Origin of the sequence: Synechococcus sp. CC9902 (assembly GCF_000012505.1) — a bacterium.
Taxonomy (GTDB): domain Bacteria; phylum Cyanobacteriota; class Cyanobacteriia; order PCC-6307; family Cyanobiaceae; genus Parasynechococcus.
The window spans coordinates 1,438,738-1,494,161 of the sequence record NC_007513.1; the positions used below are offsets into that span (position 1 = coordinate 1,438,738).

The 55,424-nt window shown below is 56.6% G+C and carries 60 protein-coding genes and 3 tRNA genes (2 of these 63 only partly in view); 28 read left to right on the forward strand and 35 right to left on the reverse strand.

From position 1 onward, the window contains the following. Positions 1–394 carry the beginning of a bifunctional diaminohydroxyphosphoribosylaminopyrimidine deaminase/5-amino-6-(5-phosphoribosylamino)uracil reductase RibD gene (gene ribD, locus SYNCC9902_RS07480; RefSeq protein WP_041425104.1) on the reverse strand. Its footprint begins 671 nt before the window's first position, so 394 of the gene's 1,065 nt are visible here — the first part of the coding sequence; the start codon lies at positions 392–394; the stop codon falls past the left edge of the window. Next, the gene (locus SYNCC9902_RS07485) at positions 394–882 is read right to left on the reverse strand and encodes a DUF3122 domain-containing protein (protein ID WP_011360265.1); all 489 of its coding nucleotides are present in this window, start codon (positions 880–882) and stop codon (positions 394–396) included. Before SYNCC9902_RS07485 ends, ribD begins: the two co-directional genes overlap by 1 nt. A 132-nt stretch (positions 883–1,014) precedes the next feature. On the opposite strand from SYNCC9902_RS07485, the gene SYNCC9902_RS07490 reads away from it, so the two are divergent. Then, positions 1,015–2,067, forward strand: coding sequence for a helix-turn-helix transcriptional regulator (locus tag SYNCC9902_RS07490; RefSeq protein ID WP_011360266.1), 1,053 nt, complete (start codon positions 1,015–1,017; stop codon positions 2,065–2,067). On the opposite strand, the gene SYNCC9902_RS07495 is transcribed toward SYNCC9902_RS07490, so the two are convergent. From SYNCC9902_RS07495 to SYNCC9902_RS07505, 3 genes are read right to left on the reverse strand one after another with little or no spacing between them, the layout of a single operon-like run. Further along, the gene (locus SYNCC9902_RS07495) at positions 1,986–4,481 is read right to left on the reverse strand and encodes a GH116 family glycosyl hydrolase (RefSeq protein ID WP_041425106.1); all 2,496 of its coding nucleotides are present in this window, start codon (positions 4,479–4,481) and stop codon (positions 1,986–1,988) included. The two genes, SYNCC9902_RS07490 and SYNCC9902_RS07495, sit on opposite strands and share 82 nt — an antisense overlap. Before the next feature lie 42 nt (positions 4,482–4,523). Beyond that, on the reverse strand, positions 4,524–4,781 hold the full coding sequence (locus SYNCC9902_RS07500) for a hypothetical protein (protein ID WP_011360268.1): 258 nt from the start codon (positions 4,779–4,781) through the stop codon (positions 4,524–4,526). Further along, positions 4,781–5,863: a sulfotransferase family protein gene (locus SYNCC9902_RS07505; RefSeq protein ID WP_011360269.1), complete on the reverse strand. Its 1,083-nt coding sequence runs from the start codon at positions 5,861–5,863 to the stop codon at positions 4,781–4,783. The genes SYNCC9902_RS07500 and SYNCC9902_RS07505 overlap by 1 nt, the downstream gene beginning before the upstream one ends. A 21-nt stretch (positions 5,864–5,884) precedes the next feature. Here SYNCC9902_RS07505 and SYNCC9902_RS07510 point away from each other — a divergent pair, with 21 nt between their 5' ends. Continuing rightward, positions 5,885–7,150, forward strand: coding sequence for a bifunctional cobalt-precorrin-7 (C(5))-methyltransferase/cobalt-precorrin-6B (C(15))-methyltransferase (locus SYNCC9902_RS07510; RefSeq protein WP_011360270.1), 1,266 nt, complete (start codon positions 5,885–5,887; stop codon positions 7,148–7,150). A 19-nt stretch (positions 7,151–7,169) separates the two neighbouring features. Here SYNCC9902_RS07510 and SYNCC9902_RS07515 read toward each other — a convergent pair whose 3' ends face one another. From SYNCC9902_RS07515 to SYNCC9902_RS07525, 3 genes are read right to left on the reverse strand one after another with little or no spacing between them, the layout of a single operon-like run. Further along, positions 7,170–7,583 (reverse strand): DUF192 domain-containing protein, encoded by a 414-nt coding sequence (locus tag SYNCC9902_RS07515; RefSeq protein ID WP_011360271.1) that lies wholly within the window; start codon positions 7,581–7,583, stop codon positions 7,170–7,172. 6 nt (positions 7,584–7,589) lie between these two features. Beyond that, entirely contained in the window at positions 7,590–8,273 is a 684-nt protein-coding gene (locus SYNCC9902_RS07520; protein WP_011360272.1) for a winged helix-turn-helix domain-containing protein, read from the reverse strand. Further along, positions 8,270–9,178, reverse strand: coding sequence for an NAD(+) kinase (locus SYNCC9902_RS07525; RefSeq protein WP_011360273.1), 909 nt, complete (start codon positions 9,176–9,178; stop codon positions 8,270–8,272). Before SYNCC9902_RS07525 ends, SYNCC9902_RS07520 begins: the two co-directional genes overlap by 4 nt. Before the next feature lie 131 nt (positions 9,179–9,309). Between SYNCC9902_RS07525 and SYNCC9902_RS07530 the strand changes: the two genes are divergently transcribed. Both SYNCC9902_RS07530 and SYNCC9902_RS07535 read left to right on the forward strand, forming a co-directional pair. After that, positions 9,310–11,331: a hypothetical protein gene (locus SYNCC9902_RS07530; protein WP_011360274.1), complete on the forward strand. Its 2,022-nt coding sequence runs from the start codon at positions 9,310–9,312 to the stop codon at positions 11,329–11,331. A gap of 98 nt (positions 11,332–11,429) precedes the next feature. Continuing rightward, positions 11,430–12,302 carry a hypothetical protein gene (locus tag SYNCC9902_RS07535; protein ID WP_232179197.1) on the forward strand — a complete coding sequence of 291 codons (873 nt, stop codon included), beginning with the start codon at positions 11,430–11,432 and terminating at the stop codon, positions 12,300–12,302. A 28-nt stretch (positions 12,303–12,330) separates the two neighbouring features. Here SYNCC9902_RS07535 and pheS read toward each other — a convergent pair whose 3' ends face one another. After that, positions 12,331–13,338 (reverse strand): phenylalanine--tRNA ligase subunit alpha, encoded by a 1,008-nt coding sequence (gene pheS, locus SYNCC9902_RS07540; protein WP_011360276.1) that lies wholly within the window; start codon positions 13,336–13,338, stop codon positions 12,331–12,333. Between the two features lie 72 nt (positions 13,339–13,410). Between pheS and surE the strand changes: the two genes are divergently transcribed. Beyond that, a complete protein-coding gene (gene surE / locus SYNCC9902_RS07545) occupies positions 13,411–14,220 on the forward strand; it encodes a 5'/3'-nucleotidase SurE (RefSeq protein ID WP_011360277.1) in 810 nt (269 codons plus the stop codon). Positions 14,221–14,287: 67 nt separating this feature from the next. On the opposite strand, the gene SYNCC9902_RS07550 is transcribed toward surE, so the two are convergent. Further along, complete coding sequence (locus SYNCC9902_RS07550) at positions 14,288–14,848, reverse strand: DUF3611 family protein (RefSeq protein ID WP_011360278.1); 561 nt, start codon at positions 14,846–14,848, stop codon at positions 14,288–14,290. A gap of 54 nt (positions 14,849–14,902) precedes the next feature. Between SYNCC9902_RS07550 and SYNCC9902_RS07555 the strand changes: the two genes are divergently transcribed. From SYNCC9902_RS07555 to SYNCC9902_RS12955, 5 genes are all read left to right on the forward strand, one after another. Further along, entirely contained in the window at positions 14,903–15,835 is a 933-nt protein-coding gene (locus SYNCC9902_RS07555; RefSeq protein WP_041425463.1) for a bifunctional riboflavin kinase/FAD synthetase, read from the forward strand. A 148-nt stretch (positions 15,836–15,983) separates the two neighbouring features. Beyond that, positions 15,984–17,048, forward strand: coding sequence for a thiamine phosphate synthase (locus SYNCC9902_RS07565; RefSeq protein WP_041425110.1), 1,065 nt, complete (start codon positions 15,984–15,986; stop codon positions 17,046–17,048). A 5-nt stretch (positions 17,049–17,053) separates the two neighbouring features. Further along, positions 17,054–17,272 carry a sulfur carrier protein ThiS gene (gene thiS, locus SYNCC9902_RS07570; protein WP_011360281.1) on the forward strand — a complete coding sequence of 73 codons (219 nt, stop codon included), beginning with the start codon at positions 17,054–17,056 and terminating at the stop codon, positions 17,270–17,272. 83 nt (positions 17,273–17,355) lie between these two features. Next, entirely contained in the window at positions 17,356–18,267 is a 912-nt protein-coding gene (locus SYNCC9902_RS07575; RefSeq protein ID WP_232179295.1) for a DUF1517 domain-containing protein, read from the forward strand. A gap of 117 nt (positions 18,268–18,384) precedes the next feature. Continuing rightward, the gene (locus SYNCC9902_RS12955) at positions 18,385–18,513 is read left to right on the forward strand and encodes a hypothetical protein (RefSeq protein WP_009789428.1); all 129 of its coding nucleotides are present in this window, start codon (positions 18,385–18,387) and stop codon (positions 18,511–18,513) included. A gap of 10 nt (positions 18,514–18,523) precedes the next feature. On the opposite strand, the gene larB is transcribed toward SYNCC9902_RS12955, so the two are convergent. The 7 genes from larB to budA are packed head-to-tail and all read right to left on the reverse strand — an operon-like array spanning position 18,524 to position 24,030. After that, the gene (gene larB / locus SYNCC9902_RS07580; protein ID WP_011360283.1) at positions 18,524–19,192 is read right to left on the reverse strand and encodes a nickel pincer cofactor biosynthesis protein LarB; all 669 of its coding nucleotides are present in this window, start codon (positions 19,190–19,192) and stop codon (positions 18,524–18,526) included. Then, positions 19,192–19,593, reverse strand: a complete 402-nt coding sequence (locus tag SYNCC9902_RS07585) for a TIGR03792 family protein (protein ID WP_011360284.1) — start codon at positions 19,591–19,593, stop codon at positions 19,192–19,194. Before SYNCC9902_RS07585 ends, larB begins: the two co-directional genes overlap by 1 nt. Then, on the reverse strand, positions 19,590–20,795 hold the full coding sequence (gene trmD / locus SYNCC9902_RS12275; protein WP_011360285.1) for a tRNA (guanosine(37)-N1)-methyltransferase TrmD: 1,206 nt from the start codon (positions 20,793–20,795) through the stop codon (positions 19,590–19,592). Before trmD ends, SYNCC9902_RS07585 begins: the two co-directional genes overlap by 4 nt. A 6-nt stretch (positions 20,796–20,801) precedes the next feature. Beyond that, positions 20,802–21,266 carry a phycobiliprotein lyase gene (locus tag SYNCC9902_RS07595; RefSeq protein ID WP_011360286.1) on the reverse strand — a complete coding sequence of 155 codons (465 nt, stop codon included), beginning with the start codon at positions 21,264–21,266 and terminating at the stop codon, positions 20,802–20,804. 22 nt (positions 21,267–21,288) lie between these two features. Then, the gene (locus SYNCC9902_RS07600; protein ID WP_232179198.1) at positions 21,289–22,191 is read right to left on the reverse strand and encodes a phytanoyl-CoA dioxygenase family protein; all 903 of its coding nucleotides are present in this window, start codon (positions 22,189–22,191) and stop codon (positions 21,289–21,291) included. Positions 22,192–22,222: 31 nt separating this feature from the next. Further along, complete coding sequence (era, locus tag SYNCC9902_RS07605) at positions 22,223–23,182, reverse strand: GTPase Era (protein WP_011360288.1); 960 nt, start codon at positions 23,180–23,182, stop codon at positions 22,223–22,225. After that, complete coding sequence (gene budA / locus SYNCC9902_RS07610; RefSeq protein WP_041425112.1) at positions 23,182–24,030, reverse strand: acetolactate decarboxylase; 849 nt, start codon at positions 24,028–24,030, stop codon at positions 23,182–23,184. Before budA ends, era begins: the two co-directional genes overlap by 1 nt. A 50-nt stretch (positions 24,031–24,080) precedes the next feature. Here budA and SYNCC9902_RS07615 point away from each other — a divergent pair, with 50 nt between their 5' ends. Continuing rightward, entirely contained in the window at positions 24,081–24,602 is a 522-nt protein-coding gene (locus SYNCC9902_RS07615) for a hypothetical protein (RefSeq protein WP_011360290.1), read from the forward strand. Between the two features lie 145 nt (positions 24,603–24,747). Here the strand turns inward: SYNCC9902_RS07615 and SYNCC9902_RS07620 are convergent, their stop codons facing one another. The 5 genes from SYNCC9902_RS07620 to SYNCC9902_RS07640 all read right to left on the reverse strand — a co-directional run bounded on the left by SYNCC9902_RS07620 (position 24,748) and on the right by SYNCC9902_RS07640 (position 30,624). After that, positions 24,748–25,479: a Bax inhibitor-1/YccA family protein gene (locus SYNCC9902_RS07620; RefSeq protein WP_011360291.1), complete on the reverse strand. Its 732-nt coding sequence runs from the start codon at positions 25,477–25,479 to the stop codon at positions 24,748–24,750. Between the two features lie 66 nt (positions 25,480–25,545). Beyond that, complete coding sequence (locus tag SYNCC9902_RS07625) at positions 25,546–26,574, reverse strand: PhoH family protein (protein ID WP_041425114.1); 1,029 nt, start codon at positions 26,572–26,574, stop codon at positions 25,546–25,548. Next, positions 26,574–26,966, reverse strand: coding sequence for a 30S ribosomal protein S16 (gene rpsP, locus SYNCC9902_RS07630; protein ID WP_011360293.1), 393 nt, complete (start codon positions 26,964–26,966; stop codon positions 26,574–26,576). Before rpsP ends, SYNCC9902_RS07625 begins: the two co-directional genes overlap by 1 nt. Positions 26,967–27,045: 79 nt before the next feature. Next, positions 27,046–28,524 (reverse strand): signal recognition particle protein, encoded by a 1,479-nt coding sequence (gene ffh / locus SYNCC9902_RS07635; RefSeq protein WP_011360294.1) that lies wholly within the window; start codon positions 28,522–28,524, stop codon positions 27,046–27,048. Positions 28,525–28,578: 54 nt separating this feature from the next. Then, the gene (locus tag SYNCC9902_RS07640; protein WP_011360295.1) at positions 28,579–30,624 is read right to left on the reverse strand and encodes an ARC6/PARC6 family protein; all 2,046 of its coding nucleotides are present in this window, start codon (positions 30,622–30,624) and stop codon (positions 28,579–28,581) included. A 92-nt stretch (positions 30,625–30,716) separates the two neighbouring features. Between SYNCC9902_RS07640 and pdhA the strand changes: the two genes are divergently transcribed. Further along, entirely contained in the window at positions 30,717–31,802 is a 1,086-nt protein-coding gene (gene pdhA / locus SYNCC9902_RS07645; RefSeq protein ID WP_041425471.1) for a pyruvate dehydrogenase (acetyl-transferring) E1 component subunit alpha, read from the forward strand. A gap of 32 nt (positions 31,803–31,834) precedes the next feature. On the opposite strand, the gene SYNCC9902_RS07650 is transcribed toward pdhA, so the two are convergent. After that, a complete protein-coding gene (locus SYNCC9902_RS07650) occupies positions 31,835–32,776 on the reverse strand; it encodes an RpoD/SigA family RNA polymerase sigma factor (protein WP_009789412.1) in 942 nt (313 codons plus the stop codon). 356 nt (positions 32,777–33,132) lie between these two features. Further along, entirely contained in the window at positions 33,133–33,342 is a 210-nt protein-coding gene (locus SYNCC9902_RS12560) for a hypothetical protein (protein ID WP_156771106.1), read from the reverse strand. Between SYNCC9902_RS12560 and mnmA the strand changes: the two genes are divergently transcribed. Further along, complete coding sequence (gene mnmA, locus SYNCC9902_RS07665) at positions 33,323–34,492, forward strand: tRNA 2-thiouridine(34) synthase MnmA (RefSeq protein ID WP_011360297.1); 1,170 nt, start codon at positions 33,323–33,325, stop codon at positions 34,490–34,492. The genes SYNCC9902_RS12560 and mnmA overlap by 20 nt on opposite strands. On the opposite strand, the gene SYNCC9902_RS07670 is transcribed toward mnmA, so the two are convergent. Further along, positions 34,462–35,883 (reverse strand): nitrilase-related carbon-nitrogen hydrolase, encoded by a 1,422-nt coding sequence (locus SYNCC9902_RS07670; RefSeq protein ID WP_011360298.1) that lies wholly within the window; start codon positions 35,881–35,883, stop codon positions 34,462–34,464. The two genes, mnmA and SYNCC9902_RS07670, sit on opposite strands and share 31 nt — an antisense overlap. A gap of 53 nt (positions 35,884–35,936) precedes the next feature. On the opposite strand from SYNCC9902_RS07670, the gene SYNCC9902_RS07675 reads away from it, so the two are divergent. The 4 genes from SYNCC9902_RS07675 (at position 35,937) to sodX (ending at position 37,861) form a co-directional block, all read left to right on the forward strand. Further along, positions 35,937–36,263 (forward strand): phasin family protein, encoded by a 327-nt coding sequence (locus SYNCC9902_RS07675; protein ID WP_011360299.1) that lies wholly within the window; start codon positions 35,937–35,939, stop codon positions 36,261–36,263. Between the two features lie 50 nt (positions 36,264–36,313). After that, positions 36,314–36,907 (forward strand): FKBP-type peptidyl-prolyl cis-trans isomerase, encoded by a 594-nt coding sequence (locus SYNCC9902_RS07680; RefSeq protein WP_011360300.1) that lies wholly within the window; start codon positions 36,314–36,316, stop codon positions 36,905–36,907. A gap of 43 nt (positions 36,908–36,950) precedes the next feature. Further along, on the forward strand, positions 36,951–37,424 hold the full coding sequence (sodN, locus tag SYNCC9902_RS07685; protein ID WP_011360301.1) for a superoxide dismutase, Ni: 474 nt from the start codon (positions 36,951–36,953) through the stop codon (positions 37,422–37,424). Positions 37,425–37,528: 104 nt separating this feature from the next. Next, the gene (gene sodX, locus SYNCC9902_RS07690; RefSeq protein WP_232179199.1) at positions 37,529–37,861 is read left to right on the forward strand and encodes a nickel-type superoxide dismutase maturation protease; all 333 of its coding nucleotides are present in this window, start codon (positions 37,529–37,531) and stop codon (positions 37,859–37,861) included. A 35-nt stretch (positions 37,862–37,896) separates the two neighbouring features. Here sodX and cax read toward each other — a convergent pair whose 3' ends face one another. The 7 genes from cax to SYNCC9902_RS07725 all read right to left on the reverse strand — a co-directional run bounded on the left by cax (position 37,897) and on the right by SYNCC9902_RS07725 (position 43,466). Then, positions 37,897–39,009, reverse strand: a complete 1,113-nt coding sequence (cax, locus tag SYNCC9902_RS07695) for a calcium/proton exchanger (RefSeq protein WP_011360303.1) — start codon at positions 39,007–39,009, stop codon at positions 37,897–37,899. A gap of 130 nt (positions 39,010–39,139) precedes the next feature. After that, positions 39,140–39,808 (reverse strand): hypothetical protein, encoded by a 669-nt coding sequence (locus tag SYNCC9902_RS07700; RefSeq protein WP_011360304.1) that lies wholly within the window; start codon positions 39,806–39,808, stop codon positions 39,140–39,142. A 43-nt stretch (positions 39,809–39,851) separates the two neighbouring features. Further along, positions 39,852–40,736 (reverse strand): indole-3-glycerol phosphate synthase TrpC, encoded by an 885-nt coding sequence (gene trpC / locus SYNCC9902_RS07705; RefSeq protein WP_011360305.1) that lies wholly within the window; start codon positions 40,734–40,736, stop codon positions 39,852–39,854. A 66-nt stretch (positions 40,737–40,802) separates the two neighbouring features. Then, the gene (gene lpdA / locus SYNCC9902_RS07710) at positions 40,803–42,245 is read right to left on the reverse strand and encodes a dihydrolipoyl dehydrogenase (RefSeq protein ID WP_011360306.1); all 1,443 of its coding nucleotides are present in this window, start codon (positions 42,243–42,245) and stop codon (positions 40,803–40,805) included. A 5-nt stretch (positions 42,246–42,250) separates the two neighbouring features. Continuing rightward, positions 42,251–43,090 carry a TrmH family RNA methyltransferase gene (locus SYNCC9902_RS07715; RefSeq protein ID WP_011360307.1) on the reverse strand — a complete coding sequence of 280 codons (840 nt, stop codon included), beginning with the start codon at positions 43,088–43,090 and terminating at the stop codon, positions 42,251–42,253. A gap of 9 nt (positions 43,091–43,099) precedes the next feature. Next, positions 43,100–43,348, reverse strand: a complete 249-nt coding sequence (locus tag SYNCC9902_RS07720; protein WP_011360308.1) for a hypothetical protein — start codon at positions 43,346–43,348, stop codon at positions 43,100–43,102. A gap of 34 nt (positions 43,349–43,382) precedes the next feature. Beyond that, positions 43,383–43,466, reverse strand: a tRNA-Leu gene (locus tag SYNCC9902_RS07725). Between the two features lie 156 nt (positions 43,467–43,622). Between SYNCC9902_RS07725 and murA the strand changes: the two genes are divergently transcribed. From murA to SYNCC9902_RS07750, 5 genes are all read left to right on the forward strand, one after another. Beyond that, the gene (gene murA, locus SYNCC9902_RS07730) at positions 43,623–44,924 is read left to right on the forward strand and encodes a UDP-N-acetylglucosamine 1-carboxyvinyltransferase (protein ID WP_041425474.1); all 1,302 of its coding nucleotides are present in this window, start codon (positions 43,623–43,625) and stop codon (positions 44,922–44,924) included. A 53-nt stretch (positions 44,925–44,977) separates the two neighbouring features. Next, positions 44,978–45,059, forward strand: a tRNA-Leu gene (locus SYNCC9902_RS07735). An 8-nt stretch (positions 45,060–45,067) separates the two neighbouring features. Beyond that, positions 45,068–46,252: an aspartate aminotransferase family protein gene (locus SYNCC9902_RS07740; protein WP_011360310.1), complete on the forward strand. Its 1,185-nt coding sequence runs from the start codon at positions 45,068–45,070 to the stop codon at positions 46,250–46,252. Beyond that, the gene (locus SYNCC9902_RS07745; RefSeq protein ID WP_011360311.1) at positions 46,249–47,496 is read left to right on the forward strand and encodes a bifunctional folylpolyglutamate synthase/dihydrofolate synthase; all 1,248 of its coding nucleotides are present in this window, start codon (positions 46,249–46,251) and stop codon (positions 47,494–47,496) included. The genes SYNCC9902_RS07740 and SYNCC9902_RS07745 overlap by 4 nt, the downstream gene beginning before the upstream one ends. Before the next feature lie 23 nt (positions 47,497–47,519). Beyond that, positions 47,520–48,053, forward strand: a complete 534-nt coding sequence (locus SYNCC9902_RS07750) for a pentapeptide repeat-containing protein (protein ID WP_049749489.1) — start codon at positions 47,520–47,522, stop codon at positions 48,051–48,053. Positions 48,054–48,060: 7 nt separating this feature from the next. Here the strand turns inward: SYNCC9902_RS07750 and SYNCC9902_RS07755 are convergent, their stop codons facing one another. Genes SYNCC9902_RS07755 through SYNCC9902_RS07765 form a run of 3 tightly spaced genes read right to left on the reverse strand, consistent with a single transcriptional unit; the run spans position 48,061 to position 51,147 of the window. Next, positions 48,061–49,419, reverse strand: coding sequence for an FAD-binding oxidoreductase (locus SYNCC9902_RS07755; RefSeq protein WP_011360313.1), 1,359 nt, complete (start codon positions 49,417–49,419; stop codon positions 48,061–48,063). 34 nt (positions 49,420–49,453) lie between these two features. Then, on the reverse strand, positions 49,454–50,719 hold the full coding sequence (locus SYNCC9902_RS07760; protein ID WP_011360314.1) for an amidohydrolase family protein: 1,266 nt from the start codon (positions 50,717–50,719) through the stop codon (positions 49,454–49,456). Next, the gene (locus SYNCC9902_RS07765) at positions 50,716–51,147 is read right to left on the reverse strand and encodes a DUF4359 domain-containing protein (protein WP_011360315.1); all 432 of its coding nucleotides are present in this window, start codon (positions 51,145–51,147) and stop codon (positions 50,716–50,718) included. The genes SYNCC9902_RS07760 and SYNCC9902_RS07765 overlap by 4 nt, the downstream gene beginning before the upstream one ends. 42 nt (positions 51,148–51,189) lie before the next feature. Here SYNCC9902_RS07765 and SYNCC9902_RS07770 point away from each other — a divergent pair. From SYNCC9902_RS07770 to ftsZ, 6 genes are all read left to right on the forward strand, one after another. Beyond that, positions 51,190–51,262 (forward strand) — tRNA-His (locus SYNCC9902_RS07770). A 102-nt stretch (positions 51,263–51,364) separates the two neighbouring features. Beyond that, positions 51,365–52,783 carry a tRNA (N6-isopentenyl adenosine(37)-C2)-methylthiotransferase MiaB gene (gene miaB, locus SYNCC9902_RS07775; RefSeq protein WP_011360316.1) on the forward strand — a complete coding sequence of 473 codons (1,419 nt, stop codon included), beginning with the start codon at positions 51,365–51,367 and terminating at the stop codon, positions 52,781–52,783. A 39-nt stretch (positions 52,784–52,822) separates the two neighbouring features. Then, positions 52,823–53,875 (forward strand): D-alanine--D-alanine ligase family protein, encoded by a 1,053-nt coding sequence (locus SYNCC9902_RS07780; protein ID WP_011360317.1) that lies wholly within the window; start codon positions 52,823–52,825, stop codon positions 53,873–53,875. 22 nt (positions 53,876–53,897) lie between these two features. Next, positions 53,898–54,308, forward strand: coding sequence for a hypothetical protein (locus SYNCC9902_RS07785; RefSeq protein WP_011360318.1), 411 nt, complete (start codon positions 53,898–53,900; stop codon positions 54,306–54,308). Then, positions 54,305–55,162, forward strand: coding sequence for a cell division protein FtsQ/DivIB (locus tag SYNCC9902_RS07790; RefSeq protein WP_232179201.1), 858 nt, complete (start codon positions 54,305–54,307; stop codon positions 55,160–55,162). The genes SYNCC9902_RS07785 and SYNCC9902_RS07790 overlap by 4 nt, the downstream gene beginning before the upstream one ends. An 85-nt stretch (positions 55,163–55,247) precedes the next feature. Beyond that, positions 55,248–55,424: the 5' portion of a cell division protein FtsZ gene (gene ftsZ / locus SYNCC9902_RS07795; RefSeq protein ID WP_011360320.1), read on the forward strand. Its footprint extends 969 nt past the window's final position; only the first 177 of its 1,146 coding nucleotides appear in the window; its start codon is at positions 55,248–55,250; the stop codon falls past the right edge of the window.

Consider the following 55,424-nt stretch of genomic DNA (forward strand, 5'->3'; position numbering starts at 1 on the left):
CGGCTTCCGCCTGCAAAACCCCACTCATCACCTCAAGCCCTGCAGACCGGAGTCGCGCTATTCCTCCCCCAGCGACCCTTGGATCTGGATCCTCAAGGGCAATCACCACCCGATGGATACCAGCTTTTAAAACTGCATCGGCACAGGGGGGGGTGAGGCCGTGGTGACAGCAGGGTTCGAGGGTCACAACAAGAGTTCCGCCTTTCGCCCGATCACCGGCTTGGGCCAAGGCACCCACCTCAGCGTGGGGCTCACCAGCCCGCGCGTGAAACCCTTCCCCCACCAGACACCCATGCTGATCGAGAACAACAGCTCCCACGAGGGGATTCGGGCTGGTGTGTCCATCGGCAAGGGCAGCCAACGCCAACGCCCGCCGCATCCAGGCATCCCACATCAGCTCAAGGGCAGGTCCTGAAGCGAGCGCCACTCACCCACCACATAGGGAGGAACAGGCAACTCCGTAATCACCCCAGGCAGAACAATGCGCAAGGGTCGGTTGTTGGTGAGGTCGTTGAGCAAGGGGTCCAGCGCAAATTCCACAGCAGCGTCACGACCGTCACCTGCCAAGACCGGATTATCCAAGGTGATGTCGTCGAGCACCCATGTGCGGCGGCCAGCTAAGACCTGGAGTCCGACGGGATGGTCAATGCGCAATTTGCCGGGATAACCAACGATTCTAAGAACCACGGGTTCCCCCGGTTTGCCCTCCCGATAGGCCACCGCTTGCCAGCTGTCGTAGTCGAGATCGCGCAGGCTCTCCAGCGATCGGACCATGGCAACACCGGATTCACTTTCATGCTGATGGACCTGAGCCCAGGCGATGCCAGGCGTTAAGACCAATAACGCCAGAGCAGCCAAGAGAGAGCAAATCAAACGGCGCATCTGGACGAATTTCTGGGTGAATGGCTGGAACGTTACTCAGACCAATCATTCTGATGAATGATTTGAGAAACAAAAAGATCAGCAGATTTCATCGCACTACCCATCTCCGACGAAATCTGTGATAATGGAAAAATGCAGACGTTGCATAAACACAAATATCAGCCGACTCCAAAACAGTGTGAGCGCGCCGTCCGAAGCAGGTCGTTTCGGACGGCTTGGGAATTTGAATCCTGCTTCGCTGCTGTTGGCTACGACGTTAAAGCTGTTCAAATCACCCCAGGCGAGCTGAGGGGCAACTTTGAAGTGTATGGAAGCAGCACCCTTCCGATCCTCTCAATTCGGACCAATCAGGGATTGGTGGTGGAAGGGAGTCGCAGCCTAGAAAAAACGGTCATTGGACTTGAGCAGACCGAGAACATCAACCTTCATCGGGTTCGAGGCGAATCTCTCAACCCTTGCAGCATTCACGGATTCAGCACGCGACTCAAGGACTCTTACTTTCAAATGTCGCCGGGTGCCCACACCACCATGGCGATTTTTAAGACGCAACGTCTTCAAGACCTCGCTCAAATTCACGGCGAGCAGAAACTTGTTGATTGCCTCGATCGGCACAATTCCTTGCAACTTCAACCCGAGCATTTCAATCAGCTCAAAACACTGTTGCAACCCAACAATCACACCAATGGGGTTTCACAAGAAAGCCTCATTGAAGGAGCCCTGCTGGAATGTTTCCATCCGGAGGTCTTTCTTGGCAGCAGTAATGGTGAGCCAACCCACCAAGCGCAATTGATGCGGGAGATGCTCCTCTGGGGACTCGAGAACCCCAATAACGCGATCAAATTGGATGACCTCTCAGCCACGATTTTTGCTTCGCGTTCATCACTGGTTCAGAACTGTCGATCCACCTTCGGTCTTGGGCCGATGACCTTGATGAAAAATATTCGACTCGGACAAGTCCACCTTGCGCTGAGTCATCCCGAGATTCGACACAACATGGGGCACCACACGGTGCGGAGCATCTCCTCCCATTACGGCTTCCAAAGCCGAAACCATTTTGCGAGGGACTATCGCCTCTTTTTCGGAGAATCACCCAGTGCAACGCTTCAACGCTCAGAAGCACCTGGGATTTCAGCCCAATCGGTGTCGGTAGCCCACAAGCCCCAAATCGCCATGGCTCTGAGGTAATGACAGGCCCTGAAGGTGTTCACAGCTGTTATCGCCTCAGGCGTTCGGAACTGCAAGCCACCGGAGTACACCTGATTCACCACCGCTCCAGTAATCGCTAAAGCCGTATCGCTCTGGCCCATTAAACGGAAATAGCTGGCAATCCCGAAATTGATTCCAGTCCACACCTCAAGCGGATGCGTTCCATTTGGATCGAGTGGAGTTCCATCGCGTCGCAAGCCGTTAGCGACGCCAAGGGTGCCGCCCTCGAAACGCTCAAAGCAGGCGTCCCGCACCACATTCAAGGTGCTAAGGGCATTGGCGTCACTCACCACAGATGGCAAGCCCAACAAACGCGCATAGAAATCACCACAGAGCTGATCCGCCATCACCACAGGCGTTCCGCTTTCAGCATCGATTTCGTAGTACTCGCCATTCCAAAGCAAACGATCAAAGTTGCTCCTCGATTGTTCAAGCCACTGCCCAAAGCGGCGCTGCTCCACGGTGGTGTCGAGGCCAAGGTCGAGCTGCAGCCGTTGCGCCATCGCCAATGCCGCTTCCAACGCTGCGATCCAAAGCGCCCCGCAATAGGCGCTAACCCCTTTCAAGGGCCAATCATCAAATGTTTGATCCGGCGCTCCGCCGTTATCCGGTAGACCGTCGTCATTGACGTCAAAACCCTTGAGGTAATCCAAGGCTCGAACCGCCGATGGCCAGCAATCCGCCAGAAAGTTCAAATCTTCACCGGTTGGCGCGAGCTGGAAGGTTCGCCACACCTGCAAAACGAAGTCACTGGCCAGATCTTTCCAGAGATTGCAATCTTGATAGGCGGTGTAGTTGGTGGCATCAAAAGGCAGCTCATTCGGAGCGCCCAGATCGTGGGGGGTCGCACCTGCGACCTTGCGATCGGCCTCAACCCTTCCCCGGCCTTGGGTGAAGTACCAACCGATGGGGCGTTGGGTTGCGTCATGGGCCGGAATCGCACGGGAAAAACTGCGCAAGACAGCCTTATCCAGCTCGGGCCAGAGCTGAAGCAACGCCAAGGAGCCGTACAAACGAACGTCCAAGCTTTCGTACCAGGCGTAGTCAAGACACTCCAGAACCCCAAATCGGCCGTAGGGATCCTGCGCCGTCGCCGCCGTCCAGAGGCTGCCACCACTGCAGAGGTCGTAGAGCTCATTGAATAAAGCCATGCGCACAGGTTCCGGCAAAGCTTTCCGCTCCAAAACGGGTTGCTGCCAAGCCTCAATTCGCCCTCGCCAATCACTCCAATCCCTCAAGGCTTCCGCTGCGATCGCAGCTGCATTTCGGCCATCGCTGCCAAAGAAGTCGGTATAGCGACGGCGGTCCGCACAGCCGGAGGCAAAGGCTGTAATCGGCAGATCCCAACTGATCACCACTGGAATCTCGCGTGATTCCCCTGGAGCCAAGATGAATTTCACCACCATGGCGGCACTGGCCTGCTCGCCAGCGCGGCTCTCACGATCGTTATCGCTTTCCGGAATTCTTCCCTCTGCAGAAAAGGGAGTCCAGATGTCTGAGCCATCTCCGCTGGGATCCCAGCGGCTGCAGCGCAACACTTCAACGCCGGCTAGATCGTCGGGAACGGCAAGACACCATTGGCCCTCCCCCTCCTGAATCGGCTCGGACGATCGCCCCTCCATCAGAACACCGGTAAGTCCTGACTCGCTGTGGGCACGGTTGCGTTGCCCTGCGCCACGGCCAATGGCTGGGGAATAGTTGTGTTCAGGGCTTCCGTCATCACGGAAGTGAACTTCCGCTGAAGCATCGGTATTGGTGAACCAGCCAACGGTGTTGCGCCAACTCACCATCAACGACAACTCCAACGGTTGATCGGTGGGGTTCGCAAGCTGCCAACAAAACACCGCTACCGGATAACTGCTGCGTTGGTAATCGCCCGGAAGAATCGGGCTGAACGCTTCACACAGCACCCCGGAACGAAACACCCCGTCGTAGTGGGTCCAACTCAGCGGATATCGGGCGGCATAGGTGCCTGTACAGCGTTTGTTCGTACTAGCGGGGTACCAACTCCAAGCCGGAAGCGATGCCGCAGCATCTGGACGCGACGCATCACCCTCCGGCGCAACGGCAAGGGCATGGGCGCGCACATCATCACCCTGCTTTTCCCAAAGAGAGAACTGGCAATCGGGGAGCGTTCCAAACCAATGTTCCCCACCATCAAGGTGCCACAGATTGGTGTTGCCATCGGGGGCGCGGCCGAAGCATCCAGCACCTAATCCCCCCAGCGGCATGCCGTGGTTCGGACCATCATCGAGATTGCTCGCATAACGGACGCTGTAGGGCTGGTCCCAACCGAGGCCAAACGGTCGGCTCCAACTCGCTAATGGCGGGGTCCAAGGACTGGAACCACGGCGAAGCATCCCGCGCAAAGCGGAGAAACCCAGTCCAGTCATGGAGCGCTTAGAGATGTCCCCAGATTGCCAGGTTTAGGAGCATCAGCCAGGGGTTAAATCCTGCGGCGTGTCTTCCGCATCGATCAGCGCATCCAGGGTGACCGCTGTCCGTACCAGAGCCTGATAGCGATGCAGAGTGCGGCGGTTTTGATCCAACCAACGGGCTGGAGCAGCTCCGCTCGATACCTCTGGCCATTCTTCATCCATCAATGGCAACTCCTCTTCCCTTGCAATCAAGGCCAGCACCAATTCATGCAGCCGCTGTCGACGTTCAGGCTGTTGTCTTAAAGAGCTGTTCATCACACCCCCAAGAGCTCCCGCAGGCGCTGTTCCGCTAGCGGCTCAAGGGCCACTGGATCAGCTCGATAGGTCGACGACTGTTCGATGCGTTGACGAATAGGAGCTTGCGCTGTGCTCCAACTTGGAAGGCCGAAAGCCTCATAAATGCTTTCCACAACTGCGAAGGGTTGTTGGATCAAATCGGCGTAGTTCACCTCGATCAATTGACCCGCCGGAATGAGCTGCCGCGACGTTTCGAACGCCTGGATCAGCTCGCGGTGGGCCGTCACGGTGTCTTCAACTTGAGTGATCTCGGTGGGCAGCGGTTGCAACCCCACAAGACCAGACATGCGTTGCTTCACCTGAACAAGAGACCGAATCGAATCAATCGGCTCCCGATTTAAAAAAATGAACCGTGCCTTCGGGAAGTGCTTCAACACCATGGGCACCCGAGCGGTATGGGCGGGGTTCTTGATCACTAGGTGCGACCGTCCAGCACCGTCATGCAACCAGGTGAGACGCGTGATATCTAACCAATGACGTTCAAAGCGGCGGGTGGTGAGCAGAACACTCCGCCGAAAATGAATGAGGTAATCCAATGGAAATGCCACCCCCGCCATGTTGGTGTCGAGGGTGAGCTTGGCGATGCAGAGCTCATCTTCCTGTGAATCCTCCGGCCCCCAAGCCACCGCATCGATGGGTCGACGCGCCGACATCAACCGGGCCAATAAAAGGACGATCAGCGAACGCAATAGAACAGCAACCTGGGGAGCCACCATCAGGGAATTACGAACCGTGGCAGCGGCTGGATCACTGGCGAGCAGCTGATGCAGGTAAGTCGTTCCACTCCGCCAATGACCGATCACCACGATGGGGTCGGGCGGAAGTTGGCGCGCCCTCAGCTGACGACGAATCAGCAGAGATTGGACCCAGGCCAATGGTTCCACCAGCAGGCCGCTCAACGTGATCACCACAGCTGATGACCAACGAGCAAGGAAGGGGCGACCAACAAACAATCCACGCCAAAGCACCCAGGGCCGAATAAAACCGGCAATCACCAAGAGATCTGAACGTGGGGGACGATGACCCACCAGCAATGCCATACCTCCCACCAGAATGCCTGGATGATCGATGTGATCGGAACCGATGCCGGGGCACCAGCCTCCTTAGCAACGGCTCAACAACAACTGATCCGTGAGGCGCACTGGATTGCGGCACCGCGCCGACTTCAGCCGGCACTCAACGCTTGGCTCAATCAGCCCACACCCTTGATCGACAGCGACGATCCCCGCCTCTTGGTGGACGCGCTCCAAGACGTGGACGCGACAGTTCCGGGGGTGGTGCTGGCAAGCGGCGATCCCCTCTGGTTTGGCATCGGCCGCATGCTGGGGGATCGGCTCGGCACTGCGCGTCTGCGCTTTCACCCAGCCCCCACCTCGCTGCAGCTGGCCTTTGCCCGCATTGGCCGCCCCTGGCAAGACGCCACCTGGGTGAGCCTCCACGGTCGAGACCCCAACGTCCTGAGCCAGGCCCTCCAGAAGCGTCCCGCGGCGCTTGCTGTTCTCACCGATCCAAATCAAGGCGGCGCCAACAGCGTGCGGCGGATGCTCGCCAGTAGTGGTCTTGAAGCCAGCTACGACCTTTGGCTATGCGAAAACCTCGGTCACCCGGAAGAACGCATTCAGCAGATCGCACCGGATGACAATCTCCCCCTCAATCTGCATCGGCTTTTGATTGCGGTGCTGATCGCCAAGGAACCAGCGCCACAAGATCCAAAGACCTATCCCCTCTTTGGCCTCGATGATGGGGCGTACCTGCAGCACAGCGACCACCCAGGTCTGATGACCAAACGGGAAATTCGCATCCAACTGCTGGCCGATCTCAATCCACCGGAGCAAGGAGTGCTTTGGGATTTGGGTGCCGGCACAGGAAGCGTTGGGCTCGAAGCGTTGCGATTGCAGCCGCAACTGCAACTCATGGCGGTCGAACAACGGGCTGGAGGCGCCGCACTGATCAAGGCCAATGCCGAACGGTTGGGGGTACGCCCAGCAGCGGTGCTCGAAGCCAATGCCATCGATCTTTTACGGGGGGAGCTCCCGGTTGAGATCCCGCAGGATCTCCAGAAACCCAACCGTGTGCTGGTGGGAGGCGGCGGACGCCAACGCAACACATTGCTGCAACTCGTCTTGGAACGCATGGAGCCAACGGGCATCGTGGTGGTGCCTCTTGCCACCATGGAGAGCCTCAGTGGTGTGCGGCGGATACTCGAGGACGCCAACATGACGATCCGCATTAACCAACTCCAGGCCTGGCGCGGCCAACCCCTTAGCGATGGCACGCGGCTTGTGCCCATGAATCCAATCCTAACCGTAAGCGGCACGAAATCGTGACTATATCAACACTACTTAGTTACGGAATCGTTCCAATTTGCACAATATCGCCCGTTTCGATGCCAAGGCGTTCTGCTTCGCCAGCCGCCAGTTCCACCACCCCGTCTGCCAACTGACGCGGGCCATAGCTGGGGCAAGGCAACTCTGGGCACACGGGCACTCTTGACTGAATCGACACCACGGTGTCCTCCCGCACAAAAATCATGTCCAGCGGCGCCAGGGTATGAAGCATCCAGAAACGCAGTGGCCGCGGGGTGTTAAACGGAAACCACATGCCGCGCAGGGGAGGCAATGGCGGACGTTGCATCAGGCCAAGCCTCTGTTGCTCAGAGGTCTGGGCCACCTCCAAGGCAATGCAGAGCTGCGGCTCGATGCACCATTGCGCCGTTAATGGCAGCTGTTGGGGCAACGGAAGGGCGGGTGGGGCATCCATCGCCAATCAACCCTCCGCAGCAGAAGGGCCGAGACAGTAACCACGGCCCCGGACGGTGTGAAGAAGCCTGCCTTCACCCTCAGCCTCAAGTTTTTGGCGCAAGTACCGCACATACACCTCCACAACATTGCCGCTGCTGGCCCGCTCGTCTTGCCAGACCTGCTGCAGCAACTGATCACGGCTCAAAACACGTCCCTGATGTTGCAGCAGGGTGAGCAACAACATGAACTCCCGTGTTGTGAGGTCGAGGGCTCGACCTCCGCGCCAAACCTCCCGCGTTGATGGATCCAAGCAAAGGTCGTCGTTCTTCAATTGCAGTAGCGAAGGTCGGCTTGGTTGCCGTTGCGAGAGGGTGCAATGCAACCGCAGCCGCATCAATAGATCGCTTGGGGCACTCCCAGACAACCAAAAATCATCCGCACCGGTTTGCAGGAATTCAGCTCGAGCATCCACGCTGTCGACCACCAGATCGAGCAAAAGCGGCAAGCCGGCACAACGATGACGCAGCAATGGAATGGCGTGGCGTTGCTCCGCAGCAAGAACAGCAGCCACCGGCCCTTGGTTCTTCAGCCCAGCCCAGTCCGTTAACTCCAAGTTCGTCAAGTCGACGGTGCTGTAACCCGAAGCCAACAGACGGGGAGCGAGTGCAACAGCACTACCCCCCACCAGAAGCAGCAAAGCCTCCGTCATTCCTTGTCGGGCTTGGCGATGTGGGGCAATCCCCAACCGAGCTTGTTGCGCAACACCTGGAAAAATTCGTGGTCCACAAGCCGGACGAAACGCACGGGGTGGTCACTGCGACGAATCAACACACGATCCTCCGGCCACACGTAACAGCCAGCAGTTCCATCCACCACCATGATCAGCCGTTCTGGGGTGGCCGGGAACACGGTGACCGGTTCACGGTCGCTGAAGACGAGGGCCCGGGACGCCAAGGAGTGGGGGGCAATCGGCGTGAGCTGCAGCACTGGACAATCGGGTGTAATCACTGGTCCACCCGCGCTAAGGGCGTAAGCAGTGGAACCGGTGGGCGTCGCAAGGATGATCCCGTCAGCGGCGATATCAACGGGGGCATGGCGGCCGATCGCAATCTCGAAGTGACACATGCTGGTGAGCGGCTCTCGGTGGAGTGCCATCTCGTTAAGCGAAAGCGCTTCCCAGCGACGCTGCTCACCCCGCATCACACTCACCACAAGATTGCTGCGCTCTTCAATCGTCCACTGCTCGGTAAGCACCACCTCCAGGGCTCGATCCAAATCCCCCAGATAGGCCTCTGCCAAAAAGCCGAGATGACCCGTATTAATCGTGAGAATTGGTACACCCACCGGCGCCGTCTGACGGGCAGCCGACAAGACCGTTCCATCCCCTCCCAGCACGATGGCCAGGGCCATCGATGCATCAAATCCCTCTGGGACGCAGGCGCCGTAGCCCAGCATCCGCAAGTGTTGATCAGGGTTGGCAAAACCGACCATCCCACCGGCACTGCTGGCACGGACCACCTCCTGACCAGCGGCTTCTAAGCGTTGCTGAATTGTGTCAGCCGTTTGTTCCGCCAACGGCTTGCCATCGTTCACGATCAGTCCAATTCGGGGCACTGATCGAACAAGAAAAACAACACCCTTACTTTAAGGGGGATTGACATGAGCCCATTCGTACAGGAAGCCAATCGAGGGGATGGCAGATCGGCTGCCCCCCCTTAGCAAGGTGACAACACCACTCCGATTCAATGAACCAGTTCAAAACATTGAATCGTGGACTGCTGATCGCAGGTCTGGGCATCAGCCTTGCTGGATTCGGGGGCGAGCAAAGGGCAGAAGCCAGCATTCGCAACAAAGTGCGCGGCACGGTCTCGGTGATGGGCAAGCCTGTTGCAGACGCCTCCGTCACCCTCTGGACAACAAGGGGCGGGCAGAAGCCTCAACAAGTCAAGGCGATTCGTTCCAAAAAAGACGGAAGCTTTGCGGTATCCGTCAAACCAAAAGACGGAACCATTCACTACCTCATCGCCTCTGGCGGGACAGTCAACAAGTCAAATGTTGATCGCCTCAGCATGCTCACTGTTCTTGACGAAACAGTGAATGGAGAAGTAGCGATTAATGAACGAACAACCGTGGGCTCCGTCTGGCCTAATGCTCAGCAATTAAAGGGCAATCAACTCATTGGCAGCAAGAATGCTTTAGCGATTGGATCTGGACACGTCAGACATTTAGTTGATCAGAGCACAGGGCAATTCGGAAAAACTTTGCTCAATGGATTCAATTTACTGAGCTCAGAAACCGCTGCCCGCGTCAACGTTCTTTCCAACCTATTAGCACTTTGTGGAAACGCAAATCAAGAAAAGGGCTGCACACAACTTCTCGAACTAACAGGAACCGAGAACAGCCTTGATGCGATGACAAGCATTGCAAAATTACCGTGGAAAAATACAGAAAGATTATACAAATTATTCGACAAAAATTATCCACTGAACAACAACAATGAAAGAAGAGCGATCGCATCACTTCCATACCTGCTGTTTCAACCAGAAAGTTTTTCCTTGTCAATCAGGTTTCAAGGTGGTGGTGCGTTAGCCCTTGGGAAATTGGGCTTTGACCAAAAGGGACACCTGTGGAGCGGTGCCAACTGGATGCCCGGATCGCAATCAGGTGTGGTCAACAGCATTGGTGGTGGCATGACGCACTTCGACCAAACAGGTACAGCGCAATCACCGCCAATCACCGGTTACAACGGGCAGGGCCTCGATGGCGTTGGCTGGGGAACGGGCATTTCAGAAAAATATGCATGGGTGGGCACGTTCAACAACAAAGTTGGCGTGTTTGACCTCAAAGATGGACGAGCTCTTGGGCCAGCGACGATTGATCAAGAGGTTGGTCAGCTCCAAGGGATTGGAACATCTAAAAATGGTGATGTCTGGATCGCAGACAACACCAGTAATTACATGATTCAGTTTCCCGACGGTGATTTCACAAAAGGGAAACGACTCTCATTCGAAGGGCTTCAAGCCCCATTTGGTGTTGCGGTCGATAATCAAAATCGGGTTTGGGTGACGAGCAGCTTCAACAACAAGCTCACAGTGATTGAAGGTGATTCACCTGATCAATACAAAACAGTCACAGTGGCACTTGGAGCCCGTGGCCTTGCGATTGATTCCAAGGGCAACGCCTGGTTATCGCAACAATCCAATTCACCCACAGGTGCACTTCCTGCCGGTGCCGTCATGCCACCTGGAACACCAAACCCACCTCAACAGCCCAAGACAATTATGGAAGAGTTCGAGGCTGGTGCTGCCTTTGCTGCAGTCAATCCTGGGCTTAAAACCCTAGGAAATCTTGCCTTAATTTCTCCTGATCTGGAGATTATCAAAAATGGAATCGCTGGCGATGTCGCCTTCGTGCCGTGGGGTGTGACGATTGACGGAAACGACAATGTTTGGGTTGGCAACCTTTACGGCCAAAGTCTGATCCACATCTGTGGAACGGACCCATCCACGTGTCCTGAGGGAAAAACAACCGGCGACGTAATTCATAATTATCAAAGCGGAGTCATCCAAGTCACAACAGATGTTGTTGTTGATGATGCTGGCAACATCTGGAGCGCCAACAACTGGTACGACGCTGATGTCGTGATTAATAAGAACTACAATCCCCGCACATCAACCTTCCCAGGAGGGCAAGGCCTGGTGGTGACATATGGCGTAGCATCACCTGTACAAAATCCTCTTATGGGTGCAGTTCGAAAGGCACTTTAATGGCTCATTTTTGAAGATCAACGTATCAAAAATCCGCAATAAATTACATGCGAATCAATTTGCTACTGGGCCTGGCAACAGCCTGCCTGTTCTCTTCAATGACCCTTCCAGTCAATGCGGAAGACAATACAAAACAAAGTGACAACAACACCCGCTTGTATGTGGAGGCTTATGGATTCTTCCCGCTTGAAACCCATTCAAAAACCACGCTAAACAACAACATCACTAGCGAAACGCTGGATCTCAACGATGTTCTCGACATGCTCACCGGCGTGTTCAGCGGCAAGGTTGCTGTTGAAAAAGGGCGCTTCGGTCTACAAGCCGGGCTTGACCATCTCAGCTTCCGCACCTCCGAAATGGTCTCGTCCTGGCAGAGCTCCAATCCCATTCAAAATGAAAGCCACCCTCGGCTTCCGCAACGAAGGATCAACTCTGAAGGGAGCATCAAGTCAGTTACCGACACAGAGCAAACCCTGTTTGATCTTGCGCTTCGTTACCGCGGCGGTGCAATTCAAAAGCCAAGGATGACGCCTGGGGCGGTCAGTTTCGTCGGCTTTGCAGGGATGCGATTGATTGACGCGTCATTGGATATGGACGTGTCGTTTAAGGATGACGTCACAGTCGAGGGGATCCTGCCGTCACACAAGCTTCGACGTGAGATTGAGTCCGAAGCGAGTGAGACCTGGCACAACACCTGGGTGCAGCCCCTCATTGGCATGAACACCACCGTTGCCCTTGGAGAAGATTGGCAAGCCTTCCTAGCCATGGATGCAGGCGGTTTCGGGCTGAATGGCAAACACGATTTATCCGGAACCATCGAGGCCGGTCTTGCTTATGCCCTCGGCAATTCGGCCCAAATTTCACTGGCGTATCGCTATTTCGAGATCGAATACTCCGCTCACAATGGGCGCAACGGCTACTCCTCTACGCAGAACGGCGTGTCGATGGGATTTTGCTGGCTATTTGATTAAAGAACTTCTCGGTTGACGCGCACTCCCATCAAAACTGCTCGAGGAAACGCAGATCGCTTGTGTAGAGCCGGCGAATGTCATCAATGCCGTGGCGCACCATGCAGAAGCGCTCAACCCCCAACCCAGCCGCGAAACCGCTGTAGCGCTCTGGATCTAGTCCTAACCCTTCCAAAACGGCAGGATCGACCATGCCGCAACCCATCACCTCAAGCCAGCGCCCTCGCCACTGCACGTCCACTTCAGCCGAAGGCTCCGTGAATGGAAAATAACTCGCCCGAAAACGCACCGGAAGATCACCAAAAAAGGCTTTCAAAAAGGCCATCACAGTGCCCCTTAAGTGGCTGAAATCCAAGCCTTCATCGATCGCCAACACCTCCACTTGATGGAACACCGGCGAATGGGTGGCATCCACGGCATCACGGCGATAGACCCTCCCAGGCGCGACGATGCGAACCGGTGGGGGGTTCTGCTCCAGGTGGCGAATCTGCACTGGAGAGGTGTGGGTTCTCAGCAGGAGATCACCTTTTAAATAAAACGTGTCTTGCATGTCCCGAGCCGGATGGTATTCCGGGATGTTCAGGGCTGTGAAGTTGTAGTGGTCCTGCTCCACCTCAGGGCCCTCCGCCACGCTGTACCCCAACCCCAAAAAGAGGTCGACGATCTCTTCCGTTGTTGAAATCAATGGATGACGGTGACCCATTGGCGTTCCAGACGCAGGAGCCGTGACGTCGAGGGTTTCCCCCGCGATGCGTTCCGCCATCGCTGCTTGCTTCACCGCCTGAAGGCGCTCAGCCAACAACGTCTGCACTTGATTTTTTAAAACATTGGCCCGCTGCCCCACCACAGGCCGCTCCTCGCCAGGCAATTTGCCCATGGCTCCGAGGACTACGGAAATGCGACCCTTTTTTCCTAACAACCCGACACGCAGCTGCTCGAGGGATTGGGTGTTGACAGCCTCGGCAATTTCAGCGGCAGCTTCCTGCTCAAGGGCATCCAGCTGATCGGTGAGCTGCTGCAGGGTGACCGTGGCGCTCACTGGGCTGTCGTGAAGAAGACCAGACTGTAAGCAGTCGGGACGTTTAGGTTCCGAGCAAAGACGTTCGTTCCTATGGCACCGCTTCGGATTCTGATCAGCAACGACGATGGCGTATTTGCTGATGGGATTCGGACCCTCGCGGCAGCTGCGGCAGCCCGGGGCCATGAGGTGACTGTTGTCTGTCCTGACCAGGAACGCTCAGCCACGGGGCACGGCCTCACCCTTCAATCCCCCATCCGAGCTGAACGGGCCGATGAGCTGTTTGCCCCAGGCGTCACGGCGTGGGCCTGCAGTGGCACCCCAGCCGACTGCATGAAGCTGGCTCTGTTTGAGCTGGTGAAACACAAACCTGATCTTGTTTTATCCGGCATTAACCACGGACCCAATCTCGGCACCGATGTGTTTTGTTCCGGCACCGTGGCTGCCGCCATGGAGGGAACGCTCGAGGGGATTCGCTCACTTGCGGTAAGCAGTGCCTGCTTCCAATGGCGCCAATTTCAAGCCGCCGCTGATCTAGCGATGGATGTAAGTGAACAAGCCATCCATGGCAACTGGCCCGAAAACATGCTGCTCAATTTGAATATTCCGCCCTGTGCCAAGGAGGTGATGGGCCCCCTTCGTTGGACCCGACTGTCGATCCGGAGATACGACGAGCAATTCAGCTCCCGCAAGGATCCGCGTGGCCGCGCCTACTACTGGCTCGCCGGTGAAGTGGTGAACGATTTGGAATCAGCAGGCGAAGGGCCCAAAGACTGGCCGAGCGACGTGGCGCAAATCCACAAGAACTGCCCATCACTCACCCCTATTCAGCCAGATTTGTTCTGGAGAGGTCCCCTTGGGGATCTCCCCCAGCTGAAGCTGAACGATCAGTCGGTCCACTGAATCTGTTCATTGACTCGTTCACTAAACGACGCCAACTCCAAGCCGAACACGCTTCGAAGCCCAAGGCTTACTGGGTGCGATAAACGCGTTGCAGGAGCCACAGCGAAAGAATCAAACCAATCAAATGTCCAAATAAAACTTGGGTGTTGCTCAACACCGAAAGCATCTCGAGCGATGTGATCGCCAAATTGTCTGCAGAACCACCACCACCAATGGCGATGCCTGGGGTCTGCATTGAGGCTTGAACGAACAAACTTCCGGCCAGGGCTTGATAGCCAATCGCCGCAAAGGTGAGGCCCACAAGATCAGCGAGCAAACCCCGCTTAATCAGCCGTGCCGTTTCACCACGGGTGGGTCGCGCTGCACTGTCCACGGCCCGGCCGATTCGAACAATCAACCAGCCTTGCCAGAGGCTGTACAACAACACCAAAAACGACAGGGTGGTGAGCGATAACCCTGGCCCCAAACCCACGGCCCGTTCAGCATTACGGGCCAAACTTCCGCCAATGTTGTTGAAAATCAAAACCCCCACCACCACGACTCCGAGCACCACCTGAATCCAAAAACGGATCCAGCCCATGCGCTTCAGCCCAAAGGACAACTGCTGGAAATCAAGGCGATCTGCCATGTCCGGTCGGTCAGTCGTTCAAACTTGCCATCAAAGCGTCCGGCCCGCACCTCTTTGATCCCGCTCTGCTCGCCAAAGGATGCACGCCGGCCCACCGCCCTGGCCCTTGGCAGCTTCGATGGGATCCACGCTGGTCACCGCGCCGTGATTGCCGCGGCCCTCGATGGACTGGATCCAGAGATCGGTGCCGTTCCTAGCGTGGTGAGCTTCTGGCCCCACCCCCGCGAAGTGCTGTTTGGGGAAACACGGTTGCGCCTCGACCTCCCCCAGGAAAAGCTGTCTTTACTCGGACCGTTGGGCATCGAACAGCTAGTGCTGGTGCCCTTCACCAAAGAGCTGGCGCAACTCAGCGCTGAAGAGTTCGCAGATTCAGTTCTGTTGGAGACCCTTCAGGCCAAACGGATTGCTGTGGGGACCAACTTCCGCTTTGGTCACCGACGTGCCGGCGATGCAGAGCTCCTGCAACGCCTGGCTCGTCGTCGAGGCGTGGACGTGAGGATTGTTGACATCGTTGAGGACGCGGACGGGCGCATGAGCAGCAGCCGGATTCGTTCCGCTCTTGAGCAAGGTGCGTTGGCACAGGCAGAAGCTCTCCTAGGTCGGCCCTACCGCTTCCAAGGCAAGGTGGTCCGCGGCCGTGGACTGGGACGGGAGATCGGCTGGCCGACGGCCAATTTGCAGGTGGATGGTCGCAAGTTCTTACCTGGCCTTGGGGTCTACGCCGCCTGGGTTCAACTGGATGGAGCAGGAGACGTCATGCCCGCGGTGATGAACCTGGGGCCCCAACCAACGGTGGATCCCAATTCACCCTCAGCGGTGGAAGTGCACCTGCTCGATCGCAACCTGGAGCTCGACCATCGCGAGCTAGTCGTTGAACCCGTTCATCGCCTTCGCGGCCAGAAAAAATTCAACGGACTTCAAGAACTCAGTGCGCAGATCGGAGACGATGCCGAAGCGGCCCGACAATTGCTCAAGAATCCTGGCTAAGCCATCCCCGGGTAAGCATTCACCAAGCCCCACACGATGAACACCCCGATGCTGCCGAGGAGCACAATCCCCCAGATCAACACGCTCATGGAGCTATCGGAACCACCGTTCTCCATGTTGAGCCGCAATAGTCTCCCCACAGCGTGCCATGGAATCGATGGGTGAGGGGCCATTGCGATTGGTTGATCCACGGGTGGCACGACTGATCGATGCCAATCTCGATCGATCCAGGGAAGGCCTGCGCGTCGTGGAGGACTGGTGCCGGTTTGGCCTAGAGCGCGACGATCTGGTTGTACAACTCAAAGATTGGCGGCAACGCCTGGGGCGACTTCACCGAAGCACTTATAAACAGGCGCGATCGACGGCCACAGACCCTGGGGCTGGGCTCAGCCATCCAGCCCAACTGGAACGTGACAATCCCCAAGCAGTGGTGGCGGCCAATTGCGGCCGTGTGCAAGAAGCGCTTCGCGTATTGGAGGAATACGGCCGCAGCATTGATCCATCCCTGGCATCCGAATCAGCCGCGATCCGTTACGGGCTTTACGACCTGGAAGTCACTTGTCTCAACGCCAGTTTGGGCAACGCACGTCGCCAAACCCTGAACAACTGCCAGCTATGCCTGATCACTACCCCATGCCCCGATCTCATTGAGCGGGTGAGACAGTCCCTCACTGCCGGGGTGACGATGGTGCAGTACCGCTGCAAAAGCGGAAACGACCGTGAGCGCCTTGATGAAGCCAAGGCATTGCGAATGCTGTGTCAGACCCACGGAGCTCTCTTTGTGATCAATGACCGCATCGATCTAGCCCTCGCAGTCGATGCCGATGGCGTGCACCTCGGCCAAGACGATCTACCCACCGATGTTGCCCGAGACTTAATCGGAGAAGCTCGACTACTCGGGCGCAGCACCCACACCCTGGACGACGTGCGCCGTGCGGATACCGAAGCCTGCGATTACTTGGGGCTCGGACCGGTTCACACCACTGCTGTTAAACCAGAAAAAGCCGCAATCGGCCCGGTGCGTCTTCAAGATGCCCAGGCACTGACCCGTCTCCCGGTGTTCGCCATTGGCGGCATTGAGCTCAAGAACATCACGGCACTCCTCGATGTGGGTTGCCGGCGCGTTGCTGTGATCGGCGCAATCATGGCTGCGGAGAACCCTGAGAGCGCTAGTCAACAGTTGCTTCAGGCCTTATTGCCCCCCGTCGATTGAATCCCATGGCTCTCGACCTCCAAGTGAATGGCGAACGTCGCCGTCTTGATCCAGCTCCGACGCCATCAACCTTGGTGTTGGTAATCGAAGCGCTTGCCTATAACCCTCAACTCGTAGTTGCCGAACACAACGGCGTCATCGTTCCGCGCACGCAGTGGGCGAACACCGCGGTCAGCGAAGGCGACAACCTCGAAATTGTCACCATCGTGGGTGGCGGTTCCTAGAGTTCCAATACAAAACCAGCGCCATTTCGGCAGCTAATTCATTGTTCCGGACCCGACGCTTGCTCGCTTCGCTGCTCCTCCCCATGGTGTTGGTGGGCCTCAGCCTGATTCACGTCCAACCTGCTGATGCAGCTCGGGGTGGCCGTATGGGTGGTGGGAGTTTTCGAGCGCCTTCCATGCCTCGATCCGGCGGGCGCAGCTATGGCGGTGGTGGGTACCGAGGGGGTGGTTACGGCGGTGGTTACGGCGGTGGCTACAGGGGAGGCGGCATGGGTTTCCCCTTCCTGATTCCGATTTTTGGATTCGGGGGTGGCGGTCTCTTCGGACTGCTGATCTTGATGGCCGTAGCTGGGGTTTTAGTGAACGCCGTCCGTGGTGGCATCAGCGGAGGGGGAGCCCCAGGCATGGGCGGAGCTCCTGCCGCTCCGGCCCTCCCTCGCAACGTGAACATGATTCAGCTACAGGTGGGTCTGCTCGCCAGCGCGAAATCAGTACAAGACGACCTACGCCGACTGGCCGCGAGCTCTGACACAGGTAGCAAAAGCGGCTTACAACGCCTTCTCCAAGAGACAACCCTTGCGCTTCTGCGCCAGCCCGATCTCTGGGTCTACGCCAATTCTGAGAGCGGAAGTGTTCCCTTCAATGCGGCTGAAGCCACCTTCAATCGGCTGTCGATGAATGAACGCAGCAAATTAGATGCTGAGCTCACCAGCAACGTGGGTGGTGAGCGCCGTGCTGAAGCGAACGTTGGTTCTGGTGATGCTGATGACACCAACGAATTCATCGTGGTGACGTTATTGGTGGCCTCAACAGCGTCAGCCAAGCTGGCTGGCTCAGATACCGGGGAAGAGTTGCGTCAAACCCTGCGCATTTTGGGTTCAACGGCATCCACCGAACTCATTGCCCTTGAAGTGATCTGGCAACCGGAAGGCAGAGGTGATGTGTTGAGCGCTGAAGATTTGGTAACGGCATATCCAAACCTCCAACATCTCTGAACGATCTACAGATTTTCTTCTGGAGATTTGAGTGAAGTAGGCATTTTTTCTTAGGTCCAACACCTAAATTTCAAACCAACACATTCAGTCCGTCCCTTGTCTCCCGATCCTCGAGCAATGAAATGGCAACAGGATGGTGAGTTGTCCCCTGCCGATCTCGACGCTTTGATCAACACGATGAAGCGCGTCGAATGTGATCAGAACAGTGCCGAATTGGGTCGTTTAGGCCAAAGCACGACGGATTGATTGCCCGTTCTTATTCCCATCCATCCTCTGCGTCACCCCGCAGGATTCGCAGAGCTGCCATGGCCGCTCCGTATCCGTTATCGATATTGGTCACCAATAATCCAGGCGCACAACTCGCCAACATTCCTTCTAGGGCGGTGCGTCCACCCTGGCTGATGCCATAACCGACAGACACCGGTACACCAATCACCGGTTGGGGCACTAAGCCAGTGATCACCGTGGGCAAAGCTCCTTCCATGCCCGCACAAGCGATCAAAACGCGAGCGGTTTGCAGCCTTGGTAGTTGGTCGAGCAGACGATGCAACCCGGCCACCCCCACGTCCATCACGGTATCGACGCCGATTCCATGGCACTGCAACGCAAGAGTTGCCTCCGACACCACCGTGCGATCGCTGCTGCCGCCACTGATCACCGCCACCTCTGGTGCACCGCCCTTTGGCGTGGGCAAAGCACCCATCGTTAAACATCTTGCGTGGGGATGAATCCGCACCTGGGGTAAAGCCGCCGATATGAAATCTGCTTTCGTTGCATCCACCCGAGTGACCAACCCCAGCTCGCCCGCATCCTCAAAGCGCTTCAAAATCGCAATGATTTGATCGCCAGTTTTGTGCTCACCCCAGATGGCCTCCACCATCCCGAGGCGCCGTCGACGCTGCAGATCGAGCCGGGCATCCACCATCAGCCGGGCAAGCGGAGCGGCAACAACTCACCCTCCAGCACCAAGGGGAACGGGGATTCCGCCGATGCAGAACGGCCCAATGCAGCATTCACAACGGAATCAAATTGGCGCTGCACCATGTCCACGTCATCGGGGTTGATCGCCTTCCATTGATCACGGGTGGCCCAATGAATCAACAGCTGTCCTTCCTCATGCGCCGGATCCCAGGCGATGTCGCGTCCAAGGAATCCATCCTGTTGCTCAAGCCAGGGCTGCCAAGTCTGCTTCTCTGCATCAAGCCAGGTCTGAACTTGAGACTCCGGAACCTTCAAACGCAGTTGTTCAATTACCGCATCACTGGCCAAAACCTGTCCTGCGAACATCACAAGGATGGCGAACAGCAGCACAAACTTGCGAATCATGGTTTCTGCAAGAGCGCCACGGCATGGCAGCTGATCCCCTCTTCACGGCCCTCTGCACCCAGCTTTTCATTGGTGGTTGCTTTGACACCAACAGCATCTCCGGCGATGCCAATGCGCATCGCGATGTTCGATCGCATGACTTCGATATGGGGCTTGAGCTTGGGCCGCTCCGCAATCACAACAGCATCAAGATTCACCACCTGCCAGCCCTGATTGCCCACAAGCTGAACCACCTGCTCCAGCAGCATCAAACTGTCAGCACCCTTCCACTTGGGGTCGGTCGGCGGGAAATATTTACCGATATCCCCGAGGGATAACGCGCCCAGCAGGGCATCCATCACGGCATGCACCAACACATCGGCATCACTGTGGCCATCCAAACCGAGTCCATCCGGATGATCCAAGGTCACGCCACCAAGGATTAAAGGTCGACCCTTCACCAACCGGTGCATGTCGTAACCGTTGCCGATACGCAACTGCATGGCGGTGTCGCAAGGGAGCTCCATTCTCTCGGTTTGCCACCGCGTCCAAAGATCCGGCCGGCGTTCCTGGGTTCGCAGCTCACGCTGTTGCTGCCTCCAGTTCGCAATCGCTCCATGGTCTCCACTGCGAAGCACCGCGGGCACCGTCATCCCTCTGAAGTCCGCAGGCCGGGTGTAGTGAGGGTGTTCCAGTAACACCGTGCTGTGACTCTCCTCCACCAACGAATCGGGGGCCCCCACCGTCCCGGGGAGTAATCGCACCACACCATTGATCACGGTCATCGCGGGCAATTCCCCACCGGTGAGCACAAAATCTCCGATCGAAACCTCCTCATCTGCGAGGCCGCGAATGCGTTCATCAAACCCTTCGTAATGCCCACAGAGAAACACCAACTGATCGAACTCCCGCGACCAGCGTTGAAGATCGCTCTGCTGTAACGGGCGTCCCTGGGGAGACATCAGCAAAACCCTGGAGCGTGGACAGCGCGGCACCGACTCCATGGCGGCAAACACCGGTTCGGGCTTAAGCACCATTCCGGCACCACCGCCGTAGGGCACGTCATCCACTTTGCGGTGACGATCGGTGGCGAACTCCCGTGGATTGTGCAGATGCATCTCCGCAATCCCAGCGGAGAAGGCTCGCCCGATCACACCCAACTCCAATAAAGGAGCAAACGCCTGGGGAGCCAGGGTCACCACGTCAAGGCGATAGGTCGCCATATCGTCTTAAGCGGAGGGCTTCGAAACCCGGCGGATGTCGGTGCAAAAGCTGCCCTGCAGGGGAACACCTTCACCATTCACGGCCGTAGTGCTGCGCAAACGCAAATTCGCGCGCGTGAACCAAATTCGCTCCTGCACCACAACACCATCGGGGCTCGGAAGATTGAGTTCCATGCTGCCGTCGGGCCAAAAGAGCCAGGTTCCCGCAGGCTCTCCATTGCGAGATAAGCCACCATCCTCGGAAAACAAAAGGGTGCTGCTGACTCCACTGGGAGCTTGCACCACCAGCTGACCCAGGCCAGACGCTGGGGTGCTTTCACGACGCACCGTCAACTCCCCACGTTCACTGTTGTGCCATTCATCGTCTCCTTCCAACGACAGCTCGAAACAGCTCCGCAAACTCATCCATTGCCCATCGCAAAGGGCAATGAATGCGGCTGGATCGGCAGGAGGGAAGGGTTGTTCACTCATTTGCCCATTCTCTCAGCCAGCTTCACCAAGTGATCGGCAAAAATGGATACGGCCGATTCCATCCATAAACAGCGAGGCGCTGGTGTCCGGGTACAGCGGCACCACGACGGTGGAAGCCGAACACATCGGCAAGCACAAGGGTGTTGGCAGGACAGGTCACGGCTATGGGCTTTGGCAAGCCCAGGCTTACCAAAGCCTCATCTCGAATCCGAAATGAGCCCGAAACATCGGGCTGACGGCGATGCAATAGCGCCGCATCTGCAGTGGATTGTTCCCAGCGCAAGCGGACTGGATCCAAACGATGACTACCGGGGACGTACTCAAACGGACCGTCATCGAGCTCGACAGGGCGTAAGAACAACCAAAACTTCAAGGCACGAAAAAACGTATCGCGATGCAGATCTTTCTGAAGATCAGGGGTTTCGCGCTCCTCCCCATGAACCGTTAAGTACACATCTACCTTGTGGTGATCCATCGGCAAACCGATCACCTGCCGAGAGCAGGACGACAAGCGTGGGTCATGACAGACCTTCGCCGCCTGGGGCATCTCCAATGGATCGATATGAAGGAAGCGGTTGAGGGTGCCGCCATCAAACCGATCAAATCCGCCGGGGAAGGGTTGCTTGGGTTGGAATCCAACCCGATTGTTCACAGGCATCGGATGCTGATGCGCAACATCACTCACCCGCGATTCCACCTCATCACGCAACGCGGCAAATTGGCTCGGCGGGAGGAAGTTTTGGATCACAACAAACCCATCGCGCTCGAGATCGGCGCATCGTCCGGGTTTTAACCACCGCCGCCAAGTGCAAAGGGTTTCGGCGATTTCCACCCGTCGACGGTGCAGCTGAAACTGCCGGTTCAGGATGGGATGACCGACCCAAGGATCCCGAAAGCTCTTGGTGCGTGTCAGCAAAGAGAGCATCGTTGAAGCGTAGATCGGACGCAATCCGCGCTCAGAAATCACCCCCGCCATAACCCAACTCCGCAAGGCGATGGGGCTTACTCCGCCAATCAGGCACCACCTTCACAAACAACTCCAGATACACCGAACCATCGATCAACGTTTGCATCTGGAGCCTTGCTCCCTGACCAATCGTTTTGAGCATGGCGCCGCCCTTCCCAATCAGGATCCCTTTCTGACTTTTCCGTTCCACCAGCACCGTGGCCAACACGGCCGTCCGCCCTGGATTTTTACCCTTCGGTGGGATGTCTTCGACGCGATCGATCGTTACAGCAACGCTATGGGGCACCTCTTCACGGGTGTGGAGGAGCACCTGCTCACGAATCAATTCGCCTAAGAGCACGCGTTCCGGTTGATCCGTCACCATGTCTGGCGGATACAGCTGCGGTCCCAAGGGAAGCTGTTCCGCCATGGCGACGGAAAGCTCACGGCAACCATCACCCGAGATCGCACTGCAACGATGCACCGGCCAATGGGTCTCAGCGAGGAGTTCGTCGTAGCTGGCGGCGGCCTGATCCTGTTGGTCGGCAGCCACCAAATCCCATTTGTTTAAAGCAACCAACACTGGTAGCGACTGCTGTTTCAGCAAATTGACGATGAAAGCATCGCCGCGGCCTGGCCGCTCACACCCCTCAAGGAGAAGAAGCACAAGATCAACCTCTCCGATCGCGCTTCGGGCGCTGTGGACGAGCCGTTCGCCCAATAGATGATGGGGCTTATGAATTCCAGGGGTGTCGACCAGAACCATCTGGGACTCCTCAGTGGTGAGGATGGCGCGCAGGCGGTTGCGTGTGGTCTGAGCCACCGGCGATGTGATCGCCACCTTTTCCCCCACCAGCTTGTTCAGCAGGGTCGATTTCCCAACGTTGGGACGACCGATCAAGGCAATAAAACCAGACCGGTAGTGGTCTGGCACAGGGGGGTCAACCATCAAACCAGTCTGCGGGTTCATCAGCCGGCTTTGGTTTCGGCCTGCTCCAATGCCGATCTGGGATCTCCACTCAGGTCAGCCATCAAAAATTCGCGAGTTTCAGGCAAGGCAAGACGCAAGTTCGATTCAAGATCAAAATCCACCTGCAACGAATCGGCCCTTAGATCCAAGAGGTGGCCTCCGTGCTGTCGATCATCAGAAAGAAAATGCAAGTGATAGCCGGGGATATTCAGGCTGCTGGCATGAGTCGGGCTCCAAAATCCAACCAGAGTTCCTTGAATCGCCTGGTGGCGAAAGGTGGTTTGGGCCTTCGCTGCATCCAACAATGTGGCGCCTTCCTCCACTGGAGAAACCGATCGCACCAACACCTGATTGAACGTTCCAGTGATGCGGATGGCAACGAAGAGATTGGCGCTCGGCCTGAAGGGATCCAGCAACTCTCCAAGCTGCTCAAGGCTCTGTACGTCCTCAAGGGTGAATTGTTTTTCACTCTGAAAACGCGATGCAATCCAAAAGGGAATGCCTTCATCGAGAGGGGCCTGAATCAAGCTTCCATCTGCCCTGGCCTGCCAACAAAGTCCATCGAGAAGGATTCCCTCCCCATCAAGGTGCTCAAACGTCCCAATGCCAAAATCGCCGTGTTGAGGCAGATCAGACACTTTTAAGGCCTCTCCAAACACACCTTCCACCACGGCCGTCGACGTCGAAAGCTGCCAAATGGTGTGGTGCTCTAAATCGAGGAAATCACCGAGTGCTTTACGAATCACTGCACTGGCGCTTTCCCCCGTCTGCGCACAATGCTTCTGTAACGCCTGCCAATGGCCGGAAGGAAGTCGCAGATGAAGATCGTGATTCGAGGAACTGAGCATCACATCAACGCGTCAGACCCATAGCCTGGCTCGAGTGGCAACGATGCGCCATGCCGAATCAACAGCCCACGTTTCAGCAGGCGATGGAAATCACAGCCACTTGGCTGCAGCAATGGGACAACGAAGAAATCAGCGATGAAGTGCTCGCCGATCGGATTGGTGAAATGGTGGCGAGCCGCGATGGGGCGCGAGGCTTTTTCGTGGTGACGCTCGCCGGAGACAGCGCCTTAATGGACCGCATGCCCGATGTGGTTGCGGGGCAGCTGCGCAGTGCTGGAGGCGATGTGGTGGATCTCAGCGTACGCAATTTGGCAATGAGCACTGCGATGGCCCTGCATCACAAGCGCAGCGGAGATGACAACCAACAGGCCGGATCGGAGCGGGTCACCCTCCGCTGCACAGAATTACTACGACTGTTGGAGCCGATCCTCGTAAAAGAACGGTTGGAGCAGCTGCTTGAAGCCACCATCGACAACGCTGGTGCTGATGTCTCCTTCTTGGAACGATGGGGCTACGACGACGAACAAAAACGTGCAATTAGCAGCAGTGTGTACGCCATCGCTGCTGCTTAAGCAATCAAGATCGAGCGCAGTCAGGGCAATGATCCATTGAAGAGATGATCGAAGACATACCTCCAAAAGCCTGTTTAAGACACAAAAAAACCTCGACATCGTCGAGGTTTTTAATGAAATTAAATTTATGTATGCGTAATCTCGCTTAATCGCGACGACCACCACCATTCAAAACAATAATCAACCGAAGAATGAAAATAAACAGATTGATGTAGGTGAGGTACATGCTCAGAGCACCGGCCAAATATTGGTCGTCCCGATAGGCGCGGGGCATCGTGTAAAAGTCCACGAAAGCCGCACCAACAAATAGAACAGTTCCGAAGCCAGCGATCATCAGCTCAAAGCTGGTGCCATGGAACATTGCTGGGGCAAAAATCCCGCCAACGAACTGAACGACCATCGCCAAAATCAGGCCGATCAACCCGAGACCAACGACACCGGATAGGGCCTGACCGACGCTGTCGCTCATGCGACGACCAACGACCGAGGCGATTACAAATGTGATTCCGGTCGCTAACGCGGCAGTACCAACGGCACCGACACCGGCTACGGCACCGGCAAAGGCCACCAGTCCACTGAGGGTGAAACCAGTAATCAGGCTGTAGACGGCCAAAAGTGGCAATGCCGTGGCGTTATTGCCCTTCATTGCCACATTTTGGGCAACAAAGAAGAGAATCAAATTGCCAATGAGTGCCACCCAGAACAGGGGCATAAAAATTGGCGTGGCGATCAAGGTGAGACCACCAAGCACTCCCAAGGAGGTGAGCACCATGCCACCGCCCACATAAGGCAAAGCCTTATTGACGACGTTGGGGCCGACGAGGGCACTGGACTGTGCCTCGCGGATGGCCTGTTGAAAATTGCTGCTAGCTGGCATGTCGACCAGACCACATTGCTTTTAATACTTTGACAGTGGTGGCAATGAGTTGGGGTGTGGATCTCCCTATCGACGCACAATCCGCGATGAAGGCCTAACGACCCCTTGTTCCTCTCGTTTCTCATCGAGGCGGGCATAGGCCTCCACAACCCTTTGCACCAAGGGATGACGCACGACATCGGCCGATGTCAAACGGCAAACAGCAACTCCGGCCACGCCATCCAACACGTCCGAGGCCTCCTCGAGGCCGCTGAGCTGATTGTGAGGAAGATCCACTTGAGTGACATCTCCCGTCACCACCATGCGCGAATACTCCCCCAACCGGGTGAGCACCATTCGCATTTGGGCTGGGGTGGTGTTTTGAGCCTCATCCAGAATCACAAACGCATTATTGAGCGTGCGTCCCCGCATGTAAGCCAGCGGCGCCACCTCAATCACGCCTTTATCTAAGAGGCCAGCAGTCTTTTCTGGTCCAAGAAGACAGTGCAGTGCGTCGTACAGCGGCCGCAGATATGGGTCCACTTTTTGCTGGAGGTCCCCAGGAAGGAATCCCAGCCGTTCCCCAGCTTCCACCGCTGGTCGCGTCAAAATCAGTCGCTCAACCTTCCGTTCCGTGAGCATGCGTACCGCCAACACGGCGGCCAAAAACGTTTTCCCTGTTCCTGCAGGTCCGAGGGCAAAGGTGAGGTCATGACGCTCCATAGCGTCCACATAACTTTTCTGTCGCAGGGTGCGTGGTCTCAAGGTGTGGCCCTGCGGACTCCGCACCAAAACCTGCTCTGCCATCGCCGAGTGGTCGTCGCCGCGGCCTGTATTCAGAGCCCCCAGGGCCGATTGAAGATCAACGGACGACACCGCTTGACCGTCTTGCCAAATGGGGCGAACCAACTCGACAACCGACGCGGCTCGCTCAATCTGCGCAGCATGACCAGTGATCACCAATTGGAGACCCCGCAACACGACTGAAGCCCCCGTAAGGGCTTCAAGTCGGTGAAGAGTGACCTCAGCTTCCCCTGCAATGGCGAGAGCAGCTTCAGGATCAGGAAGGTCGAAGACGAAACGACCGCGGTCGCCCCTATCGGGTGCTGAAGTGATCAGCCTTCCGACGCTTCAGCATCGGCAGCTGGGGCCTCAGCTTCAGCAGCAGCAGCTGCCTTGGCCTCAGCTGCATCCTTTGCAGCCTGTTTTGCAGCAGCTTCACGCTTTGCCGTTTGCTTGGCCTGGCCAACTGTCACGGAAGGGCGAACCGTTTTTTCGATCAATCCACCACGCTCCAAGAGGGTGCGCACGATGTCTGTGGGTTGAGCACCCTGACCCAAACGTTCGCGGATGGCCTCTGTATCCAGACGAGTTTCCTTCGTTCTGGGGTTGTAGAAGCCAAGCTCCTGCAACGGGCGTCCATCCCGTCGAGACGTGCTGTTGCAGGCCACGAGGCGGAAGCTCGCTTCCCGCTTCTTACCGAACCGCTTCAGGCGGAGCTTGATCATCGTGGCCTTGGTGTGAAGTGTGGTGGGGGTTCAAGCCGGGCCAATCAGCCCGCCAAACAACCACCATACCGGTTCACCTTCAGAGTTCACCGAAGCCCTTCTTTTTCTTGACTGGACGCTGACGCTTGGGGGGTCCACCCCGGCCAGGCCCTGCGGGCATTCCGCCCATCCCTGGCATACCACCCATTCCTGGCATCCCCGGCATCCCCGGCATTCCAGGCATTCCAGGCATTCCAGGCATTCCACCCATCCCTGGCATATTTCCTCGGCTCATCTGCTGCATGAAGCCCCGCATTTTCTGGAAGTCAGCCAGAACTTTGTCCACATCGGCGGGTTGGTGGCCACTCCCGGTCGCAATCCGACGGCGCCGACTCGGCTGAGAGGCCAGCAGCTCCGGTTGACATCGCTCGCTTTCTGTCATCGAACCAATCATGGCCTCGACACGCTTGAGCTGGTCCTCGCCCTGCTTCAACATCCCGTCGTCGATCTTGTTCATGCCGGGGATCATTTTCATGAGCCCCCCGAGGGATCCCATCCTCTTGATCAGACGCATCTGCTGGAGGAAGTCAGAGAAATCGAACGACGCCTCCTGCAGCTTCTTCTGCATTTTTTCAACGTCGGCGAGTTCGACCTCTTTTTGAGCCCTCTCCACCAACGTGAGCACATCCCCCATGCCGAGGATGCGGCTCGCCATCCGCTCTGGATGGAACGGCTGAAGCGCCTCAACCTTTTCACCGGTGCCAATGAACTTGATCGGCTGGCCGCTCACTTTGCGGATGGACAGTGCGGCGCCACCGCGGGAATCGCCATCCAACTTGGTGAGCACAGCCCCGGTAATACCCACCTGCTCATGGAAGGCACGGGTTAATTCAGCCGCTTCCTGGCCAATCATCGAATCCACCACTAGCAGCACCTCATCGGGCTGAACAGCGGAGCGAATTCGCACCATCTCCCCCATCATTTCGGTGTCGATCTGAAGCCGGCCAGCGGTATCAACCAGAAGGGTGTCGTACCCCTCCGCCTTCGCCTTCGCCAAACCGGCCGCAGCGATCTCTTCAGGCTTCGCGTCTGTTCCCAGACTGAAGACATCAACCCCAATCTGCCCACCCAGGGTTTTCAACTGCTCGATGGCAGCGGGGCGATACACATCGGCACCCACCATGAGGGAACGACGACCCTGATCTTTGAGGTGCAGACCCAGCTTGGCCGTGGCCGTGGTTTTACCGGCCCCCTGCAGACCGGCCATCAACACAACCGTTGGAGCTTCAGAGGCTCGGGCAAGCGGTGCGTTATCGCCACCCATCACGTCCACGAGTTGATCGTGGACCACCTGGATGAACTTTTGGTCGGGGCTTACCCCCCGGACCACCTCAGCGCCGACGGCTTTGCCGCGCACCTCAGACACAAAATCCTTAACGACCGGAAGACTGACATCGGCTTCGAGCAGCGCACGACGGACCTCCTTAAGAGCCCCATCAACATTGGTTTCGCTGATCTTGTCCTGGCCTCTCAGCCCTTTGACAGCATCTTCAAAGCGGGCTGACAGCTCGTCAAACATTGCGGGACCATGACTGGCTCAATGCACTGATCGTAAAAAGCGGCTCGCCAATCGCTAGGAACCGGAAATGTATTCATGCAATTTCCACTGTTCTCCATCCCGTCCCAGCACGTAGGTGACGGTCAACGCTCCTGCAGGTGTCTGATCAATGGTGGTTCCAGAGCGATCAAGCGTTTGATCGAAGTAGTTCACCTCAGCCTTCACAGCAATGCGCCGTGGTGTTCGGCTCACCACATCAACACTGGTGACAGAAGCCTTAATGATTTTTGTGTGGCCAAGCGCCGCGTCAGCGGTGCGCTCGGCTTGCACCCGTTGCAACAACCGATCGCGGGCAACGGTGGAAATCTGTTTCGAAACTGCTTCCGGCGCCGCGTTGGTCTGACCCGCTAGGGCCTTGGCTTTGGCATCCAACCAGCCCTGGACGAGATCCTCGAGTTGCTTGTCCGAAGGAGCATCACTCGTCAGCGGCTCGATTGGACGATCCAGAGGTTGCTCCGGTTGGAGTGTGGCTATCGGAAGCGACGTCTCATCGAGATCATCGGGGGCCGGTAACACCGGTTCTTCCTTCACCACTGGCGACACCGGTGGCGCCTCACTTCGCTGACGGAGCATCAGCGAGAGACCGCCACCAAAAGCTGCCACGACGGCCGCCAGCACCGCAATCTTGACCACGAACGGGCGTGGAGGAAGTTGCGGCAGCCGGGGCAGTTGGGGCATTTGAGGGAGCGACAGGGCAGGGAGGCGGATACCGCGCGCCTCCAGCCCCCCCAAAGACTCCTTTGAAGAGTCATTTGAAGTGGACATCGAATCCAAAGCTTGAAGGCCAAGGCCCGAGGCAACAGTGGTCTCCCAAGGCAATGGCAGCGCATCGTTAAGCGGCGGGCGGGATGCCTGGCGATCCAATCGCTCGACGTAGTTCTGCACATCACGGTCGGCAAACCAAGCGTCGAGATCAATCGCCGTTGCATCGACATCGCGATAGCCCGGCAACACATCCCGCCCAAGCCAAGCCCTGCAGTATTCACACTGCGCCGCCAAGCTGTCGCCAGGGTGTTGCACAAACCAAGCTTGTACGTCCGCATCCCGGATCGCAGCGAAGTGATGGTCCGCTTCACGCACATTGCCAAGCAACAAATCCAAACAGCCCAAGAGGGGCATCGGATCAAGTTCTGAGTCCGGAAGGAGTTGCAGACGCCCTCGCGCCTGCTCAAGGCATTCCGGTTTGCGCCGGGAAAAACCAGCAGCCGTCAGCGCAAGAACTGCCAAAAATCCTGCTTCTGCTTCGCCCTCTTCCGACCAACGACTGAAGAGATCGATCTGTTCTTGCACCGTCAGAAAACGGCGTATTTGTTGGAAGAACGACTCAAAATCATCTTGGGTCATGGACCCAGCCGTCTCGGCGGAGGTCACAGAATCCATTCCATCGAGCCCACCTCGTTGACTGACGAGCTGATCAAGCAGCGTTAATCCCTGTTGGTGAGAGGCCTGGTCACCCAAATCTCGACTGATCAGATCCAGAACTCTGAACGGAAGTAGCGCATCCAGATCGCGTTCCAGCAAGCGCTGCTGATCGGGCAACTTACCCATGCGCTGTTGTAACTGGATTCCTTCCACCAACAGCTGCGCCGCAGATTCATAACGGCGCTGGCCCTGTTCTTCCACTGCCGCATCGCGACACGCCAAAGCGGCCAACAGAGTGAGATCAGCTTCCCGTCCACTGCCGAGTGCAGGTGCTTGGGGTGGCTGAAGCCCATGACTTGCCATCTGGAACGCCTCGAGGGCTCCATGGGCCTCCCAAAGAAGAATCAATCCAGCAACTTCACTGCTTGCTGGGAGGTCGAGTCCGACAGTCTCGTTGGGGTGCGATGCACTCAAACGAAGTAGGGCAGATTCGTACTCAGCACGGTCATCTCGATCGGTGAGCAGGTCAGCCGAACGGCCCAACAATTCATTGCGCTTGAGCAGGGCTTCATGGGTAAACCCCTGATCAGGCGGGCTGTCACAGCGGGTTTGCAGACGATGAAGGATGGCTGCAGCATCAGCGGAAGGACTGACACCCAGCAGTCGGAAATGATCGATGGGCAAATCCAACAGCTTCATGTGTCGTAGGCGCGAACTTTAGTCAGTGTCTGGTGTTTTGCCTATTCCTCATCCGCTGGCCCTTACAGTTAGTTGGTGTGAATGAGCTGGTCATGGGTCAGGACCTCGCGGTGGACTCCGCTTCCATCGGTATCGCCGCCGCCGGTGCCCATGCCGAACGTCTGTCCAACCTGGTGACATCCCAACGGGCCATCGTTGATCGCGACACAGGCTTAGACCTGTACCGAGACATGACCCTGGGCCGGCGCTTTGAGGACAAATGCGCCGAGATGTATTACCGGGGCAAGATGTTTGGCTTCGTTCACCTTTACAACGGTCAAGAAGCCGTCAGCACTGGTGTTATTGGTGCAATGAAGCGCCAGCACGACTGGTTTTGCAGCACCTACCGCGATCACGTCCACGCCCTGAGTGCCGGGGTTCCTGCGCGCGAGGTGATGAGTGAACTGTTTGGCAAGGAAACGGGTTGCAGCAAGGGCCGCGGTGGTTCGATGCATCTGTTTTCGAAGGAACATCACCTCTTGGGAGGTTTTGCTTTTATCGCGGAGGGAATTCCCGTCGCCCTTGGTTCAGCCTTCACCAGCCGCTACAAACGTGACGCCCTCGGTGATGCCTCGAGCAACTCAGTCACAGCAGCATTTTTTGGAGACGGCACCTGCAACAACGGCCAGTTCTTCGAATGTTTGAACATGGCCCAATTGTGGAAACTACCGATCCTTTTTGTTGTTGAGAACAACAAATGGGCCATCGGAATGGCCCACGACAGAGCCACGAGCGACCCTGAAATTTGGCGCAAGGCAGGATCCTTCGGCATGGCCGGAGAAGAAGTTGATGGAATGGACGTTCTTGCCGTTCGTGCTGCAGCCCAACGGGCCATCGAACGAGCGAGAGCTGGGGAAGGTCCCACTGTTTTGGAATGCCTCACCTACCGATTCCGCGGACATTCACTGGCTGATCCGGATGAATTGCGCTCGGAACAGGAAAAGCAGTTCTGGGCCAAGCGTGATCCCCTCAAAGCCCTCGAACGCGATTTGACCGAAGCAGGCTTGGTCACAAGCGACGAACTGCGTGGAATTGAAAAAGAGATTGATGCGGTGATCTCGGATTGCGTTGATTTCGCGCTCTCCGCCCCTGAACCTGATCCGGCAGAACTAACCCGATACATCTGGGCTGAGGACTAAGCCTCAGCCACGCCACTCCTTAAAACCGCTCATCAAATTCCGCTTGGCAGACGTCGGGTGAGATTGCGCAATTTACGAAGAGCCTTGAGCTCCACCTGACGGACCCGCTCTCGGGACACTTCCATCATTCGACCAATCTCGGCAAGCGTGTGACGCTCGTTGCCTTCTAAGCCAAAACGAAGCCGAAGCACATTTTGCTCTTGCTCACTGAGATGACTGAGCCAACGGCCAAGTTGCTCGTGATGAATGCGCTGCTCAACGATGTCGAGGGGCTCGTCCGCTGACGAATCGGCAATTAGGTCCCCAAGGAAGCTTCGTCCTTCTTCTCCATTCACCGGAGCATCGAGGCTGCTGGTGGTGAGGGCCTGACGCAAGAGGGAATCAAGTTCCTCCACAGGGATGTCCATCGCTTCCGCAATTTCCAAGCGGTTGGGCATGGCGCCGAGCTTGTGGGCCAAATCCAGACTGACTTTGCGAATCGTGGTGAGTCGTTCGCTCAGATGAACAGGGAGACGGATCGTGCGGGACTGGCAAGCAATAGCCCTGGTCATGCTCTGCCGAATCCACCAAAAGGCATAGGTCGAAAACTTGTATCCCCGGGTGGGATCGAATTTTTCAACAGCCCGTTCCAAGCCAAGCGATCCTTCCTGGATCAAATCCAAAAGCTCCAGGCCTTTGCCCTGATATTTCTTGGCAACGCTGACGACAAGGCGAAGGTTCGCCTTCATCATTCGTTCTTTAGCTCGACGACCAATACGCAGCATTCGCCGCTGTTTGGTGGTTAGGTCTTCAACTTTGAAGTCCTTCGAACCATCTTCCGTGAAAGCCATCATGGCTTGCACTTGATTCCCCAATTCAATTTCCTCTGCCGCCGTCAGCAGAGGGATCCTTCCGATCGTTGATAAATACCAACTCACAGGATCGCTACTACGGCGACGCTGCGTCTCGAGCGGCTTAGAAGCTGTGGACACCATGGAGGCAGCCCGAATGTGCAAAGACTTTCTTACGAAGAAACAAAAGAAGGCCTCTTTTTCAGCAACCCTTCAGATTCAGGCCAGGAAATCGAAACATTTGGGCTTAACAAATATTCCCTTATTCCCAAAAAACGGGCTTATTTGGAGAAATCCAAGCAAGAGGAAATTCATCACTACCCGGATGGATTTGTATTCAATTGATACCTCAATGTGAGGGTTCTCATACAACAAGGCGCACCATCGGCTTGTTGTAAAGCAACTCAAAGCCGAAATACATCTCAAGAAACTCATCCCCCGCAAGGGATTTGAACCAATCAGCCAAGCAAAAAAGCCCGAGCCACCTTCCACAACCTGGATCAGCCCAACGAGCGAAGACCTCGTTGCAGACGCGTCCGACCGAGCGGCGGTGGGGACAAAAACAACAAAACAACCTCTCGTCCGATCCTCTCAGCAACACTTTCATCGGCTGGAGACCAACCCATCGCGAGATTGGTGGCCAGGCACCCACCCAGAAGCTCACTATGGAGTGATCTCCCTGCGCCGCCGATGGCCCTTGGAACAACCATGACGGAGGCCGGAGAAGCCGCCCTGGGCCGGCTGCGTCAATGGCCTGGGGAGCATCGCGTCGCCGTTGGGTTATCGGGCGGAGTGGATAGTTCCCTAACCGCTGCCCTGTTGGTAGAGGCCGGCTGGGAGGTCGAGGGACTGACGTTGTGGCTGATGAGTGGCAAAGGCGCCTGCTGCGCTGAAGGGTTGGTGGATGCCGCAGGCATCTGTGAGCAGTTGGGCATCCCTCACCATGTGGTCGATACCCGCGAGACCTTTCAAAAGGAAATCGTTCAACGACTCGTGGATGGCTACCAGGACGGCATCACGCCGCTGCCCTGCTCGCAGTGCAACCGATCTGTGAAATTTGGACCCATGCTCGAGTGGGCAGCGCAGGAGCGCAATCTTCCAAGAATTGCCACAGGGCACTACGCCCGGATCCGACATGGCGGTGATTGTGGACGCCACCAGCTGCTCCGAGGCTTGGACTCCCGCAAGGACCAGAGCTACTTCCTCTACGACTTGCCGCAAGAAGCCCTCGGCAGGATCGTCTTTCCCCTCGGCGAACTGACCAAAGCGGATACGCGCATCGAAGCCGGCCGCCACGGTCTGCGCACCGCCGAAAAGCCTGAGAGTCAAGACTTGTGCCTGGCGGACCATCACGGTTCCATGCGTGCCTTTTTGGATACGTATTTGCCGCCGCGACAAGGAGAAATCGTGCTGAAGGACGGCACTGTGGTGGGCGAGCACGATGGCATCGAGCACTTCACCATCGGCCAGCGCAAAGGCCTTGGCGTGGCGTGGCAAGAGCCATTGCATGTGGTGAAACTCGACCCAGCCATGAACCGCGTTGTGGTGGCACCTCGGGCGGAAGCTGGTCGTCATGAGGCTGTTGTCGGTGCGATCAATTGGGTCTCCATCGATCCCCCCCTGCAAGCCATGAACCTTGAGGTGCAAGTGCGGTACCGCAGTGCTCCCGTTACCGCCCGATTAACGCCTTTGCCCGCAACCGACGACGACCATCAACGCCAGCGGCCCCACCGCTGCCATCTGGTGTTTGACGAGGATCAGTTTTCCATCGCCCCTGGGCAAGCGGCCGTTTTTTATTCGGACGACACCGTGCTGGGGGGTGGATTGCTTCAGCGGGACTTCGACACCAACCAGGAATAAAAGCTGATGGCTTGGCGACGCTGAACCGTCACCTTGGCGAGTCCGGCCTGCATCGGTGGTAACAGTCGCTCCACATGGCCGTCGGCTGAAATCAGAGCCGTCGGCCCCGTATTCGCGACGCTGAGCAGGTCACGACCCGCTTCGATGGCGCGCAGCTGCGCCAACGCCAAAAACTGTTGCTGCAGCTGCAAGGGGTACGGATCGAGATTGGCGATAGAGAGCAGCCAATCCGCCCCCTCGGATGCGGCCAAAGCAAGGGAGCTGCCATCAGCAATTTCGTAGCAAATGGCCCCAGCAGCAGGGGAATCGAAAACGGTAAACAGCCGCGATGCAGCGCCTGGATGCAGCCCCCCTACCGCCGATAAACCGGCATTGACTCCCGACGGGAGCGGCGGCATCCACTCCCCAATGGGCACCAACCGATGTTTATCGAGCAGGGGAACTGGATGTTCAGCGCCAGGGGAAAAAAACAACAGTGCGCTGCGCTGCTCCCCCCTCACCCAGCGGAAACCACCACTGATCAGGGGCACATTCGCTGCCCCCTGGGGCATACGCCAACGGGACGGAAGCACACCCTCCGGCGCTACCAAAGCATCCACCTGCTTGCCTTCTGCCCCCTGCAACGCTGCGAGCAAAGCCTGAGGAAGCTGACGCTGTTGCTCCGGATCCAACTTTTCACGGGTTGGCACCGCTGGCTGCCAAACGGCCATCGAGAGAGCACCGGTCACTGGAGGTGCTTTCGCCAAAAGCAAAGCGCCTAGACCATGGGCCAGCAGAAGGCTGGCAAACCCGATCCATAAGCCACGACGGTTTGCGGGACGACGGTTGATGGCTCGACGCTCCACCAAGCCACAAATCCACCAGGCCCACATCAGCTGAACCACAACCAGGCCCCCGGAACCAAACCAACGGGACAAGCCAGCGAGCGGAAGGTCCCAGGGCAAGGTGCTGCCACCAACCCCGATCCAAAACAACGGCGAACCCGACAACACCAGCTCAGCCCAGGCCCAAATCAATGCGAGAACACCCGCACGCCACCAGGGCGCCAATCGCGGAAACCAACGACGACCTTGCTGGAGCACTAGCGACCACACCGCCAGCAACGCCGCCGCACAACTGCCGCAGCTCAACCAAAGGGTGATCGCCACCGGAAGGCTCAACAGGGCAGGCACACCCATCCAGGTAAGTGGATGCAGAGAGAGCATCCAGGCATGGCTCACCAGAACAGCGAGCAAACCCCAAGCGGCACACCAGCGGGTGCGTTCAGCGAACGACCACAGCAACGTCAACGCAGGCAGCATCAGAAGGGGCCCGCCCAAAGAGGGGGCCAGTCCTGCGAGCACGCCGCCAATCACGGCACGCCATCCAGCAGACAGTCGGAGATCGCCCATGGTCAGAGGGGCAAGACCAAGCCATCCTGAACGGCAGCCCTTTGCTGCTCCCCATGGACGCCAACCCGCTTCAGCAGCTTTTGCTCCGTGGCCTTGGCACCACAACCCTGGTGGCCGACCGGCTACGGGGGGTGACCCAAGCATGGGTCAGCAATGGCCAACTGGATCCAAATCAAGCATCCGCGCTCGTAGACGACGTGCTGAAGGCTTTGCGGGGGGAGACCCCTGAGCTCGAGCAACAAATGGGACGAAACCTGGAACGCAACCGAGACAACCTTTTTCAAGACCTTGGCGTCCCAAGCCAAAAAGAAATGGATGAACTACGAGGCCGAATCGATCGACTGGAACAACAGTTACGTCAACTCAACCGGCCTGAATAAATCATCCCGACCCGCTGAGAGGCCAGAATTGGAGCATCCGACTCGGTTTTGTGCGCGACATCTTGATCTCCACATCGGTGTGTGTGGCTTGCCTGCTTCTGGCTTTTGTTAGTCAACTGATTTCTCCTTCCACGGTGACTGCTGCACCTCAGGCCCAGGCTGCTGTGGTGCGGTCCGAATCCAAAGCTGCCTTATCCAGCTTTGAACTCGACCCCGAAAACCCCAACCCAACGCTCTTCGCTATGGCACCCGACAACAACCAAGTCGATGCATCGGCCCTGGGCGGCCCGATGGAAGCTCCCGACACCCGCCTTCTAGCCAGTGGCTTGAAAATTACGGAGATCGAGGTTGGTAGCGGCGATGAAGCCACTGCAGGACAGACCGTTGTGGTGAATTACAGAGGCAGCCTCGAAAACGGCACCGAATTCGACAGCAGCTATGGACGCGGACCCTTCAGCTTCCCGCTGGGAGCTGGCCGCGTGATCAAGGGCTGGGAAGAAGGTGTCGCGGGGATGAAGGTGGGCGGTAAGCGCAACTTGGTCATCCCGCCCGACCTGGCTTACGGCAAGCGTGGTGCCGGTGGCGTGATTCCACCGAATGCCACGTTGCTGTTTGAGGTCGAATTACTCGACGTGAGGAAGTAGGCGGAATCTAGGCTCATATCAAGCAAATACCGATCCTTAAACGATGTTGCGTTCGGCCCTTAACGCGATTGTCTGCGCTCTGCCCGCTCCCGCCGTGGAAGCCCATTGCGATGGACCTTGTGGCGTCTACGACCCTGCTTCAGCTCGTGTCCACGCTGAGGCAGTGCTCGCGATGACTAAAAAGCTCAAGGCTTTGGAAGCACCTGCCGCAGGAAATGCAGCAGCTCTTGCCACCTACAACAACACCTTTTCCCGCTTCGTTGCGGTGAAAGAAGACGAAGCCCAAAAGACCAAAAAAGAACTGTTGATCCTTTGGACCGACTACTTCAAGCCCGAGCACCTCGCCACCTTCCCCGACCTGCACGACACCTTCTGGAAAGCAGCCAAGCTTTGCAGCGCCTGCAAAGTGCACATCGATCAGGGCAAGGCAGAAGAACTGATGGCTGCTGTTGAGAAAATCCACGGCATGTTCTGGCAATCCAAGGGCCGCAACGACGCCTGGGTCACAGCCTCCTGAGCCCCATCAGCTCATCCATCACTCCGATTGCAGCAGCGGGTCTCCAAGACCTGTTGCTGCTTTTTTGTGGGAGACGTTTGCTGCTCAAAGTGGAAGGAAGCTCCATGCTTCCCTCCCTTAACCCTGACGACCGGGTGCTGGTTCGACGGACCACAGCCGACACAGACACTCCACCCCTGGGAGCGGTAGTAGTGGCGTGGCATCCATCGCAACCCAGACTTCGCCTGATCAAACGTCTTGAGAGCATGAGCAACGCTGGAATGATGCTGCTGGGCGATAACCCTTCCTCAAGCACCGACAGTCGGCAGCTCGGACCCATTCCCCGATCAGCTTTGATCGGCGTTGTTACATCTCGGGTAACTCCAGCAAAAAAGAATCCATCAACAAAAACCAACCAAAAATCACAGAATCAATTGGAACCCAAAACAAGGAGATAAAAGCAATACCACCAGATTTAAATAGTCGATCACAATCAAGTCGGATAGTAAAAGAAAGCCGCTCCAAAAATCGCAAACATTCCTAAAAGAAGAACCCCTTCAAGCCAATTCGATTTGGCATCCATGTTGACAAAGTTGACAATAATAACGCTAAAGAAAAGTGCTATCACTTCAAATCCTGTGAAATCAAGATCCATCGGCTGACCAATCAGCGAGCCAATAATGATGAGCGCCGGAGCAATCAATAGAGCCACGAGCAAACTGGATCCCATCGCCAATGAAATCGGTAAATCCATTCGATTCCTCAGGGCACCTTTCACCGCAGGGATGTACTCCGAAAATCCACCAATAATTGGAATGATGATGATCCCTGTAAACAAAGCACTAAATCCAAGCTGCTTTGTTGCTGGTTCAAGGAAATGGACAAAACTTTCTGATTGATAGGCCAAAAATGCAGTACTCAAAATTAATTGCACAATCCATGGCATCAACCGCACCGACGCCGTTGATTCTGCGGCAAGACTCAGACCATCGCCCTCAACATGAAGAGGATCAAAGAGATGGCTATGGGTGGCGAGTGAAAAAATCAGGGTGAGAAAATAAATAACAATCAACACAACAGCAACGGTGATTGATAGCCCATGAATTGCGACTGGATCATCGATCCCAGACGTACTGATTAAAGAAGCGGGTAGCGCCATGGCCATAACTGCCAAAGTCATCGCCGCACCGTTGGTACGCGCCATGGTGGCTTGAAAGCTCTGTTCGCTGTATCGCAATCCTCCCACCAACATTGCCAGCCCAGTAACAAGCAACAGATCAGACAGAATGGCCCCAGTAAGGCTTGCCTTAACAACATCAATAAGGCCAAGCCTTAGGGCCGAAAGGGCAATAATAAATTCCGCACAATTACCAAAAACCGCAGTACATATAGCCCCAATTGTTGGCCCACTATGTTCAGAGATTTCCTCAGTCGCATCACTGAGCAAAAGGGCAATAGGAATGATTCCGATGGCAGAGAGAATGAAGCAAGACAGTGTTGGCCAGCCCTGCATTGAGGCCAACTGCGTAAGGCCAAACATGATCAGCGCTGGGATCAACTTCCAGCGTCCAGACGCCATCAGTGAATGCCAAAAAACGTTAATCATGCCGACACTCGGATCATCAAATTTGGCCTCATCATTATGAATCAACTCAATTTACTAACGCCAACTTAAATGGCTTTGAATTGATATTTGACTCAGTCTGAGCATTCAAAAAAATTAGAATTTAAATTCATCAGAACACAACAGCTGATGTTTTCTGCAACCAAATGGCACCGGTTGCAATGGAGAGTGCACCCGTGCATCCCACCAACCACGGCAGCATGCGTGCACCACTGCGCAACGTGAGAAACGACAGGGTGCTTACTACAGCTGCCATCGCCGCAATCGATCCGCCGAGGTAAGCCAGTAAGTAGGCAAAAGCTCCCAAGGGAGGCAGCGCCAAAGCAGGAATCACTGCCAGAAGATGACTCGCACCTGCCAAACCATGCAGAAGACCGAGGCCTGAAGCGGCATGGGCATGGCGACGGTGGTTGCTCTGGCCTCGAACATGCAGATGGAGATGCCGATGAATCGAGGCACCGTTGTGATGGTGCTCATGGCTATGCAGCTTGAGCCCAAAAGCGGTACGCACCGCCAGACCACCCACTACCAACAGAGCGACGCCCACCAAAAATTCGGCCCATGCCGACATCGCTTCGATATGGACGAGGTCTTTCAAGCCAATCGCGGCGAGGGCGAGCAACAAGACGCCGATCGAATGCCCCGCCCCCCAAGCCAAGCCGGCGCGGAGTGCTGCCACAGGCTGACGCAACGAAAATGGCGTCATCGCCACCAGATGGTCTGCACCACCCACAACATGGACGGCACCAGCGGCGAACCCCGTGAGGAGGCTGATCAGCAAGAGCTCGATGCGATAGAAATCAATTCTGCAGGACTGAGCGACATCACGCCCCTACCAGTGCATGGAGGGCCGATTCCACATCCTCTTGACGCATTAATGCCTCACCGACCAAAACGGCCTCAGCACCAGCAGCCTGAACCCGATCGAGATCGGAACGCGCAAACAATCCCGACTCGCTCACCAGCACCGTGGTGTCCAAATGCAAACGATCACGGAATTGATTCACCAGCACCTCTGTCGTGGCCAAATCCGTTTCGAATGTGGCGAGATCGCGGTTGTTGATGCCAATCAACGAAAAACCTCCAATCGCGAGCACCCGCTCCAGCTCCTTGGCGTCGTGTACCTCAACCAACACGTCCAAACCAAGGGATTGAGCCACTTTGTTGAGGTAGCGAAGGTCCTGATCCGTAAGGATCGCGGCGATCAATAGCACCGCATCCGCACCAGCAGCGCGTGCCTGAAAAAGCTGGTACGGACTCAGAACAAACTCTTTACACAGCAAGGGCAAATCAACGGTTTCACGCACCTGCACCAACACATCAAAACCACCTTGAAAAAATTGCTTATCGGTGAGCACAGATAAACAACTTGCCCCCCCTGCGGCATAGGCCTTCGCAATGGCCACAGGATCGAAATCATCACGGATCACTCCCTTACTGGGGCTGGCCTTCTTCACCTCTGCAATCACAGCCGGCTTGATCTGTGCCCGCTTGAGTGCGGCAACGAAATCCTTTGTAGGTGGCAGCAAGCTGATCTTTTTTTTCAGTTGATCTAACGGCACTTTCTGCCGCGCTAGATCAACTTCGCGATCCTTCTCCCAAACTATTTTTTCGAGAATATTGCGCGGCTTTTCATCGTCATGGGGAACGCCATACTCAAGGTATGAGACACGAATCTTGGGACTAGGCGAACGACGACGAATCTCCATAACAGTGCTGTAAGAAGTAAGGCGAAAAGTGAGTTAACTCTGGTTAGTAACGAATCAAAGATCGAATCAAGCCACCAATTGCGAAGCAGCTTGCTTATACGCCACTTCCACCACCTCACTCAAGGTGGGATGCGTATGCACCTCTTGGGAGAGTTGTGAAACGCTCTGGCGTCGTGCCACTGCATTCGCCACTTCTTGAATCAAATCAGCGGCATGCAAACCATAAATATGGGCACCAAGAACCTCCCCGCTGGATTTATTGAAGAGGAGCTTCATGACGCCATCACTATCAAGCTCTGCCAATGCTTTGGAATTGGCCTTGAAATAGCTGCGTACAGCGCCCAAGGGGAAGTTGTCCTTTTCCGCAAGAGCCTTGGCATCCGCTTCCGTTAAACCAACAGAGCTGATCTCTGGATGTGTGAACGTGGCCGCTGGAATGCTGCGGTAATCGATGGTTCGCGCATGGCCAAGAATGTTATCGACAGCCACTGTTCCTTGAGCAGCAGCCGTATGCGCCAACATCAGCTTTCCGGTGACGTCACCAACCGCCCAAAGATGGGGGATTGGTGAATCATTCACCAACACACGCATCGAATCATCAATCGGCACGAAACCACGATTGGTTTCGATGTTTAAGCATTCGAGATTGAGCCCTTTGCTCGTGGGAACACGGCCGGTGGCCACCAACACAGCATCCACCTCCAAGGTCTCAACAAACTCGCGGCTATTGAAGTCGGCCAGTTCAATCTGGACAGGACAACCAGGAGTGACTTTTCGAGCCAACACACCTGAGCGGGCATCGATGTCACGGCCTTCAATCAGGTTGCGGCGAGCAATCTTTGCGATATCTGGATCAAACGTTGGCATCACACGGTCGAGAGCCTCGATCATCGTGACTTCACAACCTAGGGCTGTATAAACATCGGCAAATTCCAAGCCGATGTAACCGCTGCCGATGATGGCAATCCATCGAGGAAGCCACTCAAGGTTGATGGCTTCATCGCTTGTGAACACCGTCCGACCATCGGTTTCGATACCAGGCGGAACGAAGGGATCAGAGCCCGTTGCCAGGATCACGTCTTGCGCGGTAATGACACGGTCGACACCACTGGGTTCCCGCAATCCAACCCGCTGGGATCCCTCAAGACGACCATGGCCGCGGAGAATGGTGACACCTGATCGTTCGAGCGTCTTCGTGAGGTTGGTGCGAATCGCTTGCACCAATTGATTGGCGTGATCAGCAATTTTTTGACGTTCAAAGCGCACCGGCGCCGCGTGGATACCGAAGCTCGACAGATGCTTGTCATCGGCAAGCTCACGCACCTTTCCGCTTGCGGCCAGGAGAGCTTTCGACGGGACACAGCCTCGATTGACGCAGGTGCCACCCATGTCGCGCGATTCAATGATCGCCGTCTTCAATCCATGGTCGGCAGCATGCTTTGCAGCATCAAAGCCTCCATATCCGGCACCGATCACAATGACGTCGAAGTCGAAGCTGGCGTCGCTCACCCGAACTACTGCTGCGTACCCACCATTCTCGCTCTTCGTCGCTCCAAAAGAAGGGGAACGGCCGCAGCTGCCACATTTAACGACTCAACCCTTGAACTATGCGGGAGGGTGACCGCATGGGTGCAACAAGCCTGAAGGCGTGGATGAAGACCAGCGCCCTCAGTGCCAAGCACCAACGCTGTGGGTTTCGTCCAATCCAGCTCCCAATAGGGAATCGGAGGAAGCGGGCCGGAGGCATCAGGCACCAAAGTTGCCACCACCTGGATTCCTTGGGCCACGAGCACCCTCAAGGCTTGATCAAGATCGTCGATCGCCTTTTCTTGCTCCGGACCAAAGCGGCGATGGGGCAATTGCAACAGCGCCCCAGCCGATGCCCTTAAGACTTTCCCCCCCAACGGATCCACTCCAGATCCCATCCAAACGCTTTGGACATCTGCGGCTAAGGCAGAGCGCAAAAGGGATCCGAGGTTTCCAGGGTCCTGAATGCGATCCAAAACCAACCAAAAATCACAGGCTTTGGGCGGCTCCGGCAGCAGCGTTATGGGGCAGAGACAAGCCACACCATCAGGAGTCACGGTGCTGAGGGAAGCTCCCAGGACCGCCTCCGTGACACGTCGCCAAACAACAGACGCGTCCAACGCCTGGATTAGATCGGCGTGGCGGTCAAACCAAGCCTCCGTTGCGATGAGCTCGGTGGGCTGTCCCCCGATCCACAACAACTCTTGAAGCAGATGCGTGCCCTCCAGAAGGATCAGACCCTCTGCATCTCTCCCGGGTCGGGACGACAACATTCGAAGCCGCTTGACCAACGGATTCCGCCGGCTACTGATCAACGGTTCCGACAAAACTCCCCTTTAAAAGGTGCTGTGCTTTCGAACTTTGAGACCTTTATGCACACTCAGGTCTTCACCTTCAAGCTCCAAACCATTAATTGCGGCAACCTCGCCTTTTAATCCCTCGGCAGCCAAGTTTTCGATCAACTTTTTAATCACCTGGTCTTCCACCGTGGTTTGGTCGATGGAATCAGGGGTGAGGCGCTCTAGAAATCGGCCAACCTTTGAAGCCACAACTTCCGAAGCATTGGAAATCTTCAGGACGATCATGGATGAAAAATTGTTGGTCGCATCGTCAAGATAGTGCGGATGGGGAGACTTGAACTCCCACGATGTTGCCACCACTAGTACCTGAAACTAGCGCGTCTACCAATTCCGCCACATCCGCGGGCGTTGTCGTTTTAGCGACCGGATGACCTTACGGCATTGATGCATCGCCAACGACCAGCACAGACCAAAGCCATCAATCCAGTTTGAATGCCGGCCGTCTAGACGGTCTCATCCACAATTGCGAGTATGCAGAAATAGTTAGTTGTTAGAGGACATGGTGGTGGGTGCAATTGCGTCTCAACAGAGTGTCACCCAGCATCTGAACGTCAAAGGCGGTCAACGTTTACAAGGCACCTTGACCGTGAGCGGTGCCAAAAATTCAGCCCTGGTGTTGATGACAGCCAGTCTGTTGACCGATGAAACGGTCGAATTAGTCAATGTTCCAGACCTAACTGATATTCAAGGAATGGGCGACATTCTGGGTGCGCTTGGAGTGCAGGTTGAGCGCAGTGATGGTCGGGTGGCTCTAACTGCAAAACAACTCACTAATGCAGAGCCTCCCTACGAACTCGTCAATAGCCTGCGCGCCAGTTTTTTCAGCATTGGCTCCCTCCTCGGTCGAATGGGTCACGCCAAAGTTCCTCTCCCAGGTGGATGCCGTATTGGAGCCCGGCCCGTTGTGGAACACATTCGTGGACTTAAGGCTCTTGGCGCAGTCGTCACCGTCCAACACGGCATCGTGACGGCTTCGGCAAAAGGGTCCAACCGACGACTCAAGGGCGCTGCCATCGTTTTGGATTGCCCCAGCGTGGGCGCCACAGAAACAATTTTGATGGCCGCCGTCCTCGCGGAAGGCACCACCAAAATCGAAAACGCTGCTCAAGAACCCGAGGTTCAAGACCTTGCCAACCTGCTGAATGTGATGGGAGCCAAGGTGACTGGCGCAGGGGGACCCGTGATCACGGTTGAAGGAGTGCCTTCACTTCATGGTTGCCGCGGTTACGCCGTAATTCCTGATCGCATCGAAGCCGGCACCTTTCTCATGGCTGCTGCGATTACCCGTTCCAGCATGTGTGTAGAGCCGGTTGTACCAGAGCACATGAACGCTGTTCTTCAAAAATTGCGTGATTGCGGTTGCTCCCTCGAGATCAACGGCAGAAGCATCCAAATCACCCCTGGGGACATCGTTGCAACAGACATCACAACCCAACCTTTCCCTGGCTTTCCGACCGACCTTCAGGCTCCGTTCATGGCCCTGATGTCAACGGCGAAAGGCACCAGCGTGATCAGCGAAAAAATCTATGAAAATCGGCTTCAGCACGTTGCTGAGCTGCAACGCATGGGGGCTGCCATTCGCGTTGATGGCAGCACGGCCATCGTTCAAGGCGTGCCGTCCCTCAGCGGTGCACCCGTCACCGGCAGTGATCTTCGAGCAGCGGCGGCGATGGTGCTGGCGGGATTATCAGCATGCGGCACCACTCAGGTGTCGGGTTTGGGCCACCTCGATCGTGGCTACGACAACGTTGAAGCCAAGCTTCGTGGTGTAGGCGCAACCGTTGAACGCGACGGTTTCTAAACCAGTCGGTTGAATTCCTGAAACGGGGACGTCAGTCCATACAATTGACGTGCGGGAGCATGGCGGAATTGGTAGACGCAGTGCACTCAAAATGCACCGACTTCGGTCTTCTCGGTTCAAGTCCGAGTGCTCCCACTGCAATCATGGGCACCTACAACCGTTATCCACTGACTTTGGTCAGTGGACGCGGCTGTTGGCTTCGCGACGATCAAGGGCATCGATATTTGGACGCGGTGGCAGGAATCGCCACTTGCACGTTGGGCCACAGCGACAGGGTGATGCGTCGTGCGCTGAAGGATCAGCTGAATCGACTGCAGCACGTCTCCAACCTGTACCAAATCCCAGAGCAAGAACAACTGGCCCGCTGGCTCGTCGACAACAGCTGCGCCGATAGCGTTTTTTTCTGCAACTCCGGGGCTGAGGCCAATGAAGCGGCCATCAAGTTGGCTCGCAAGCATGGCCATCAACGCCTTGGCATCGAACGCCCGGTCATCCTGACGGCAGCGGCCAGTTTTCACGGGCGAACCTTGGCAGCCGTCAGCGCCACGGGTCAGCCGAGATATCACAAGGGTTTTGAACCCATGGTGGAGGGTTTCGAAACCTTCGAATACAACAACCTTGCCAGTTTTGAGGCCTTACTTGCGCGTTCGGAAGCCAATGGCCCAAGGGTGTCGGCTGTCTTGATCGAACCGCTTCAGGGGGAAGGGGGAGTCATTCCCGGCGATCCAGCCATTTTTCAAGCGATCCGGCGCCATTGCAGCCAAAGAGAGATCCTGCTGATCTTCGACGAAGTGCAAGTCGGCATGGGCCGTAGCGGTCAACTTTGGGGTTATGAGCAGCTTGGGGTCACCCCTGACGCCATCACCTTGGCGAAAGGCCTCGGCGGTGGCCATGCCATTGGTGCCTTGCTGGTGAACCAACAGGCCGACATTTTTGAACCCGGCGACCACGCCAGCACCTTTGGAGGCAATCCATTTGCCTGTCGAGCCGGTCTCACCGTGGCGAGGGAACTGGAACGACGTCATTTGCTCCGCAATGTGCGCGAGCGCGGTGAGCAGCTACGCCACGGACTGGAAACCCTGGTCGAACGCTTCCCCAACGTGCTGCACCAGGCCAGAGGGTGGGGCCTTCTGCAAGGTCTCGTACTTCGAGACGATTGCGAACTCAATGCCGGAGCTGTTGTGAAAGCGGCTCTCGATCAAAAACTGCTACTCGTGCCCGCAGGTCCGAAGGTTGTGCGCATGGTGCCTGCCCTTGTGATCTCCCGTCGAGACGTGTCTGCACTTCTCGCACGCTTGGAGCGCACACTCCAACTGCTTCAGGCGTGACGCACCCCCCGGACGCTGCGCTGCACCGTCTGATTCAGCGCCTTCTGCCACCGTTCGAACAACGGGGCATGGATTTATCCCTCGAACGAATGCATCGCGTTCTCTCTGCATTGGGAGACCCTTGCGGCAACACACCCGCTGTCCAGGTTGTGGGAACCAATGGAAAAGGGTCGATCGCTTGCATGATCCACAGCGGTTTATCCGCAGCTGGTGTGAATTCCGGACTCACCACCTCACCCCACCTGGTGAGTTGGTGCGAGCGGATTTGCATTAATCAAACCCCAATCACGCAGGTGGAACTCCACCAGCGGTTACAAGCGCTGGAACCCTTTGCGGAAGAGCACCACCTCACCACATTTGAGCGGTTGATCACCGCAGCGTTGATGCACTTCGAAGCCCATGACGTGGATTGGCTGGTGCTGGAGGCAGGACTCGGTGGCCGCCTCGATGCCACCACAGCCCACCCCCAACGTCCGCTGATTGCCGTGGGTGCGATTGGCATCGATCACCGCGAACATCTCGGAAACACGCTGACGGCCATTAGCCGAGAAAAGGCAGCTGCTATCAGCCCCGGCGCCCACGTGATCAGTGCTGCACAACTGGATCCTGTGCGTGCCGTTTTGGAAGAGCACACACGCATGGTGGGCGCCACCCTCGAGTGGGTTGAGCCACTACCCGATGCTTGGGATCTTGGCTTGCCAGGAACCCTGCAACGACATAACGGCGCCGTCGCCTATGGCGCTCTCCAAGAGATCCGGAGGTTGGGCGCCAACATTTCGGAGCAATCCATCCGGGAAGGGCTCGCCAAGGCCCATTGGCCAGGTCGCCTTCAAACGGTGCTCTGGAACGAGCGACCGATCCGTCTGGACGGAGCCCATAACCCTGCTGCCGCGGCCCAATTAGCCCAAGAACGTGCGTGCTGGTGCGATCGCCAACAAGCTCAGATTTGGATTTTGGGAATTCAAGCCCACAAACAAGCCCCCGAAATGCTGCAGCTTCTGCTGGAACCCAACGACTTCGCCTGGATCATCCCCGTGCCAGGACACCAAAGTTGGACCCTGGATCGTTTATCCGAGGCGTGTCCAAACCTTGCCAATCAGATGGGAGGCGCCAATGACGTGCTGGAGGTGCTGAATCGGCTGGTCTCAGCACCTGGCTCTTGGCCCAATCCATCTCCACTCATTGCTGGGTCGCTTTATCTGCTCGGTGAATTGATGGCCCAACGGACTATTGAGGCAAAGTGAAAAGGGTTATGGACCAGACCGTGATGCGCCATTCGGTTTTGCGAGCAGCTCTGGCAGTCGTGCTCATGGTGTGTCTTTGGGTTGCGCCCAGTACCGCCATCGCCCTCGACACCTCCGCCGGTTTTGGATTGCAAGATCGTGCGCTCTTTCAGGAAACGGTCGATTACACCCTCACCAACCAAAGCAACGGGGATTTTCGAGGTCAAAATCTGGCCAACACCTCATTTGCTGGAGCGACAGGCCGGGGGGCCGATTTTCGCGACGCGAACCTCCATGGCGCAATCCTCACGCAAGGGGCTTTTGCTGAAGCGGATTTCCGAGGAGCCGACCTATCCGATGCCCTAATGGACCGTGCCGATTTCGTGGCCACAGATCTGCGGGATGCCGTCCTAATTGGCGTGATCGCTTCAGGCAGCAGTTTCAGTAAAGCCCTGATTGAAGGCGCCGATTTCACCGACGCCCTGCTGGATCGTGATGACCAACGACTCCTATGCCGCGATGCCGATGGCATCAATCCAACCACCGGCATATCCACCTTCGACAGCTTGGGCTGTTGAGTTTCGTTCAGCTGTTTTGAGCACGCTCGAGCCAACCCCGAAGTTTGCCGGGATTCATCAGGCCATCCGGATCAAAGCGTTGTTTGGCTGAAACTTGATCACCGTCCACAACACCAAGTCCCCCATCTTCGACAGTGATCACATGGGGGTTAAACACCACAGCGCCATGGGCACGACAGTCGTCCATGAGCTGCTCCAACAACGCAGCTCCACGCCAACGCACGAGGGGTAACGCCGCCACACGCACGGAACCTTGCTGCTTCACAAGCTCCAGATGCCAAAGCAAATCATCGCCCCAATGGTCTCGAAGCGCCTGCATGGCAGGGAGTTCTGGTTGAGGTAACAGCATTTGCAGGTACGTCCAACCCGGCTCCGAAGCGCGCATATGCAGCGTGGTGTGATTCCAACTCAGTTCCCGTAAACCATTACCAGCATTGAAATCCTCTGGGCCAAGATCCTGCAGGTCAGCCCCGGCATGAGCGGCCAACCGTTTCAGGCTTGCGATGCCATCCGGGGCCACCAACAACAACAACCTGTGATGCCCCTTGGCCGGGCCACTCCAGCCAGGCAAGCGCTCCAAAACGGAGGCCTCTAAGGCCGTCGCGAGCTGGAGCGACACAGCGGAACGTCCACACGCCAACAACACGGCCACGGCATCGGCCCAATCCATGCAGTCGATGCAGACCTGATGCCAGTTCACCGCAGGAGCCGTAGACAACGTCAACGCCGTAATGATCCCGTTCGTGCCGTAGGAATGGTTCAGTGCTTCCGCCTCAACTTCATTCAATTGATGGCAGTGGGCATCCGTCGTCATCGGCACGACCTCAAGACCCAACAAGTGACCTGGATCGCGCAAAAATCCCCAGCGAATCGAACCAATCCCCCCCGATCCCCCAGCAACAAATCCACCCACCGTTGCGCTACGCCAGGTACTGGGAAGCAATCGCAGCTCGCGGTGATGGCGGCGTAGCTCCTGATCCAGCTGACTCATCTGGCAACCCGGCTCCACCGTGACGATCCCCGTGACGGGATCAAACTTGCGAATACGCTGTAAACCAGTGGTGAGCATCACCACCCCGCCCTCGAGGGGAACGCATTGCCCGTAATTCCCGGTGCCAGCACCCCGCACAGTGAGAGGGACTCCATGTTTGGTACACGCTGCTGCTAACTGCTCGACGGCGGCCACCGACTGAGGGCGAGACACCAATTGCGCTCGAGCCCCCGCGAGCTTGGGACTCAGTACAGGCGAGTAGTCGTATGCATCGCGGGAACATCGCAGCAACTGTCCGGGATCGTCCTGAAGATCCAGTTCAGAAATATTGGCGAGATCATGTCTTAGAGCGAGAAGCGCATCGGCGCGAGTCATGGCTGCAGACCGTTCACTCCAAAGTGTCTAACCGTTAGATGGACGCGAATGTCGGCGACAACCATTCACCTTGAACAAGAACACGCCGAGACGACGACCCGCGCAAGACATCCGACCAGCTCGTTCCCTTAACCGCCACGAAATCGGCAGGAGCACCCCGCCGCAGCACACCATCCCAAGACAGGCCAAGAACGCCGGCCGCCGCTGTCGTGAACGGAGCCAAACCAAGACGCTGCCAAGGCAAAAGCTGCGTGAGTGGAATGGCAGCAGCCATCAACGCCAGAGGATCGAAATCACCAGCGGGGAACCAGGGATCAGCGACGTTGTCGCCAGCAACGGCCACCCGGACACCGGATCGTTGGAGTTGACGGATGGGAGCCTGAGGCCGCTTCAGTGGAGTGAGGTCGGAGCATCGCTCTAACAACCAGGCATTCGTCAGGGGAAGGGCAATCACCTGGAGATTGGCCGACATCATGCGCTCACCAAGCCGTTGCAACGCTGCCTGAGGCAGTAGCGAAAGGCTGCTGGCATGACTGCAGCTGATCGGCACCCTGACAGGAGTGATCTGCAGCGCCCGAAGCAGCTGTTTCACCCCTTGTGCCGGCGCATGGTCGGCTTCATCAATGTGCAAATCCACCGCAAGGCCATGACGATCAGCCAAGCGAAGCAAAGCCTTCAACTGCTGATCCACGGCTGGCCCAAGCATCGATGGTTCCAATACACCGCCCAACAACCCACCGCACAGAGCGAGACGCCTAGCCATAGATTCCGCCTCAGCGCTCGTCCAAAAGGCAAGGGGCGCCAGGGCTACCAGTTGAAGCTCCACTCGACCCTGCCAACGCCTTTGGAGCAGCTCAAGCGCCTCCCAACTCGACGCAGCGCCAGGACCACCACTATCAATGTGGCTACGGACGGCCCTCAAACCCTGCGTGAACGCTTGCTGTAGAGCCCTTTCTCCGCGGGACAACACCACCTCAGTCGAGCGAGATTGATGCTCCACCAAATTGGCCTTCAATGCCCCCTCGTAGGTGCCGAGAAGATTGGGATGGTCCTGCCATGTGAAGGCTTTATCGAGATGCACATGGGCATCAACAAACCGTGGCAGCACCACATGCGCTGGTGGAGGTTCACCCGCATCTAGAGGCCGTAGATCCTCCAAGAGGCCCTCACACCAATCGATTTGAACAGGAGTGAAACCCTCAAGCGTGCATGCCGGCACAGATTGATCAGCCGGAAGCTCAAGCAATCCCCGCGGGATCCAGGCTTGCAGGGAGTCGGATCGATTGAGGGTCTGATTCACTCCTTCGTACCCGGATTCGTTTCAGCCCGCAGCACCACAAAACGACCCGCCAATCCGAGACTTAAGACCTCCACCTCCGGCAGACTCAAACCCGGCAACAACGTCTCAGCTTCAAGTTGAGTGACATAAAAGCTGCCGATTCCGAAGTTCCAACGCGTTGTGAAGCGACCGGCCAAATCAGCAAGAGCCCCTCGCTGCGATGTCACCAGAGCGGAACAATCTTTGACCCATAACCGCAGCAACATCGATAACGCGTTTTCGTCGCAGAGTTCTGCAGTAGCGAGAAGCACCAACTGATCACCGGCATGGGCTTCGTAATCATCAAAGGACGGGTTGGTCCAAATGAGCGCCAGAGCCCCAGCGACACCAAAGCTCGCCGCCAGCAATGCCGTGACGGGCGGATGCTGACGTGTGAAAAAGCGGGACACTTGGTGAGCCGTGGCACGAATTGGTAGATTCTTACCGACACGGCGGGTGTCGCCAAGTGGTTAAGGCAGCGGCTTGTGGTGCCGCCATCCGGGGGTTCGAATCCCCTCATCCGCCCTCAACTTTCAGCCTGGCTTGCATCGCTTCTTTCCGAACGGATTGGATGGCGTTAGGAATCAACCACAAAAGGTTTGCACCGCAATATCAGAAGATGGGGAGATGACAGCGACATCCCTGAAAACGTTGACCCCACCGTCTAAACAGGGGCTGGATCAAAACCGTCGCAGCTATTGGATTACCACCTTTGGCTGCCAAATGAACAAAGCCGACTCCGAGCGGATGGCAGGGATCCTCGAGTCGATGGGGTACTGCGAAGCGACAGCAGAACTCGACGCGGATTTGGTTCTCTACAACACCTGCACCATCCGCGATAACGCCGAACAGAAGGTTTACAGCTATTTGGGTCGACAGGCTCAGCGAAAACGGGACAACCCCAACCTCACCCTTGTGGTGGCTGGATGCGTCGCACAACAAGAAGGTGAATCGCTACTCCGTCGTGTGCCTGAGCTGGATCTCGTCATGGGGCCTCAGCACGCCAATCGCCTCGAGACCCTTCTGCAGCAGGTGGATAGCGGGCAGCAGGTTGTCGCCACAGAAGAGCATCACATCCTTGAAGACATCACAACTGCCCGGCGCGACAGCGCTATTTGCGGGTGGGTCAATGTGATTTATGGATGCAATGAACGCTGTACCTACTGCGTTGTGCCATCCGTACGTGGACAAGAACAATCCCGTCGGCCTGAGGCGATCCGACTTGAAATGGAGGGCTTAGCGGCCCAAGGATTTAAAGAAATCACGCTGCTGGGACAAAACATTGATGCCTATGGGCGCGATTTACCTGGGATCACAGCGGAAGGACGCCGTGAACACACCCTGACGGATCTCCTTCACCATGTTCATGACGTCGAGGGAATTGAACGCCTGCGGTTTGCCACGAGTCATCCGAGATATTTCACCGAACGATTAATTGATGCCTGCGCTGACCTTTCCAAAGTCTGCGAACACTTTCATATCCCCTTTCAAAGCGGTGATAACGCCTTGCTGAAGTCGATGGCCCGTGGTTACACCGTGGAGCGCTACCGCAGAATCATCGACCGCATTCGCGATCGGATGCCCGATGCCTCGATTAGCGCTGATGTGATTGTGGGTTTTCCTGGCGAAACAGATGCCCAATACCGTCGAACCTTGGATCTAATTGACGAGATCGCCTTCGATCAGGTGAACACAGCTGCCTATTCACCAAGGCCAAATACCCCCGCTGCTACTTGGGACAATCAGCTCCCAGAAAGCGTGAAGGTCGAGCGTCTCAAGGAAATCAATGCCTTGGTTGAACGCAATGCCCGCGAACGCAATATCCGGTATCAAGGTCGAACGGAAGAGGTTCTCGCCGAGGGCATCAATCCCAAGGACCCTGAACAACTCATGGGTCGTACACGCACTAACCGGCTCACCTTTTTCAGTGCCACATCACCCGATGGGCATCTCTACCAGCCTGGTGATCTTGTGAACGTTCGCATCGATGCGGTGCGTTCCTTTTCTCTGAGCGGCACCCCCCTGCCCAGTAACGCATTGCACTGATACGTTTGGCGCTCTTGTTTCACGGGGTCAGCCTGAGCCATGGAGTCGCGACCCACAACGATCGGTCTTGTTTTTGGCGGCTACTCCGGCGAGCACGAGGTCTCCATTCGGTCAGCGACCACCGTCATCCATGGTCTGCGAAGCGGTGAAAACAGTCAGCGCTACCGCGTGATTCCGTTCTATATCGACCAGGAAGGTCGCTGGTGGGGGGAGGCGTTCGCCAATCGTGTCTTGGCGAGTCAAAAGCCCATCGAGCCGCCTCATTCCATCGAAACCAAAGGATTTAGAGAGCTTCCCGAGGGCAGTGAAACCGTTCAGGTGTGGTACCCGGTTTTGCATGGACCCAACGGAGAAGACGGAACTGTTCAAGGCTTGTTTCAGCTGATGCGTCAACCCTTTGTTGGTGCAGGAGTCCTTGGATCAGCAGTGAGCATGGACAAGCTTGCGATGAAAGCAGCGTTCGCTGGTGCTGGCCTGTCTCAAGTGCCTTACGTCGGCCTCAATGCTTCCGATCTCGGTGATTCCGCCCGGCGTGAACATGTTTTGGATCGGATCGAAGCCGAACTGCACTACCCATGCTTTGTGAAGCCAGCGAATCTCGGCTCGTCCGTGGGGATCAGCAAAGTGCGCAACCGTCATGAGCTGGAAACAGGCCTCGACCATGCGGCGCAGCTCGACCCTCGGCTGGTGGTGGAACAGGGCGTTGATGCCCGAGAGCTGGAGTGCGCTGTTCTCGGGCGACATCAGCTTCGATCGTCTGTTGTTGGAGAAGTTCGCTTCGACGCGGATTGGTATGACTACACAACGAAATACACCGCCGGACTAAGTACAACGGTGATCCCGGCTGAGCTACCGGAAGGTGTCGCAGAGCGTGTTCAGCAACAAGCCCTCGAAGCCTGTGCAGCACTGGGCGTTGTTGGAATGGCCCGGGTGGATTTTTTCTACGACAACACCAGTCATCAACTCTGGATCAATGAGATCAATACCCTGCCCGGCTTCACAAGTCAGAGCATGTACCCCATGCTCTGGGAGGCCAGTGGAGTAACACTCGACCAGCTCGTGCACAAACTGGTTCAATCAGCAGGAGAATGAAAGCAGCGTCCCCACTGTCCCGATGAGTCACGGACTGCTCTGGCTTCCACTGCTATTTGCCTTCGTCCTGTTGGCCTCCCTTGGTTGGTTGGAACGTCGACGTCAGACGTTGTTCCGCACCTGGGCCAAGGGGTCAGAGCTCGCCAAACTTGACGGCAGCGGCGGAGCACAGCTTAAAAATGGGCAGCTCCATTGGAGCCGATTTGAAGCTGGAAAATTTCAAGATCAGGGAAGCTTCGACGTTTGCAAACTCGAATTGGTTGAACTCATGGCCCTCGCATCGGGCGATGCACCCCTCACCGACGAATCCCAAGGACCCTGTCGCCTGAGGCTGGTGGGCAAAGGCTTGCAGATGGATGTGCCGTTTGCCGATGCCGAACGGGCCAGAAACTGGGGGGGCCAACTGATGGCACGCGCCCGCTGCGATCTTTGACCCCGAAGTCAGACCGGACTGTGGCATCCCGCACTGAACGATCACAACGTCCCCTCTCTCCGCAACTCGCACGGCGTCGAGAACTGCGCCAGCGCAAACGCCGAGAGCTTGCTGTTCAAACATGGCGTGTGGTGATTTGTCTATTGCTCGGCAACGGCCTTGGCTGGTTGTTGTTGCGCCATGGATGGACCATGGACAGCATCGACAACATTGTGATCAGCGGTGATTCAGGCCTCAGAGCTGAACAAGTGGCCCAAGCGGGGCAGTTGTCTTTTCCTCAGCCTTTATTTCAACTGAGTCCTGCGGAGCTGGAGCGCCAACTTCTCCGCGACCTTCCGGTGCAATCAGCAACCGTCGAAAGGCGCCTCCATCCAGCCCGCATCGAAGTCCATCTGCTGCGTCAAACGCCGGTGGCTCGTGCGACACGACAACAAGCGGGATTACGAGAGCGCGGAATGGTCGATTCCGACGCTCGTTGGATCCCCCTCAGTGCTAACTCGACAATGCCCACGCCGTTATCGGCCATCACCGTTCATGGCTGGAGGCTGTCTCAACGACCCGCCATTGCCCAACTCCTTCAAGATCGCAACCGATTTCAAGGCAAGCTCCAAACCATCACGGTGCATCCCGATGGAGCAATCAGCTTGCGGACCAGCAGCACCGGTCGCATCGACCTCGGACAAGATCGCGGACGATTAAATGAACAAATTGACGCCATCGTTCAGCTGAGACGAACCCTGCCGCCGGAGTTATTGAAGCCGAATCAGGGTTACCTCGATCTCACAAATCCCGACCGCCCCGAGCTTCAGCTACCCGTGACATCTGTTCCCGCTGAAGAAGCCCCAATCCCTTGAGTGAGAAACGCTGCACTCCCTCAACGTCGATCAACCTGTCTTTAGTTGAGGCTAATTCGAGCCAATAACTGCTCTCAGAGACATAATGCAGCCACACATCACTCAATCTGCCGAAGCGATGGAGATGGCGAGCGGTCGAACCTCCTTAGAAAGTGCTGGTATTCAACCCAGCCAGTCGGCTCGCATCGAGGTCATCGGCGTCGGTGGTGGCGGAAGCAATGCGGTGAACCGCATGATCCTGAGCGACCTTGATGGCGTCGCT

Bases quoted from the DNA above. Each gene is read 5' to 3' on its own strand.
- SYNCC9902_RS07670 (WP_011360298.1), bottom strand. From the start codon at position 35,883: ATGGGCGATCTCCGACTGTCTGCTGGATGGCGTGCCGTGATTGGCGGC.
- SYNCC9902_RS12955 (WP_009789428.1), top strand. From the start codon at position 18,385: ATGAAATGGCAACAGGATGGTGAGTTGTCCCCTGCCGATCTCGACGCT.
- SYNCC9902_RS07740 (WP_011360310.1), top strand. From the start codon at position 45,068: ATGGGCACCTACAACCGTTATCCACTGACTTTGGTCAGTGGACGCGGC.
- SYNCC9902_RS07495 (WP_041425106.1), bottom strand. From the start codon at position 4,481: ATGACTGGACTGGGTTTCTCCGCTTTGCGCGGGATGCTTCGCCGTGGT.
- SYNCC9902_RS07510 (WP_011360270.1), top strand. From the start codon at position 5,885: ATGATCGATGTGATCGGAACCGATGCCGGGGCACCAGCCTCCTTAGCA.
- ffh (WP_011360294.1), bottom strand. From the start codon at position 28,524: ATGTTTGACGAGCTGTCAGCCCGCTTTGAAGATGCTGTCAAAGGGCTG.
- murA (WP_041425474.1), top strand. From the start codon at position 43,623: ATGGTGGTGGGTGCAATTGCGTCTCAACAGAGTGTCACCCAGCATCTG.
- budA (WP_041425112.1), bottom strand. From the start codon at position 24,030: ATGCTCAGTTCCTCGAATCACGATCTTCATCTGCGACTTCCTTCCGGC.
- SYNCC9902_RS07615 (WP_011360290.1), top strand. From the start codon at position 24,081: ATGCCGAATCAACAGCCCACGTTTCAGCAGGCGATGGAAATCACAGCC.
- SYNCC9902_RS07675 (WP_011360299.1), top strand. From the start codon at position 35,937: ATGGACGCCAACCCGCTTCAGCAGCTTTTGCTCCGTGGCCTTGGCACC.
- SYNCC9902_RS07780 (WP_011360317.1), top strand. From the start codon at position 52,823: ATGGAGTCGCGACCCACAACGATCGGTCTTGTTTTTGGCGGCTACTCC.
- SYNCC9902_RS07530 (WP_011360274.1), top strand. From the start codon at position 9,310: ATGAACCAGTTCAAAACATTGAATCGTGGACTGCTGATCGCAGGTCTG.
- trpC (WP_011360305.1), bottom strand. From the start codon at position 40,736: ATGGAGATTCGTCGTCGTTCGCCTAGTCCCAAGATTCGTGTCTCATAC.
- surE (WP_011360277.1), top strand. From the start codon at position 13,411: ATGGCACCGCTTCGGATTCTGATCAGCAACGACGATGGCGTATTTGCT.
- cax (WP_011360303.1), bottom strand. From the start codon at position 39,009: ATGATTAACGTTTTTTGGCATTCACTGATGGCGTCTGGACGCTGGAAG.
- SYNCC9902_RS07485 (WP_011360265.1), bottom strand. From the start codon at position 882: ATGCGCCGTTTGATTTGCTCTCTCTTGGCTGCTCTGGCGTTATTGGTC.
- SYNCC9902_RS07520 (WP_011360272.1), bottom strand. From the start codon at position 8,273: ATGACGGAGGCTTTGCTGCTTCTGGTGGGGGGTAGTGCTGTTGCACTC.
- rpsP (WP_011360293.1), bottom strand. From the start codon at position 26,966: ATGATCAAGCTCCGCCTGAAGCGGTTCGGTAAGAAGCGGGAAGCGAGC.
- SYNCC9902_RS07515 (WP_011360271.1), bottom strand. From the start codon at position 7,583: ATGGATGCCCCACCCGCCCTTCCGTTGCCCCAACAGCTGCCATTAACG.
- trmD (WP_011360285.1), bottom strand. From the start codon at position 20,795: ATGGCGACCTATCGCCTTGACGTGGTGACCCTGGCTCCCCAGGCGTTT.
- sodX (WP_232179199.1), top strand. From the start codon at position 37,529: ATGCTTCCCTCCCTTAACCCTGACGACCGGGTGCTGGTTCGACGGACC.
- SYNCC9902_RS07490 (WP_011360266.1), top strand. From the start codon at position 1,015: ATGCAGACGTTGCATAAACACAAATATCAGCCGACTCCAAAACAGTGT.
- SYNCC9902_RS07575 (WP_232179295.1), top strand. From the start codon at position 17,356: ATGGTGTTGGTGGGCCTCAGCCTGATTCACGTCCAACCTGCTGATGCA.
- SYNCC9902_RS07500 (WP_011360268.1), bottom strand. From the start codon at position 4,781: ATGAACAGCTCTTTAAGACAACAGCCTGAACGTCGACAGCGGCTGCAT.
- SYNCC9902_RS07595 (WP_011360286.1), bottom strand. From the start codon at position 21,266: ATGAGTGAACAACCCTTCCCTCCTGCCGATCCAGCCGCATTCATTGCC.
- SYNCC9902_RS07505 (WP_011360269.1), bottom strand. From the start codon at position 5,863: ATGGCATTGCTGGTGGGTCATCGTCCCCCACGTTCAGATCTCTTGGTG.
- larB (WP_011360283.1), bottom strand. From the start codon at position 19,192: ATGGTGGATGCCCGGCTCGATCTGCAGCGTCGACGGCGCCTCGGGATG.
- SYNCC9902_RS07750 (WP_049749489.1), top strand. From the start codon at position 47,520: ATGCGCCATTCGGTTTTGCGAGCAGCTCTGGCAGTCGTGCTCATGGTG.
- thiS (WP_011360281.1), top strand. From the start codon at position 17,054: ATGGCTCTCGACCTCCAAGTGAATGGCGAACGTCGCCGTCTTGATCCA.
- SYNCC9902_RS07550 (WP_011360278.1), bottom strand. From the start codon at position 14,848: ATGGCAGATCGCCTTGATTTCCAGCAGTTGTCCTTTGGGCTGAAGCGC.
- SYNCC9902_RS07600 (WP_232179198.1), bottom strand. From the start codon at position 22,191: ATGCTCTCTTTGCTGACACGCACCAAGAGCTTTCGGGATCCTTGGGTC.
- sodN (WP_011360301.1), top strand. From the start codon at position 36,951: ATGTTGCGTTCGGCCCTTAACGCGATTGTCTGCGCTCTGCCCGCTCCC.
- pdhA (WP_041425471.1), top strand. From the start codon at position 30,717: ATGGGTCAGGACCTCGCGGTGGACTCCGCTTCCATCGGTATCGCCGCC.
- SYNCC9902_RS07785 (WP_011360318.1), top strand. From the start codon at position 53,898: ATGAGTCACGGACTGCTCTGGCTTCCACTGCTATTTGCCTTCGTCCTG.
- era (WP_011360288.1), bottom strand. From the start codon at position 23,182: ATGAACCCGCAGACTGGTTTGATGGTTGACCCCCCTGTGCCAGACCAC.
- miaB (WP_011360316.1), top strand. From the start codon at position 51,365: ATGACAGCGACATCCCTGAAAACGTTGACCCCACCGTCTAAACAGGGG.
- SYNCC9902_RS07620 (WP_011360291.1), bottom strand. From the start codon at position 25,479: ATGCCAGCTAGCAGCAATTTTCAACAGGCCATCCGCGAGGCACAGTCC.
- SYNCC9902_RS07535 (WP_232179197.1), top strand. From the start codon at position 11,430: ATGACCCTTCCAGTCAATGCGGAAGACAATACAAAACAAAGTGACAAC.
- SYNCC9902_RS07720 (WP_011360308.1), bottom strand. From the start codon at position 43,348: ATGATCGTCCTGAAGATTTCCAATGCTTCGGAAGTTGTGGCTTCAAAG.
- SYNCC9902_RS07565 (WP_041425110.1), top strand. From the start codon at position 15,984: ATGGAATCGATGGGTGAGGGGCCATTGCGATTGGTTGATCCACGGGTG.
- SYNCC9902_RS07640 (WP_011360295.1), bottom strand. From the start codon at position 30,624: ATGAAGCTGTTGGATTTGCCCATCGATCATTTCCGACTGCTGGGTGTC.
- SYNCC9902_RS07755 (WP_011360313.1), bottom strand. From the start codon at position 49,419: ATGACTCGCGCCGATGCGCTTCTCGCTCTAAGACATGATCTCGCCAAT.
- mnmA (WP_011360297.1), top strand. From the start codon at position 33,323: ATGGCCCTTGGAACAACCATGACGGAGGCCGGAGAAGCCGCCCTGGGC.
- SYNCC9902_RS07585 (WP_011360284.1), bottom strand. From the start codon at position 19,593: ATGATTCGCAAGTTTGTGCTGCTGTTCGCCATCCTTGTGATGTTCGCA.
- SYNCC9902_RS12560 (WP_156771106.1), bottom strand. From the start codon at position 33,342: ATGGTTGTTCCAAGGGCCATCGGCGGCGCAGGGAGATCACTCCATAGT.
- SYNCC9902_RS07650 (WP_009789412.1), bottom strand. From the start codon at position 32,776: ATGGTGTCCACAGCTTCTAAGCCGCTCGAGACGCAGCGTCGCCGTAGT.